This is a genomic window from Enorma shizhengliae (assembly GCF_009676995.1).
Taxonomy (GTDB): domain Bacteria; phylum Actinomycetota; class Coriobacteriia; order Coriobacteriales; family Coriobacteriaceae; genus Enorma; species Enorma massiliensis.
Genome location: NZ_VTFZ01000010.1, coordinates 1 through 57,671, shown reverse-complemented (window position 1 = coordinate 57,671; position 57,671 = coordinate 1). Strand labels below are relative to the sequence as shown.

Sequence of the window (57,671 nt, the reverse complement as noted above, 5' to 3'; positions counted from 1 at the left end):
AGATGCCAAGGTTCACGTTGACCTTCGTGGAGAGGCCCTCGCCCACGCCAGCGGGCTTGAGGCCCGCCGCGAGGTGCCGCACGTTGGCTGGAATGGCGATGCGGCCGGCAGCCACGCCCGCGCGGATGAATTCTGGATCGCGGTGCTCCGCCTCCGCCACGGCGCGCATGGCGTCGGTGATGACGCCTGCACGGGCGAAATCCATTTGCGTGACGAGCTTGTGGGCGGCTTCGCCTCCTGTGCCCGATGCAGTTGCTGCAGTTTGCGGTGCGTTCATACGCATGCTCCCTTCGTTGGCATTACCCATGTCAGGTTCCACGAGTCGGGGCGGGCGCGCCCCCTCTCAGCCTGCCGCTGCGCTGGCGTCCGTCGCGCGTTATCGCGTTCGGCCTCGCCTTCGCTCCTGCAAGCTCCCCGTTATGTTTTGCCGCGCGGCATGCACGCCGCCACGGCCCGAAGCTCATTATACGCTGGCGCGGGCAGCGCGGGCTGATCGGGTTTGGCCGATCGGACGTGGTGGGTGTTTGTCGGGTCCCTCTTATGGAGGGGTCGAGGGGCGGGAGCTCATCAAAGGGATGGACCGTTTATCGAAAAGAAGCTGGCAGCTAAGTGATTTGTCCGGGCGGAGCGCTATGCTAGCGCAAGGCGGATGCATGCAAGAAAAAAAGAGCCCCGAAGGGCTCTTGGCGAGTCAGAATGCCACCTACGTGGCGCCTCTCCGAAGAGGGCATTTTTGGCTAAAGCCGTATTTTGACTTGCAGTGACATCTTGACTGGCAATCAAGACGTGCACATTGTAGCACGCCGAATGGATGGGGGTCGACATGAATCTTCGCAGGGCGCGCGATTATAGCATTGGTCTCGATTTGGGTACGGGCTCTGTTGGCTGGGCGGTTACCGATGCAGAAGGGAATCTGTATTCCTTCAAAGGCCGTCCTGCCATGGGAAGCCGAACGTTTCCGAATGCCGAGCCCGCTTCAGTTGCCCGTATTCCCCGCGGTCAGCGTCGGCGCTATGAACGGCGTCGCCAACGAATTGAGTTGCTCCAACAATTCTTTATGTCGGATATGGAGCGCGTGGACCCCGATTTCTTCACCCGCCTCAATCAATCAAGTCTTCTGGCAGAGGATAAGGACGAGAGCATCGCCTCGTGTGCATGGCCGATATTCAATAGCTCTGACTTTACGGAAAAAGACTACCATAAACAATTCCCGACTATCTATCATTTGCGTGCGTTTCTCTGCGAGAGCGATGAGAAGGCCGATCTTCGCTTGGTGTATCTCGCTCTGCATAACATCGTAAAGCATCGCGGAAACTTCCTTTACCAGGATAATCCGGCGCTCAGCGCGTCCGATGCTAGCGTCGATGAAGCGGTACGGCAACTTGTCGATGCTCTTGCAGAGTGGTGCCAGAATAAGGATATCGAGCTATCCTGTGATGCGAAAAGAATCATTGAGGTATTCGGAGATGCGTCGTTGCGGCGCGCGGGCAAGCGAGACCAACTGAAGGGTCTCCTTGGCTTGCCGGCTGACCTCGCGAAGGCGATGGGCAAAGAGCTTGCTTCCGCGGTTCTCGGCTATACGGCAAACTTTTCAAAAATCTTTCTTCTATCTGACGCTGAGCACAAGTTTTCACTTGGAAACGACGAAAAGGTTGAAGAGTTCGAGACGATATGTCCTAACGAGTGCACATCGCTCTTCTTCGCCCTTCGAACGGCCTATTCTGCATATTTGCTCTCGGGCATCCTTCGAGACGCTAATGGAAAGACGCTGTCGTTTTGCAAGAAAAAAGAATACGAACGCTACCACGATGATCTTGCACTGCTGAAGGCTCTGGTGCGGGAATATGCTCCCGAGTCGTATCAGTCGTTTTTTGGTGGTGAGCAGCTGGTTGTGAATGGAAGGATGACAAAGCGGTACGATCCAACTAAGGCGAAGGGATATACAAAGTACGATTTGGTTCACAGTGCGGGCTCCTATGATGAGCTTGCGAAAGATGTAAAAAAGCTGCTTGGGTCGCTTGCGGCAGATGATCCCCGATATCAGCAGATGATGCAGGCGTTTGATGAGGAGCGCTTTTTACGTCGATTGAAAACGAGCGACAATGGAAGTATCCCCTACCAGCTGCATCTCGAGGAGTTGCGCGCCATCATCACGCATCAGGGGGAGTTTTATCCATTCCTTAAGGAAGAGTCCAAGAAAATCGAAAGCCTTGTGAGTTTTAGGATTCCCTACTATGTGGGGCCGCTTACGACAAAGAATGCTGCGGTTGACGCGCATGGAAACAAGCGTTTTGCATGGTCGGAGCGTAAGCCTGGCATGGAGAGCGCTAAGGTGCGTCCTTGGAATTGGGACGACGTCATCGATAGGGGCAAGAGTGCCGAGAACTTTATTGTGCGCATGACGGGGACGTGCACCTATCTTCAGGACGAGAAGGTGCTGCCAAGGTGCTCGCTCCTTTACGAGGAGTTCTGTGTGCTCAACGAGTTGAACGGTGCCCATTGGAGCGCTGACGGTGACCATGAGTGTCCTTTTGATACGTCCGATAGACGAGGCATTGTTCAAGATTTATTTTGCGGCAAGCGGCGCGTTTCCTATAAGCAAGTTGAGGATTGGCTCAGGCAGCATGGGAACCGTCGGGCTCGAGTTTCTGGAGGACAAGGTGAGTCGGGCTTTGAGTCAAAAATGTCCTCGTATATCTTCTTCAGTAAGGATGTTCTGCATGTAGGCAGAATTGATCCTGCAGATTTTCCGATGATTGAGGAAATCATCCTTTGGAACACGCTCTTCGAAGACAGGGACATCCTCAAAGAGCGAATCGAAGAGGCATACGGAGACCGCCTCAATGCTGAGCAGATAAAAACGATATGCAAGAAGCGCTTCACCGGATGGGGAAGGCTGTCGAGGCGTCTTCTTACTGGGATTAAAGCTCAGACCGACCAAGGTGATCTGTCTATCATGGATATCTTGCGCGAAGGAGACCCCAACAACGATCATCGAGGCAAGGCCATGGTGTTCATGGGTATTCTCCATAGCGAAGACCTCGGATTCCAAAAAAAGATTGACCAGATTAACCAGGAAAAGGTTTCCGCTGGCAAGGTATCGCTTGAAGATCTTCCCGGATCCCCAGCATTGCGCAGGAGCATTAACCAGGCGATGCGTGTAGTCGATGAAATTGTGAGTATCGCGAAATGCCCGCCGTCGCATATCTATTTAGAGGTCACGCGCGATGAGGACGGCGCGAGGAAGGGACGCAGATCGACCAGGCGTTATGATGCCATAAAGGCGGCGTTGGAGAAGTTCAAAGAAGAAAGCCCCACATGGTTTGATCAGGACGTTTTTGGTGAGTTCAGGAGGTCGCGTGCGGAAGATTTAGACGAACGCCTTTCGCTGTATTTTATGCAGGGAGGAAAAAGCCTGTACTCGGCCACGCCGCTCAAGCTCGAGCTTCTTCACACCAATCAGTACCAGGTTGATCACATTATTCCGCAATCTTATATCAAAGACGACAGCTTTGAGAACAAGGCGCTTGTGCTTGCTGGGGAAAATCAGCGTAAATCCGATGCGTTGCTCATCGATTCGTCTATCAGGACCGCCATGGCCCCCTATTGGAGGGCCTTGCATCAGGCGGGTCTGATGGGAGACAAGAAGTTTAACAGCCTGATGTGCTCTTCGATAAGCGACAAACGCGTGCGAGGGTTCATTGCTCGCCAACTGGTTGAGACGAGCCAGATTGTCAAGCTCGCAGGAATGATGCTGCAGTCAAACTATCCAGAAGCCGACGTCCAGCCGGTTAAGGCATCGCTGGGTCATGACCTACGTGTCCAAGCCGGTTTTATTAAGTGCCGCGAGGTCAATGACTTCCATCATGCGCACGATGCTCTCATTGCCTGTGAGGTGGGCAGATATATCAATCAATGCCATCCGGGCATTTATGACAACCCCATCGGATATGCCCGCGCGGTTAGGGAGCTGGTGCGCAAGCAAAACGAAGAAATGCGGAAGTATGGCAGGCTACCAGGCAGTGCCGGCTTCATCGTTGGTGGATTTATGCGCACACATGTAGACGTTGATACCGGTGAGGTCGTATGGGACGCCGAAGAAGAGCTGTCTCGCATCCGAGCATATCTTGACTACTCGAATGTCTTTGTAACGCGCATGCCCGAGGAGACAAGCGGGGCATTGTGGAATGCCACGATCTATTCTCCGCATTATGGAAAGACGGCCCCGACCTTGCATATAAAACAGGGACTCGATGTTCAACGATATGGCGGCTATTCGTCTGCGACATTCGCTTATTTCACGCTGTATGTTGCAGAAAAGGGAAAGAAGCGTAAGGCAGAACTTCTGGGCATACCTATTTCAGTAGCTCGGAAGATTGAAGGGGAGCCATCAAAGCTCGACGCTTTCGTGGCACAGGATGCAGAGGCCAAGAAGCTGAAACATCCACTAATAATTAGGGCGCGTATTCTAAAGTACGCTCGCTTTGAGATGGAAGGCAATCAATTCTACTTTGCTGCTCAGGATGCGGTCTACTCTGCGCGCCAGCTGGTGCTTAAAGGCGATTTGTATAGCGTGGCTGCCAAGGCGTGCGATAAGCATTTGAACGATAGCTGTATATCAAACGAAGACCTGATTCGTCTGTACGACGAGCTCGTTCACAAGGGAGACTTGCTTTGCAATAAGTTCGGCAACGTTACCGACGTCTTGCGCGCTGGAAGAGAGCGCTATGCGGGTCTGTCGATCTCGGAGAAACGACAGCTCGTTTGCAATGTACTGGCATATTATCGCTCTGCCACGGCGCGCGTTGACATCTCGTTGGTTGGCGGACCGAAGCATGCCGGAAATTTAGGCATCGCTTTCGTTTTGAACAATCCAGAGGCAATTGTGTTTGTTGATCAGTCGGTAACAGGAATGTTCGAGAAGAGGACGCGCGTTGAGCTTTAGGACGATTTTCATAGAGAGTCCGTGCCGCCTTAGCTATTCAAGTGGTTACATGGTGGTGCGAAAGGAGGACGATACCGTCAAGGTTCATCTTTCCGAAATATCGACGGTCATTCTCCAAACGGAGCGCGTTTTCATCAGTGCCTATTTGCTCTCGGAGCTTGCAAAAGCAAAGATCTCTTTTGTGATTTCGGACGAGAAGAGAAACCCGATAGGGCAATATCTGCCACTCTACGGTGCCCATAACGTGAGCAAGCGCATTCAGGATCAACTTTCATGGGGAGAGCCGATTAAGAAGCGAGTGTGGCAACGTGTTGTGCGCGATAAGATTGCCCAGCAAGCTGCGTTTCTCCGTGAGCGCGATCATCTGGAGGCGGCGCAGTTGTTGGATTCGCTCGTTTCAGAGGTGCGATCGGGTGATACCACGAATAGAGAAGCTCAGTCTGCGAGAATATATTTCTCCACCTTATTTGGAAAAGGTTTTTCGCGTGATGACGACAGCCCGCTCAATGCAGCTTTGAACTATGGCTATGCCGTTCTACTTTCGATGGTGAACCGTGAGGTGGTTTCGCGCGGCTACTTAACGCAATGTGGCATTTGTCATAGGAACGAATACAATCAGTTCAATTTGGCATGCGATTTTATGGAGCCATTTCGTCCGGTGATAGACCGGCAGGTCAGCGACTACCTTTCCGGATCGTTCGACGCCGATATGCGAAGGGCATTGGCAGACGTTGCCAATATCTCCCTTTCGTATCGAGGGGGAGCATACCGATTAGGATCGGTGGTCTCAATGTATGTGCAGGACTGCCTAAACGCTCTGTGCAAAAAGATTGCCGTTGACGATATTCAAGAGTTTGCATTCAAATGAACAGGGAGGTGCGGGTTCGCTACATGAGGTTGCTTGTTTTCTTTGACCTGCCCGTTGATACAGCCGCGCAAAAGAAGAGCTATCGTGTGTTCAGAAAATGGCTGATAGGGGAGGGGTACCTCATGCTTCAGCAGTCGGTGTACGCAAAGTTGGTGGTCAATGAGGGCGCTGCCGGTGCCGCAGTTATGCGTTTGAGGAAACATAGGCCACCAGAAGGGCTTGTGCAAGTTCTTAGAGTAACTGAACGGCAATATGCGACGATGGACTATATCGTTGGAAATCGAAATGCGTATGATGAGGTTGATACCATGGAAGAGTTCATGGTGCTATAGCCATGAGGATTTGTTTTGATGGATTTGAGAACCCAATTGAGCTGAGATGGGCGCGCCCTTTTGTCCTTGAGGTCCACAATCGCGCCCTCTTTGCGCGCGTCTGCGATTCATTGGTTTCCTGTTATGGGGAGGACGCCTGCGAGGCGTATTCCATATGGGATGGGGAAAGGGAGGTTCGCCCGAGAAGCGCTTTTCTTGTAGTGCCTGATGCTTTGAATCTACCATGGGAGTCGAAGGACCTTGGCGGAAGGCTGTATTCTCTGCTTCAGGAGCGCCAGCTTGAGGATGAGGCGATCCGAGGCTTATTTGATAGCAGGTTCAGGGAGCTGCGTGGACTGGTGTCACAGCTTTTGGTTCAGCTAGAAGGGGACTACCGGTTTGGCCTAGAATGGGATTTACAGCGCTTCCTTAAAGCGTTTGGCTTCACGGTCGATTTTGATCAAGGGGCGGCGTTCATTGATAGGCTCATATTGTTTCTTGATTGTTGTGCCGATATGCAGGTTAATAAGGCTCTTCTATTCGTCAACCTTAAAACATTTCTGACCGAAAAAGAGGTCGCGAGGTTTTACGAGAGAGTGTTTTTTCATGAATTACGCGTGCTCATGTTGGAAAATGATGCCGACATGAATTCCTATGCACTCGAGGATAAAATGGTTGTTGACCAGCACTTTCTTGAGAGCTGATAAGTGTTTACCGGCAGGGTGCCCGTTCTCTTTGCAGGGAGAAACTTGCTCCATCGGTTTTGGAGCAGTGGCATTCTGACTGGTAATCAAACAGCCACCGTAGCAGGCGGGGCAACCTACCTGTTTTGGAGCAGTGGCATTCTGACTGGTAATCAAACGATTCTCAATCCTCGCCGTAGGCGTCGTAGTTTTGGAGCAGTGGCATTCTGACTGGTAATCAAACGGTCATCTGCGCCCGCGCGATGCAGGAGGAGTTTTGGAGCAGTGGCATTCTGACTGGTAATCAAACCACTCGTCCATTTGCAATTCGACTCAACGGTTTTGGAGCAGTGGCATTCTGACTGGTAATCAAACTTCGTCCGTGGATATCGAGATCGTGCGTCAGTTTTGGAGCAGTGGCATTCTGACTGGTAATCAAACAGGTACGGCACGCGCTTACGCTCCTTGATGTTTTGGAGCAGTGGCATTCTGACTGGTAATCAAACCCCGAAGTAGGAGTCGCCGACGAGATCCGCGTTTTGGAGCAGTGGCATTCTGACTGGTAATCAAACGTTGGCGAATGATTAAATCAAGCATCACCTGTTTTGGAGCAGTGGCATTCTGACTGGTAATCAAACATCGGGTTCGGGCGATCTTCCTGATGGGACGTTTTGGAGCAGTGGCATTCTGACTGGTAATCAAACGCCGCCTGCATCTCCCGCCTCGTCGGCGAGTTTTGGAGCAGTGGCATTCTGACTGGTAATCAAACGACCTCGCGACCGCCCAGGCGTCGCTCGAGTTTTGGAGCAGTGGCATTCTGACTGGTAATCAAACGCCTCCTCCACGGGTGGGTGAGAGGGAGCGTTTTGGAGCAGTGGCATTCTGACTGGTAATCAAACATAAGCCGAATGTTGAAGAGCCCATCGAGGTGTTTTGGAGCAGTGGCATTCTGACTGGTAATCAAACTGTAGGGTTTGGGGTCGCCAATGACGCGGTAGTTTTGGAGCAGTGGCATTCTGACTGGTAATCAAACGCAGAGCATGCGGTTGCCGTCGAAGTCGCGGTTTTGGAGCAGTGGCATTCTGACTGGTAATCAAACGCAGGTCATTTTATATGGAGGTGATTCTTAGTTTTGGAGCAGTGGCATTCTGACTGGTAATCAAACAGAAAACGGTGCCAGTGGCGCTGAAATGCGGTTTTGGAGCAGTGGCATTCTGACTGGTAATCAAACTTCATCAACGGCTGCATGATGCAGGTGCAGTTTTGGAGCAGTGGCATTCTGACTGGTAATCAAACATCGTCGAGGACATCACGGTTGAGTACTCGTTTTGGAGCAGTGGCATTCTGACTGGTAATCAAACGCCGATCATCGTCGGCTTCGTCGACTACGTGTTTTGGAGCAGTGGCATTCTGACTGGTAATCAAACTCCTCGTGCGCCTCGATGAAGTCGCACATGTTTTGGAGCAGTGGCATTCTGACTGGTAATCAAACCTGCCGGGGACGCGCACCGCCCTCTTGGGGTTTTGGAGCAGTGGCATTCTGACTGGTAATCAAACCGCACCGTCTACGGGTTGCGCGGGATTCTGTTTTGGAGCAGTGGCATTCTGACTGGTAATCAAACTTCGCAAAAGATAGCCTGCGAAACGTCTAGTTTTGGAGCAGTGGCATTCTGACTGGTAATCAAACCAGATACTCCACGCCTTACGCCGCGATCGTGTTTTGGAGCAGTGGCATTCTGACTGGTAATCAAACGTCGGAAAGGGAATAGGAAGCGTCCATCTTGTTTTGGAGCAGTGGCATTCTGACTGGTAATCAAACGCATGGACGCGCAGCTCAGCTCGTCCATCAGTTTTGGAGCAGTGGCATTCTGACCGGTAATCGCACGTGTTAGCGATGCTGCGGCAGAGCCGTGAAAGCCAGGGTGAGAGATATGGAAGAGAAGCCGATCTTCATCGCGCCGACCGCCCAACCGGGCGAGGTGCGCCTGTACGGCAACCGGATCGAGATTGATAGAAGGGGCCTGATAGGCACCTATACGAGGACCGTGTACCTCTGGAACGTCGCCTTCCTCGGATACTCCGGAGGCAAGGGTCTCGACATCGTCGCTCCCAACCACACGAGCACGGGGCTCGAGCTCAAGCGCAAGGACGATGCCCGCGCCCTCGTCGATCGCCTCAACGAGCTCATCGGCAGATAGCTCGTAGGACGCAAGGACCTCTCGATATATGGAGGTTTGCGAAGGACAATGTAAGAAAAACCTGAAGAGGCTGATAGGCATCTCGATCGATGGCGACACCGATGCGAGAAGGGGACACTTCTCCGACATTTCTCGTTATGGGGCAGTGACACTTTGGCCGGTAGCCAAACGTCTGGAGAAAGCAGCCTTGTCAAAATTTAATACCTCCCCTGTCTGTGAAAATCTATCCAAATTTGCGCTAAGTCGGTTTTTTCCTGCGGTTCGGGCGTTGGATTTGTCAACCACGCTGGTAGGCCGCTCGCGGCGAGCGTTCTACCAGCCTGTTGGGCGGCCGGCGCCCGCGTTCCGCAGAAAAAAAGACCGACTTAGCGCATTTTTGGCTTCATTTGCTCGGATAGGGGGTGTATAAAAAGTCGCGACTGCATCTCATGCGGACGCGACCTCCATCGCAGCTATGGCTTCCAGGTGGCTTGCTGATCCGGCGGGTTATAAAACTATTGAGATGCTGCCAAAGATGCAGATCTTCCAGTTTTGGAGCGGTGGCTTCCTGCTTTCTGGGCGGTAATCAAGCGACAAGGCGTGCGTAATAGCTGCTGAAGCCGTTTTGAACCTGTGGCGTTCTGGCTGGGGCCGTACTGTCGGTCGCGTATACGCCGTCCTCCTCTCATGCCGCCATCTGGTCGGCTTCCGTTCGGGTACAATGAGCTCGACGCGACTCGCGTCCCGGCTCTTGAGTTCACCTGGCCGGGGCGCGGGCCCTCCGCTTACCTCGGGCTAATCGTCACGGTCACATCGTCACGGTCACGCGGTAAGCGCAGCCATCGACCACGACGAGGAAGCGAAACGGCCCATTCACAGGCAAGCCGTAGCCGCGTTCGTGTGGCGAATCTGGTCCTTACATAATGCTGATGCGAAGCAAGCGGGGAGCTGTCACAATGATGCGTCGATGGAAGGGGCGCTGGGGCCATGTTGGCATGGCAGCGCTAGCTGAGACGCAGGGAGTGTGCATATATGTCTAAGGCTGCAGAGCTGTATCCGCAGGATGGAAGCATTGCCGGCGTGGCACCGGGCGGCGTGGCCGAGGTTCGGGAGCGCATTGCGCGCCGTATCGAGGCCATCGAGGAGCAGGCTCCCTTCGCGGTCGAGGTTCCCGCTGCGGCGGGGCCGGCAGAGCGCGAGACCTATGGCTGGATCGATTTCGGTCACTTGCCCAACACCCGCGACCTGGGCGGGCTCGCTGCCGCCGAGGGCTCACGCGTCAAGCCGGGCTTGCTGCTCCGCTCCGGCGCGCTCGGGTTTGGCAGCGATGCGGACCTCAGGCGGCTGCGCGATGAGTACCACCTCATGCTCGTGGTGGATCTTCGCAACGACGAGGAGCTCATCGAGATTCCCGATCCCATGGATGCTTTCCCTGGCGCGCGCTACGTGCATGCCGATATTCTCGCGCGCAGCGCGACGGGTATCACGCAGGAGAAGGCTACGCGCGAGAAAATCGCCCGCGAGCGTCGTGAGTTCGAGCGCTCGATGCGCGACGACTCCGATGACAGCATGGAAATCATGTACCGCTATCTGCTTATGAGTGCTTCGGGCATGCTCGGCTACCGTTCGCTCTTGCGGAGCATCATCGAGCTCCCGGAGGGTGCCGCGCTCTGGCACTGTTCGGTGGGCCGCGACCGCTGTGGTCTCGCTTCTGCGCTCGTTGAGACCGTGCTCGGAGTGAGCTGGGAAGATATCGAGGCGGATTATCTGGCAACGAACATCTTCGCCACAAATGAGCAAACGTTCAGTTACCCGGCGGTTATTCGCGCCCTGCGCACCGCCCGCGACGCGGCGAGCGAGCGCTACGGCAGCCTTATGGGGTATATCCACGAAGCGCTTGAGGTGACGCCTGCTGAGGTTGAGCAGCTGCGCGAGCGGTATCTGTCGTAGCGCGGCCGCAGCGCGGCGGCGGGCACTGCGCCTCGCGGCTCGGGCCTTTTCATGCGGACTTTTTGGTGTTATCAGCCGCGCTTTACCATGCGATAGTTTGTTAGCTCGATGCCGCGGCGCGTTACCGTTTGCCGCGCTGCGGCGCGGTAGCCATGGCGTTCAAAGAAGGGCTTTGCCGTAATGGACGCATCGACGTCGAGCGGGCGCGGCGCATCGCGCTCGAGCTCGCGCAAGAGAGCGCTGCCGATCCCCTCGCCAAGGCAAGAAGCCTGCACATAAAGACGGTCGATGTGGCCCCACGCGATGTTGCCGAACCCGATCAGCTTGCCTGCGTCGTCAACTGCAACGTAGGCTCGATGCGCCGCAAGGGAGGTTTTCCAGGCTTGGATGTCGGGGTCGGCGGGCGCCCAGGCATCGAGCTGGCCTGCAGAATATGCATCGGCGTTGACCGTGTGAACGGTCTCCCAGAAGAGCTCGAGAACGGCTGGAAGGTCCTCTTGCCGAAAAGGTCGAATGGCGAACGGAATGATCATGCACAGAGCTCCTCGCGCAAAAACACCAGCGTCTGCTCGCGAGCGCCTGTTTTGAGCTGTCGCTCGTAGCAAAGCTCCGGCGCGTAGCGGTAACCGATGTTGAACCGCGCGAGGTCTTCTGCCCGTTCAATGTGCTGTTCCGCCATCCACCGGACCATGGACCCACGGGCAATCTTGCTTGCGGTGGCGCGCTGCACGGGCTTTTCGCCTCGAAGGTCTTCGCCAAAGACACAGGTAACGATCTGTGTGGTGAGCGCCGTGTAGGGAAGAACCGCCTTGGCGTATTCGACGCTTGCGAGGTTCACGATGAGGGTGGGCTCAGTTTCCGTGGTGTCCCCGTGCATCGCCGCGCTTTCGATCGCGTCTGCGATGCGGCCGCCCCAGAACGCGTAGAGGTCGCGCGCGCCGTCGAGCGAAAGTTTAGCGCCCATTTCGAGCCGGTAGGGCTGGACGGCATCGAAGGGCCGCGCGCATCCATAGAAGCCCGAGAGAATCCAGAGGTGGTCTTGAAGCCACGAGAGCGCATCGAGGTCGAGCACCTCGGGCGCGAGGCTCTGGTACTGAATGCCGACGTAGGAAAACGCCGCCGCCGAAAGCGCGCGGGCAACATCCGGCTCATCGAGCTGCCCTTCGTCGAGAACGGACGTGAGGCCGTGCAGCCGCTCGATGTTCTGGTTGAGGAGCTTGTCGTTTACGCGCCAGAGGTCCTTGAGGCCGTCGGCACCTTGTTCGCGCTCGATGCGAAGGAGTTCCTGGCGCAGGCGCTCCGTCGCGGTGGGGAAGGGAGGAATGCCCTGCGGAGCGAACGCGTCTTGCGCTATGCGCATCTGCTTGGCGGGGGAGATGATGGCCTGGAGCATGGCGTCCTTTCAGAGCGTGTCGCGGTAGGCGCGACAGGGGGCGAGGTGGGGCAGCGGGGCAAGGAGGGGCGACGGCACGATTGTCTCACGCTCGGCGGGCGATACGCGGCAGTATGAGACAGTTTCACCCGGCACGATTGTCTCATGTGCTGATGGGTTACCGCTCGCGGAACGATGCTAGACCGTTCGCGGAGGGCGTTCGTGGAACCGTTCCATATTTGGACCGCTCGCCGAATCGTGAACGGTGGACGGCGCGGCGTACTCCATGAACGGTCATTTTGGAAACGTTTCATTTCTGGGAAAGAGCTGGCGAGCGATAATAAGGGCAACAGAAATTGGAAACGTTTCCAATTTCAATTCAAACGTGAGGAGGAAACTATCATGATGAATCGTCGTCAGTTCATCACGGCTGGGCTCGGTGCCACGGCAGGTGTCGCGGCGATCGCGGCTACGGGCTGCACGGGTGGCAGCGGGAATGGCAGCGCGGCGGGCAGCGGCAGCGCGAGCGCTGCGGGCGAGGTTTACTACCTCAACTTCAAGCCCGAGCAGGATGCCCAGTGGCAGGAACTCGCTAAGCTGTATACCGAGGAGACCGGTGTTCCCGTAACGGTGAAGACCGCCGCTTCCGGCCAGTATGAGACCACGCTGAAGTCCGAGATGGCCAAGTCCGAGGCTCCGACCCTCTTCCAGGTGAACGGCCCGGTTGGCCTGGCCTCGTGGACGGATTACTGCCTCGACCTCGACGACGCCGACGTCATGAAGACCCTCACCGACGATTCCTATGCCCTCAAGGGCGAGGACGGCAAAACCAAGGGCGTGGCCTACGTCATCGAGTCCTATGGCCTCATCTACAACAAGAGCCTGCTCGACCAGGCCGGTTACTCCGAGGCGGACATTACCAACTTCGATTCCCTGAAGAAGGTCGTCGAGGACATCACCGCCCGCAAGGACGAGCTCGGCTTTAGCGCCTTCACCTCTGCCGGCATGGATTCCAGCTCCGACTGGCGCTTCAAGACCCACCTGGCCAACCTCCCGATCTACTACGAGTACAAGGAGAAGGGCATCGACAACACCGACGCCATCGAGGGTCTCTATCTTGATAACTATCGCCAGATTTGGGACCTCTACATCAACAACGCCACCTGCGAGCCGGGCGTGCTCTCCACGAAGACCGCCGACGACGCCACCGCCGAGTTCGTGACCGGCCAGGCCGTGTTCTATCAGAACGGCACCTGGGAGTACGCGAACATCTCCGAGGTCGGCGACGACAACCTCGGCCTGATCCCGATTTACATCGGCGTCGAGGGCGAAGAGGACCAGGGCATCTGCACGGGCTCCGAGAACTACTGGTGCGTGAACAAGAACGCCTCCGAGGACAACATCCAGGCGACGCTCGACTTCATCAACTGGTGCGTGACGTCCGATACCGGCACCAAGGCCATGTGCGGCGCCGACGGCGCCATGCCCTCCGGTGAGGCCGGCATGGGCTTCGTGATCCCGTTCGAGGGCAACCAGCCTTCCGAGAACGTGCTCAACCAGATCGCCGACGAGGTCAACTCCGAGAAGACCCCGGTTTCCTGGAACTTCTCGACCATGCCGAGCGAGGAGTGGAAGAACGGCGTGGGCTCCGCTCTCACCACCTATGCTGCGGACCAGTCCGATGGCAACTGGGACGGCGTCGTGACCGCATTCGTCGATGGCTGGGCCACCGAGGCGGCCGCTGCGGCGGAGTAATCCGGTACATGCTGTAACGGGAGCCGGGCATCCGGCTTCCTGCCTGCATCGTAACGTCACGGCGGGCGGGGCAGGTTCCCGCCCGCCGTCGCTGTCTCTAGGGTAAGGAGGTCAGCATATGGAAAAAGCAATCAAGAAGTATTGGCCCGTCTTTTTGGTACCCACGCTCGTGTCGTTTCTCATCGGCTTCATCGTGCCGTTTATCTTGGGCGTGTGGCTGTCGTTCTGCGATTTCACCACGGTGACGGACGCGCAGTTCACCGGCATCGAGAACTACCTTCGTGCGTTCCAGGACACCATCTTCCAGCATGCGTTCTGGTACACGGCCCTCTTCGCCATCGTGTCGCTTCTCGTGATCAACGTCATCGCATTCGCGCTGGCGCTCGCCCTCACGCAGAAGATGCGCGGGACGAACCTCTTCCGCACGGTGTTCTTCATGCCCAACCTTATCGGCGGTATCGTGCTGGGCTATATCTGGCAGCTCATCTTCAACGGTATCCTGGCGCAGTACAGCCAAGCCATCAACCTCAATGAATGGTACGGCTTCGCGGGACTCGTGATCTTGGTCTCGTGGCAGCAGATCGGTTACATGATGATCGTCTACATCGCCGGCTTGCAGTCGATTCCCACCGACGTGCTCGAAGCCGCCGAGGTCGACGGCGCCGGTCCGTGGGAGCGCCTGAAGAGCGTCATCATCCCCATGATGATGCCCTCGATCACCATCTGCACGTTCCTCTCGATTACCAACGGCTTCAAGCTCTTCGACCAGAACCTGTCGCTTACGGCGGGCGAGCCCTCGAAGCTCTCCGAGCTCTTGGCGCTCAACATCTACAACACCTTCTACGGCCGTACCGGCTGGGAGGGCGTGGGCCAGGCGAAGGCCGTCATCTTCTGCCTCGTGGTCGTGGCCATCGGCCTCATCCAGCTGCGCGTGACGCGCTCCAAGGAGGTGCAGCAGTAAATGAAACGCAAGCATATCTTGAGTTGGGTGGGCACGGCGTTCTTCTGCGTGCTGTGCTTCATCTGGGTGCTGCCCATCATCATCGTGCTCATGGACTCGTTCAAGAGCCGCACCTTCATTAGCTTGCAGCCCTTCGAGTTGCCCACCGAACAGACCTTCGTGGGGCTCGAGAACTACATCCAGGCCATCGATCGCTATGGCTTCCTCGATGCGGTGTGGTGGACGGTCTTCATCACCATCGGCTCGGTCTTTGTCATCCTGCTGTGCTGCTCCATGTGCGCATGGTTCATCACCCGTGTGAGCAACCGGTTCAACCGGGCGGTCTACCTGCTGTGCGTGCTCTCGATGGTCGTGCCCTTCCAGATGGTCATGTTCACCCTGTCGCTCGTGGCCGATCGTTTGAGCCTCGACACCCCTTGGGGAATCATCATCATCTACCTCGGCTTTGGAGCAGGCCTTGCGGTCTTCATGTTCTGCGGCTTCGTGAAATCGATTCCCATCGAGATCGAGGAAGCTGCGCTCATCGACGGCTGCTCGCCGCTGCGCACCTTCTTCTCGGTGGTGCTTCCCATCATGAAGCCCACCTATATCTCGGTGGGCATCCTGCAAACCATGTGGATCTGGAACGACTTCCTCCTGCCGTACCTCGTGCTCGACACGAACGAGTACAAGACAATCTCCATCGTGATCCAGTTCATGAAGGGGTCGTACGGCCGCGTGGACATGGGTGCCATCATGGCGGCCCTCATCATGGCGGTCATCCCCGTGGTGGTGTTCTATCTGCTCTGCCAGAAGCACATCATCAAGGGCGTCGCCGCGGGCGCGGTCAAGGGCTAGGTCATCATGGACATCCGGGACATCGCACGGCTTTCCGGATACAGCCTGGGGACGGTTTCGCGCGTGCTGAACGGCCATCCGAACGTGAGCGACAAGGCGCGGATGCGCGTGCTCAAGGTGGTCGAGGAGGTTGGGTACGAGCCCAATTCGAACGCCCGCTTCCTGAAGATGCAGGGGCGCACGGCCATCGCCGTCTTCGTGAAGGGCGCGCGGAACCTGCTGTTCGCCGACATCCTCGAGCGCATCCAGGCGCTGCTCTCGGAGGCGGACGAGCAGGCCGACGTGGTGTACCTCGACGAGGATGAGAACGAGGTGCTCTATGCGATTCACTACCAGCAGGTGCGCCATCCCAAGGGCATGCTTTTCTTGGGCGGTGACCCGGCGTTCTTCAAGACGTCGTTCAGCCGGGTGAGCGTGCCGGGCGTGCTCGTGACCAACACCGCAGCCGGGCTGGCGTTCAAGAACCTTTCGAGCGTCTCGACGAACGACGTAGAGGCCGCGCGCGAGGTCGTGGAGTACCTGTTTTCCCGCGGCCATAGGCGCATCGGCATCGTGGGCGGCAACCGCGCGCTCAGCCAGGTGAGCGGTCGGCGCTTGCACGGTGCGGAGGAGGCGCTGCGGGCACACGGTATCGAGCTCGATTATGAGCGCGATTACGAGCCCTGCCACTTCTCGATGGAGGAGGGCTACGACGCAATGGTGAGGCTCATCATGCGTTCCCCGGACCTCACGGCCGTCTTCGCGCTCGGCGACGCGATCGCGCTCGGCGCGATGCGCGCGGTCTTCGATATGGGGCTGTCCATCCCCGGAGATTTGTCGCTCGTGGGGTTCGACGGGGTGAACTCATCGCAGTTCTCGATCCCGCGCCTCACGACGATCCGCCAAGACACCCGCCTCATCGCGACGCGGAGCGTGGAAACGCTTCTGGCTTGTTTGGGCGGCGAGACCAAGCCCGTGCGCGAGATGGTCCCGTTCCAGTTGCTCAAGCGCGAGAGCGTGCGGGCGCTTTTGCCAGAAGATCGTGCCGGTTCCGCACCCGTCGCAGATGGTGGCGACGATGCGTCCAATGCCGTTGCGGCGACGGTCGGCGTTTCGGCCGGCCGCGCTCCCGAGACGGCAAAAGCGGGACGGACCCGTGCGCGGGCGTTCCGGGTTCAGGTTAGTGAAAGGAGGGGAGTGATATGAGGCGTTCCGGCATCTTGATGCCCATGACCGCCCTGCCCTCGCCGTGGGGCGTCGGTACGCTCGGCGCCGAGGCGCGTGCGTTCGTGGACTTCCTCTCCGCCGCGGGCCAATCGGTTTGGCAACTGCTGCCAATCGGACCGACGAGCTACGGCGATTCCCCTTATCAGTCCTTCTCTTCGTTTGCAGGCAATCCCTATCTCATCGATCTTGATGATCTGGCAGGGGAGGGCTTGCTCGAGCCGGGCGAGTACGAGGGGCGCTTCTGGGGCGATGACCCCGCGCGCGTTGATTACGGGGCGCTCTACGAGGGCCGCTTCGACGTGCTTCGCCGCGCGGTGGAGCGCCTTAAGAACGCGCGCGCCGACGAGCTCCGGGCTTTTTGCGAGCGCGAGAGCGCATGGCTCGACGATTATGCGCTCTTCATGGCAATCAAGGGCGACCATGGCGGCGCCGCGCTCTCGACGTGGGAGCCGGGGCTGCGCATGCGCGCCCCCGAAGATCTTGCCGTCGCTCGCAGCGAGCTCGCCTGCGAAGTGCGTTTCTGGAAGGGCGTGCAGTGCCTCTTCTTCAGGCAGTGGGCGCGCCTCCACGCCTATGCTCGCGAACACGGGATCGAGCTCATGGGCGACCTTCCCATCTATGTGGCCGAGGACAGCGCGGACCTCTGGGCGCATCCCGAGCAGTTCCAGCTGGATGAGGACCTTCGTCCTCGCGAGGTCGCGGGGTGCCCTCCCGATGGCTTTTCCGATACGGGCCAGCTTTGGGGCAATCCGCTCTTCGCCTGGGAGCGCATGGCGGAAGACGGTTACGCATGGTGGATTGAGCGCATTTCCTACCAGCTCGATTTCTACGACATCTTGCGCATCGACCATTTCCGCGGCTTCGATTCCTACTATGCCATCCCGGCGGGAGCGTCGACCGCAGCGGGCGGGCGCTGGCAGCCCGGCCCGGGCAAGGCGTTCTTCTCGGCGCTCGAGGCGAAGCTCGGCCCGTGTCCCATCGTGGCCGAGGACCTTGGCTTCTTGACGCCCTCGGTGTACCGCCTGCTTTCCGACACCGGCTATCCGGGCATGAAGGTGCTGCAATTCGCCTTCGATAGCAGGGATGGCGGCGGAAGCTTGTACCAGCCGCACAACTACACGCCGCATTGCGTCGCGTATGTGGGCACGCACGACAACGATACCGCGCTCGGCTGGCTGCGCACCGCGGATGCAGGCGACGTTGCGCTCGCCCGCGAGTACCTGCATCTCGACGTAGCTGAAGGCGAGGGCTGGGGCATGATGCGCGCCATCTGGTCGAGCGTTGCGGACCTTTCGATCGTGACCATGCAGGACGTGCTGGGCTTGGGAAGCGATGCCCGTATCAACACGCCCTCGACGCTCGGCGGAAACTGGTGCTGGCGTGCGCTGCCGGGCTACGCGACCGAGCAGGTCGCGCGTCGTCTTCATCGAGCGATGGAGCTCTATGGCCGCTTGCCGAAGGCGGAGGTTGCGGCACGGGATGCCGCGCTGAACGCCGAGGCCGCGGCGGAGGCATGGGCCGCGCAAAGCGATGCCCGTGTGCAGTCATCCGAGGAAACTACCCGATAAGGAGGGGCATACCATGGCAGAGGTAAGTTTGAGGCATATCGAGAAGGTCTACCCGCACGCCGGGGGCAAGCGCCGTGCCCACAAGGCCAAGGACGGCGAGAAGAAGGGGCCAAACCTCAAGGTGACGGACGAGGGCGTGCTCGCTGTCGAGGATTTCAACCTCGAGGTGGCCGACCGCGAGTTCGTGGTGCTCGTTGGCCCTTCGGGCTGCGGCAAATCTACGACGCTGCGCATGGTTGCCGGCTTGGAAGAGATTTCTCGGGGCGAGCTCTACATCGACGGCAAGCTCGTAAACGATGTTGAGCCTAAGAACCGTGACATCGCGATGGTCTTCCAGAGCTACGCGCTCTACCCGCACATGACCGTGCGGGGCAACATGGAGTTCCCCTTGAAGCTGCGCAAGATTCCCAAAGAGGATCGCGACAAGAAGGTCGAGGAGGCAGCGAAGATCCTCGGCATCACGCAGTACCTCGACCGCAAGCCCAAGGAGCTCTCAGGTGGCCAGCGCCAGCGCGTCGCCATCGGGCGCGCCATCGTGCGCGAACCGAAGGTGCTCCTCATGGACGAGCCGCTCTCCAACTTGGATGCCAAGCTCCGTAACCAGATGCGTGCCGAACTCATCAAGCTGCGCGAGCGCATCGATACTACGTTCATGTACGTTACGCACGACCAGACCGAGGCCATGACCTTGGGAGACCGCATCGTGGTCATGAAGGACGGCACCGTGCAGCAGATTGGCACGCCGCAGGATGTCTACGACCATCCGTCCAACGACTTCGTGGCCGGGTTCATCGGCACGCCGCAGATGAATTTCTATGACGCTGAGCTCGTGCGCGAGGCGGGCGGCTCTTATACCGTGCGCGTTGGTGACGCGCAGGTGGTGCCTTCGGCCGAGAAGCAGGCGCGGCTCGCCGCGAACGGTGTGGGCTCGCAGTCGATTACGCTCGGCGTGCGCCCCGAGCACATCGCGCTCTCTGATGAGGGCCTAAACGTGCTGAATGGCGTGGTCGATGTGGTCGAGCTCATGGGCAGCACCGTGAACCTCCATGTAAACGCATACGGTCACGATAGCGTTATCGTGGCGCAGGCCGCTTCGCTCATGGAGCACGCTGGCATCGTCAAGACGGGAGATGCCGTCTCGTTCTCGTTCAGCGGCAACACGGTGCACTTCTTTAGCAGGGAAACCGGCTTGAATCTTGAGTAGATGAGGTGGGGGCGAGGCGCACCGTTTGGCCGTTCCCCTGAGGCGGACAGGCGGGCGTGTCGCCCCGGCTCTTCGAGTGGGCGAGGCCTTGAGGCCGGGCCAAGTCCTCGCATGAGACGCCCTTCCTTCCAGACGGGGCCCTTCCGCGTCGCTGCGGGAGGGCCCCGTGCGTTCGTTTCACTTTTGGGAATATCTTTTCATTCGGCGTGCGGTATCGCTCGCCGTTGCCAGCGGAATCCTGCGGTTATTTAGAATGCGATCGGGTCATGCCCAGAGATGCTAGAGAAGAAGTTCCCAAAACCGGAATGAACTTGGCGACACGCGGCTTCCTAGAACCCGAGGGCCTCGTGCGCAGCCTTTTTGATCCCCTTCCACATGGCGAAGCCCCAGACCGGCGTCTTCTCGAGCATCTCGCAGGCACCGGTAAAGGGATCAACGAGTATGGGCAGGTCGAAGGCGGCAAAGTGCTTCTTCGGCAGCTCTTTGGTGAAGGCGACGGCGTTCGCGTTCAAGGGATGCTGGAGCAAGATGGCGTAGGAGACCACGCCTTTCTGGAGCCCGCGCAGCGCTCCCTGGTAATTGTTGAGAGCCCAATCCGAGCATGCCTTCATGTAGGCCTGCATCTCGGGGTAGCCTGCCGCGTCGTATGCGCTCACGAAGAAATGCTGGTGCATGTTCGCGAGCGCGGCGGAGAACCGTTTGGTAACGATGAGGTAGGCGCCCAGCTCGGGAATGTACTGGGCAGGCTCCCCCAGGCGATTCGACATCGCCTGCACGAAGGCGGGAAGCATGCTCAGGGAATCGGAAGCGGGTGCTTGGGGGGTTGCGGCGGGCGCTGTCGCTGGTGCCGGGGCAGGCATCGTAGTGGGGGCTGCCGGAGCGGGGGCTGCGGGTGACGCGGCAGGGGTCGGGGCAGGGACTGCCGCCGGGGCTGGCGACGCGGTAGGGTCCGCTGCCGGCGCGGCGGGTGCCGGCGGGGTTTGCGGCGCGGTCGAAATGGCCTGGTTCGCAGCGGATGTCGGAGCGCCTACCGGTGCTCCGCAGCGGGAGCAGAACCTCGAATCGTCGGGTAGCTGGTTGCCGCATTGCGTGCAGAACATGGCGCCTCCTTCTTCGGGGACAGGCCCCGATTTCTGAATCAATCGAGTTATCTGCCATGGTACCTCAGGTGCAGGGTGAGGGGTCGCCGGTTTTCGCTTGGCGCGGGGGCCGTGCCGCCGACTGGCTCGAAATAACGTATCCATGCCCGGTGGGGTATGATGGGCAGAGGCAATTCTCCAACCGACTGAGAAGAGGGGCACGATGGCCAAAAAGAACGCTCAGAGAAAAGACGGTTCCGAGCGTCCCGCCGAGCGGCCTCGGCGTTCGATGCCCCGCTGGCTTCGCCGCGCCATTTGCTTTGCCGGCTCGGTCTTCCTTATGTTCTGCGCTGTCTACATGTTCTTCATCATGGTCATCGAGGGCTACGGCCTTCCTATCGGCATCGTGGGCACCATCGTTTTTTCTGCGATGGCGATCCATCTCTTTCGCGCCGGTTTGACCGACGGCCAATGGCGCGTGGAACGCTGAGGGCGCTTCCTCGTCTGTGAACGATCCGCTGCGTCTTGGCTCATCTATACAAGAAACGGGCGCGGTGGAAAACCCACCACACCCGTTTTTCTTGCGTGCCTTGAATTCAGGCGCACGTTCTGGTGCGCCAGGCAACGTCGTTATGCGCGCTTGATAAACGCCCGATAGCCCTTGAAGGCTTCGTAGATGTCTGCCTTGTTGGCAACTTCCCACAGCGAGTGCATCGAGAGGACGGCCACGCCGGAGTCGATCACCTGCATGCCGTATTCAGCGAGGATATAGGCGATCGTACCGCCGCCGCCCGCGCCGATGCGGCCGAGCTCGCAGGTCTGGAAGGCCACGCCGGCTTCGTCCATGATGTCGCGGATGAGCGCGAGATACTCGGCGTCGGCGTCGTTGGAACCGCTTTTGCCGCGCGCGCCCGTGAACTTGTTGAAGCAGAGGCCGTGGCCCATGATGGCGGCATTCTTCTTCTCAAAGCGGTCGGCGTAGAGCTGGTCGAACCCGGCGGAAACGTCGGAGGAGAGCATGCGGCTCGCGGCGAGGCAACGGCGGAGCGCCAGCGGGCTCTCGAGGCCCGCGAGGGCGAGCACCTCGGCCATGGCGTTCTCGAAGAAACGGCTCGTCATGCCGGTTGCGCCCACCGAGCCGATCTCTTCCTTGTCGCAGAGCAGGCATACACTCGTGCGCTCGACCTCGGGCACCGCGAGCTGGGCGGCAAGGGAGGTGTAGGCGCAGACGCGGTCGTCCTGGCCATAGCCCAAGATCATGGAGCGGTCGAGGCCCATCTCGCGCGCAGCGCCGGCGGGCACGACCTCGAGCTCGGCGGAGAGGAAGTCCTCTTCGTCGATGCCGTACTTCTCGGCGAGGACATCGAGAAGCATCTGCTTCACGGGCTCCTTGGGTGCCTCGGCATCCTCGCTCGGGATCACGACGGGGCGGCCGCCCACGATCACATCGAGGTTCTCATGGTCGACGGCTTCGGAAGCGGGTTTCTTCATCTGGTCGCTCGCGAGATGGATGAGCAGGTCGGAGATGCAGAACACGGGGTCGGTGGCATCCTCGCCCACGCAGACATCGACCGTGGTGCCGTCCTTCTTGCACACGACGCCATGGATGGCGAGCGGGGTGGCTACCCAGTGGTAGGCCTTCACGCCGCCGTAGTAGTGGGTGTCGAGGTAGGCCATATCGCCGGCCTCGTACAGCGGGTTCTGCTTGATATCGAGACGTGGGCTGTCGATATGCGCGCCCAGGATGTTCACGCCCTCTTCGAGCGGGGCGGTGCCCAGGTTCACAAGCATGAGGGTCTTCTTGTGGTTCACGGCGTAAACCTTGTCGCCGGGCTTGAGGGCACGCCCCTCGGCCACGGCGTCCTCGAGGTTTACATAGCCGGCTGCCTCGGCGAGGGCGACGGATGCGGTCACGCATTCACGCTCGGTTTTGTTCTGGCTGATGAAGGCGCGGTAGTCGCCGCAGAGCTGCTCAAGCTCGGCAAGCGCTGCGTCACCGTATGCCTTCCATGCGTTCGGACGTTCCATGAGGGGGGTCCTTTCTTACGTTATTGTATGGCCGAGTGCCATGGTAGCACGGTGATGTGTTCGTCAGGCGAAGGTTGCGCGCTGATTATATATACGAACAAATGTTCCAAATGCTTGCTATACTTGACGTGGAATATGGAGTGGGCGGCGTGAGGGCACGTGCAAAATGCCTGGGAGTATGGGGTAATTTGCATATTGTGCAAATTGCTCTCTGTGTCGTTTCTGCTGGTAGCGGCTAGCGATATGCATTTCTTGCATAGTACTCATGCCGGACGGACGGCTCAGTTGTCTCATTTTTTTCGACAGCTGGGCGCGTAAGGTACGGGCGCCGTGACGGGAGGTGAGCGCGCATGATCATCAACACGGGCGGGCGGACGGATACCGTTCAGTATTACGCGGACTGGCTGCTCAGGCGGTTTGCCGAGGGATATGTGCTGGTGCGGAACCCGCGCTTCCCAGAGAAGGTCACGCGCTACGAGCTCGATCCTGCGGTAGTGGACTGCGTCGTGTTCTGCTCAAAGAACTACGCACCTATCCTGCCGCGCCTGCACGAGATCGCGGACCGTTTCAACACGTATTTCTTCTACACCATCACCGCGTACGGGCGCGATATGGAGCCCGGAGTGCCGGATATCGATGCGAGCATCGAGACGCTCATCGAGCTCGAGCGCATCGTGGGGCGTGAGCGGATCGTCTGGCGCTATGACCCGGTGCTTTTGAGCGAGCGCTACACCACGGAGGCGCATCGGCGCACCTTTGATGACATGGCGCGCCGCCTGGCGTCGCACGTGAGCCGCTGCGTATTCAGCTTCGTGGAGCCGTACCGCAAGCTCGACCGGAACATGCCGGAGCTTTTGCCCCTCATGGAGGAGGAGCGCGTCTACATGGTGGAGCTCTTGGGCGGCATCGCGCACGAGCACGGGCTGCGCCTGCAGGCGTGCGCGACGCGGGAAGACTTTTCTGCCTACGGGGTTGAGCGGGCAGGTTGCGTGACCTTGGAAGCGCTCGGTGCGGCGAACGGTGTCACGTTCAGGAAGCTTGCGCATCGCGGCATGCGCGAAGGCTGTGCCTGCATGGAGATGCGCGATATCGGGGCGTATAACAGCTGCCCCAACGGGTGCCGGTACTGCTATGCGAATGCCGATGCCCGCGGGGCGGCGCGGACCTATCGTGAGCAGCATGACCCGGCGTCCCCGCTCATGCTGGGGCACTTGAGGCTGGGCGACGTGGTGACGCAGGCTACGCAGCGGAGCTATCTTGCGGCGGGTGCACGGGCGGCGCGTCAGGCTGTCGCGCCGGGGCAGGAGCGGCTAGAGCTATAGGGTGTGTGCCGCTCGCACGTAAGGATTGCCTGTGCTGGGGTACACGGTAGGCGTGACCACGATGCGTTCTGAAGAGGGAGCCGATTGTGAAACATCAATGCAGGGTGACGGTACTCGAGACCAAGTGCTTTCCCGAGCTGCAGGCGCGCTATCTGGCGGATCCGGCGAGCGGGCCGTGCCCGTGCTTCGCGGCGGGACAGGAGTATCTGTTCGAGCGCGAGGACAGCAAAGACGATTTCTGGCACTTCGGGCGCGATCTGGACCTGAAGTTCCCCTGCGCGGAGGCGTGGGACTGCATCAGCCGCTACATCTACACGGCCCTGCAGGGCGGCTCAATCATGCACGGCTGGACCGCGGACGATCGCATGATGATTGCCTGCTGCAACGACGGCACGCGCCCCGTGGTGTTCAAGATCGAGCGCATCGATATCCCCGAGACGGACGCCGAGCGCGCCTGGCTCGCCGAGCGGGATTTCTCCAACAGCGCGGAGGATGCGTATGCGGGAGCGTAGAGGAGTGGATGCGGAACTCGTTCACACAATGAATTCATGCAACGCGGGCTGTCTCATCAAAGCGCCTGATTGCCTCAATGGGCGATAACGGAGACTAGTAAAGTTTTTCAACCGATATGCCGTCCCACACAGAACCGTTGCTGGAAATCGAGCGGAAAACCCTTTCAGGGTTCTCAACTGCTAGGGCAACACTATATTTGGCTCGCGTTACTGCGACATAAAAGTTGCAGACGCTTACCGGCTTAAGCGCTGCACCTGTAGTAAGGAACTTTTCGATGGGACCAGTGGTGACGATAACAACATCGTTACGTGTCATTCCCTTCGACTTGCGGAAGTTCATCGAGTCGCTGATCCCGTACTTCTCGCTCTTTTGCAGAGCAAGAAGAGTTGCTCCGTACTCGGACACATAACGGTCCAGGTCTGATTTAGCAATGATGTATATCCCATCGTGCCGACCGCGCGGCTCGACAACGCTTACGGTGGGGCCGAACCCGAGCTCGTCGCCGACTATGATGTCGGAGAGCGCGGCGATTGGCGCGATGCTCCTATGCGTCTCGTTCTCGTATCTTATGTCGAGAAGGTCCTTCCCCTCCCATTCCCGATAGAGCTTGATCACCTCTGCGTTCGGATAGTTCTTCTTGTACTTTCGGTCCTTTTCTGCTGTGCTCAGCGTCGACTGGCGGGGGTCAAGGAATAAGTGGACGTCGATGCTCGACTTGAGGAGCCTTTCGAGAACGCACAGGTCGTTGCCCCTGAGATCCTGCGCTTCGTCGATGTAGATCGAGTCGTACAGGCGTTCAAGCCTTCTGATCGCAGCACCCTTGCTGCTGTCAATCACGTCGAGAGTAAGCTTGCCGAGCAGGCTGGGGTAGGCGTCCCCGTCCCTCGTCAGATATCTGTCCGAGCCGCCCGGGCGCTTATCCAAATCCACGTCGCGATTCGAGAGGCCCCTGAGGCGGATGCCTGGATATAGCAGGGGCAGGTACGGCCGAACGATGTCGTGCAGCTGAAATGCCTTCCATCCCGTTACCGACGCGTGGCGTTTTGCCCCGGTTGTCTTCTGAAAGATCCTGAGGGTGTCCTCGCGCTGGTTGGTTTCCGTGTAGGTGAGCACGAGGGTGCGTTCAGGGTTCGGCTCTCGTGCCACCGCGTTCGCAAGCTCCTCCGTCTTGCCCCAGCCCGCGACGGCGACGACGGCGTCATTCATTCTCGGCGCTTTCCGGAGCGGGGTCTATAAAGTTGATGGCGTTCAGGATGTACGAAGGTATGTCCAAAACTTCGGATTCACTCCTGTCGGCTTCCAGCAGCCTGAGAGCCCACTCCGTCTTGTTGTTCGTCATGAACTCATCGAGCTTGTCTGTGGAGTTGCCGCGCTTCCTCACGATTGAGGCAAGTGTTTGGAGTTTGTCTTTGTTCGCCTCGATCATCTGAGGCTCGATCGTCTTCCCTCCCTCGAGTGCGCCGCAGAAGAACGCCCTGACGTTCGAGAGGTGGGGTTTGGCGAGCCCGGCCCAGTAATCAGGGTCCTCCTCGTCGTTGTCGCGAAGCGCTGCCACCCTACCTTTCCCCAAGGCACTTGCGAACTCAAGGAGGCGCTTGTGAGACGTTCCGCATTCGATGACGTCAATGCCCTTCTCGTGCGGCAGCTTGCCGCGCACCTTTCGGAACGCCCAGTCAAAGACAAGCTCGTCGGTGGGTCCCTCGACAAGCACCGCCTTGTCCGCTAGCACGATCCGGAGCGTGTCGTATCCGCTGAGGCGCTTGAAGTAGCTGACGGTATCCTTGCTTAGGTTGGTTATCCTGCTCGGGCTGTTTCCCTCGGCCATCACGGAGAGGCTGTCCAAGCCGAGCCTGTTGAGGACGAAGGGGCTGTGCGTGGTGACGAAGATCTGCCTGTCCTCGCTGGCGGCATCAGCGATTACCCCGACGAGGTCGTTGAGCCACGAGTAGGAGAGGTGGCACTCCGGCTCTTCGAGCAGAAGGATCGACTCGCTATCGGCGTTCTCAAGCGACACGGCACACTTCGTGAGCGTCTGCTCTGCGCTGCCGAGCGCGTAGAGCGGCAGTCCGTCCCTGTGGAGGACGATCGAGTTGGTCCAGTCCGTGCGGGGCGACCTGTCAATCTGGAGACCGAGATCGCCTCTCCCTGAGCAGTTGACAGTGATTCCCGCAAGGATATCCCTGTCGACCTGCGCGTAAACCTGCCTGAACCGGCTGGCAACCTCAAACTTCTTATCGTCATCGAGCTCTTCGCCTACATAGCTCTTCGTGTAGGCGTCCACGGCCCTAGAACGGGGCTCGGGCATAGTATCGATGCGCGTGCAGCTGACCCCGTTAGGTCGCCTGACTATCGGATCGCCCTGGAAGATGTGCCAGGAGCAATCGTAGTAGTCAGTCGGAAGAACGAACGGTCCGCCGGCCTCCTTGATGCTCCGGCACTCTTCGAGAAACTGGGGAAGCAGGTTCGGGGAAACGGAGTAGGTGATGTAGATGCCGGGCGCGTCCTTGAACTTCTTGTCAGGGTCGTTGGCTCCGGTGATCCTTGCCAGGCGCCGGTCCTCGGAGAACACTGCGACGATCTTGATCTCGGGGACGTTTATACCTTCCAAAGGACCGCCGAGTTCCTGGAAGAAGGCGTCGACGATGTCCTTGTTGAACCAGTCGGGCGACAGGGAGCGGCGGGCGCCCTGGCCGCGGATGCTCCCGCGCGTGACAAGCTCGATAGCGTCCAGGACGGTCGACTTGCCGGCAGAGTTTGCGCCGACAAGGATGTTGAGCCCCTCCTTGGGCTCCCAGACGAAGTCTTTGAGGATGCGGAAACCGCTTATGCGAAGCTCACGAATCATCGAAGCAGGCCCCCCTGGAATAGATGCACGATTTCCAGTAAAGTTGCCAGTCTTGGCGGTTTCTCTGATTTTATCAAAGCACGCTATAATCGTGCGATAAGTGGCGGTTGGGGCGCTGATGTCAATTTGTCGTTGGTCAGGGGGTCGTACAAGCTCTTCGGGCAACGACATAATGGCGCCGGCGCGGCGCATGAATGTGTCCGCCCAATCGTATATGATGGATATCGTGAATAAACTCGGGCATTCCATTAATTCGAGTGCCGGCACGATAGGGAGCGTGCATGCTGAACCCCGATGAAAAACATCGGGGGGGGGCACGTCGAAAGAGGCCTCTCCTTCGATAGCGCGCTGTGACACCGCAGCTAGGAAGCGCTTTCCAGATCAAGTCGAGGCGACATTATGATGCGCCTCGAGGATATATCCGTGGGCCTTGACATCTCGGGCATTACCCAAAGTGGTCCGGTTACTGTAGAACGAGTGGTGTCGTTTGGTTTCGACGCACTTCAGGTTACTTATCGCGACTCTTCTGGATTGCTAAAGGAGACCCTGCTTTTCCGAGAGAACGAGCGATCGCTGGCTCCCGTCGAGGCGAACCGTCGTTCGTTTACGGCTAATGCGGATGAGCTCAAGCTCGCCTCCGAGGCCTTGCGTATTCAGCTTGCATTTTTATTCGATCCGTATCTCGCGGTTCGCGCGTCTGCGATAGAGCCTTTACCTCACCAGATTACCGCCGTGTACCAGGAGATGCTTCCCAAGCTTCCTCTCAGATACGTGCTGGCGGACGATCCCGGTGCCGGCAAGACGGTTATGGCGGGACTGCTGATTAAAGAGATGATGGCACGGGGCGATCTCAAGCGCTGCCTCGTGGTATGTCCGGGGAGTCTATGCGAGCAGTGGCAGGACGAGCTTTACGAAAAGTTTGGCCTTGCATTCGCCATTCTTGAGAACAGCGTATTTGAGTCTGCTGTGACGCGCAACGCGTTCAACGAGCACGATTTATGCATCGCCCGTCTAGACAAGCTCTCCCGTGACGAGCGCATTCAGGACAAGCTGAAGAAAAGCTCATGGGATCTTGTGGTGTGTGATGAGGCACATAAGATGTCCGCCTCCTATTCGGGAGGTGAGGTTAAACGCACGAAGCGGTATCAACTGGGCCAACTCCTTGGTGACATAACTGAGAACCTCCTGCTGATGACTGCGACTCCTCATAACGGCAAGCCGGATGATTTCCAGCTGTTCATGGCGCTTATCGACCCGGACCGCTTTGGCGTGCGGCATGGAAGCAGTACCGCTGTGTCTGACGTATCCGATGTGATGCGCAGACTGGTCAAGGAGGAGCTGCTCAAATTCGACGGTCGTCCGCTTTTCCCAGAACGTAGGGCGTATACCGTTTCTTATGAGCTCTCTGAGGCCGAGAAAGCGTTGTACGACAACGTAACCGCATATGTGAGCGAGGAGTTTAACCGCGCGGACCGTCTGGACGGTAAGCGCAGGAATAGCGTTGGATTCGCACTCACATCGTTGCAGCGTCGTCTTGCGTCCTCCCCGGAGGCGATTTATCAGTCGCTGCGCCGACGTCGTCGTAGGCTCGAAAACCAGCTGGATACGATTCGTCGGGGAAGTCGCGTTGAGAATACGCTCGTCATGGACGGTTCGTTTTACCCTGTCTCTTCTCAGGATGACGACTTTGATGCTGATGACCTCAACGGCGACGAGTACGAGCGCTACGAGGACAGCGTAGTCGACTCCGCGTCTGCCGCCGCGACCATCGCCGAGCTCGAAGCGGAAATCGAAACCTTGGCCCGCCTTGAAGGCATGGCGAAGCGTCTTCGCGAGAGCGGGCACGACCGTAAGTGGGAAGAGCTTTCGCTCTTGCTGCAGGATGATGCGCGCATGTTCGATGGCGACGGCACCGGCGAGAAGCTCATCATCTTTACGGAGCATAAGGACACGCTGTTCTATCTCCAAGAGAAGATCAGCGTCTTGTTGGGCAACCCAGATGCGGTTGTGGTGATTCGCGGCGGAATGTCCCGTGATGACCGTAGGGCGGCGCAGCATAGCTTTACGCAGGACAAGGACGTGAGGGTACTCATCGCAACCGATGCTGCGGGCGAGGGTATCAATCTGCAGCGTGCGCACCTCATGATCAATTACGATCTGCCTTGGAATCCCAATCGACTCGAGCAGCGCTTCGGACGCATTCACCGCATTGGCCAGACCGAGGTCTGCCATCTGTGGAATCTCGTCGCAACTGACACCCGTGAGGGCCAGGTGTTCGAGCGCCTATTCAGCAAACTTAATGAAGAGCGCGACGCCCTTGGCGGCAAGGTATTCGATGTCCTTGGAAAGGTGTCGTTTGGCGAAAAGACGCTGCGCGACCTGCTGCTTGAGGCGGTCCGTTATGGTGATGACCCAAAGGTCCGTGCACGCCTCAACGAGGTGGTTGACAGCGCGCTCAATATTAGTGCCGTAAAGCGCCTGATCGCCGACTACGCCTTAACCGACGATCTCCTGCGCACGAGCGATGTTGTTGCCGTCAAAGAGGATATGGAACGCGCCGAGATGCGGAAGCTCGAGCCGCATTTTGTCGGTGGGTTCTTTATCGAAGCGCTCAAGCGTTTCGGTGGTCGCGTTGCGCGTCGTGAGAAAGGACGTTATGAGGTAAAACGTGTTCCTTCTGCTGTGATTGCTGAGGCCGATCGGCTTGGAGAAGGCGCTGTTAGCAGAACCTATGAGCGCATTACGTTCGACCGGTCATGCGTCAACATGCCCGGGGCACCTGTGGCAGAGCTCATCGCTCCCGGGCATCCTCTGCTCAAGGCTCTTTGTTCTCTCGCTTTGCGCGAATGGGGGAGTGCCTTGCAAGAGGGTTCCATCTTGATCGATGAGCGGGACTGGGGCGAAGAGCCTCGTGCTCTGTTTTATATCGAGAGCTCCATTGAAGACGACGTGGTCGATGCGCACGGAGACGCCCACGTCGTGAGCAAGAGCTTGCGCTTCGTGGAGCTCGATAAGTCTGGCGAAGCTCGTTCGGCGGGGTTCGCGCCCTATCTTGATTACGCGTCGCCATCCGCGGAGCAGCTGGAGCGCCTGCGGTCGATTCTGCGAGGCTGCTCTTGGCTTCAGGATGGAGCGGAAGAGCGCGTTATGGGCTTTGCCATGACGAGCATCGTGCGCGAAGAGCTCGACGCTGTTCGTGCCCGTCGCGAGGAGCGCATCGATAAGGTTTCTAAGGCAGTTGACGAACGCTTGACGGCAGAGGTCCGCTACTGGGACAGCCGTGCTGCCGAACTGCGCGTCAAAGAGACTAAGGGTAAGACCAACAGTCGCATCAACTCATCGAATGCCGTGGCGAGGGCGAACGACCTCTCGGAGCGTCGCGAGAAGCGCCTTGCTCATTTGGAGGCGGAGCGCGCGCTGCGGCCCCAGCCGCCGCGCATCGTGGGTAGGGCAGTCGTGGTTCCACAGGGGCTGATGAGCAAGCTCTCGGGTGGCTCAATCACGCCATCTCAGCGTGACGAGCGCGCCACCATTGAGGCGGCGGGCATGCGCGCCGTAATGAACATTGAGCGTGAGCTGGGGTATGTGCCACGCGATGTGAGCCGTGAGAACTGCGGATACGACATCGAGTCACGCGTTCCGAGCAAGCGGGATGCGGAGCGGCGTCTGCGTTTCATCGAGGTAAAGGCCCGTTCCGCTGCTGCGGATACCATAACCGTAAGCTGCAACGAGCTGCGCTGCGCCGGTAATGCCGAAAACGTCGATTCTTTCATTCTCGCCATCGTTGAGGTGGGGGAGGCGGCAATAAAGACGACCTATATCGCGCATCCGTTCGCCGGCCAGCCACATACCGCGCTCGCTAGCAGCACGTTCTATATCGACAAGCTTATCGCCGATGGCGAGGTAATCCTAAGCAGAGAGGAGGCACGATGAACTCCTCATCTGCCTACAAGAAGAAGTTGATCGAGGTCGCGCTCCCGCTGGACGACATCAATGCGGCGTCTGCGCGTGAGAAGTCTATCCGTCATGGGCATCCTTCAACGCTGCACCTATGGTGGGCGCGCCGCCCGCTCGCGACAGCTCGCGCCGTGATCTGGGCGTCGCTCGTCGATGACCCCTCAGCTCATCCTGAGGAGTTTCCTACCGAGGAGGAGCAGCAGGCAGAGCGCGAGCGGCTCTTTGACATCTTGCGCGAGCTGGTGATTTGGGAGAACTCGAACAACCCACGCGTGCTCGATGCTGCCAAGGCGGAGATTCATCGCTCCATGGGCGATGATGTGCCTGCGCTGCTCGACCCATTTGCGGGTGGAGGGGCTATTCCGCTCGAGGCCCAGCGTCTGGGACTCAAAGCATATGCCCAGGACTTGAATCCCGTGGCGGTAACCATCAACAAGGCAATGATTGAAATCCCGCCTAAGTTTGCAGGGAATAAGCCGGTGAATCCTCGTTCCCAAGCGGAGCGACCGCTCGATACATGGGAGGGCAACACCGGTCTAGCCGCAGATGTTGAATACTACGGAAACTGGATGCGAGAAGAAGCTTTTCGTCGTATCGGACATCTGTATCCCAAGGTGGGGGTGCCAAAAGAGCAGGGCGGTGGGGAGGCGACCGTTATCGCGTGGATCTGGGCTCGTACGGTAAAGTGTCCGAATCCAGCGTGCGGACATGAGACGCCGCTCGTGCGCTCGTTCGACCTATCAAAGAAAAAGGGCAAGGAATGGCATGTTGAGCCCATCGTTGAGAATGGCGGGGTTCGCTTCGAAGTGAGGCCTGGGAAGAGCGACCGCGAGGGAACAGTGAACCGGCGTGGGGCAACATGCTTACACTGCGGGATGCCGATTGGATTCGACTGTATTCGTGAGGCTGGAAAGCATGCAGAATTAGGAATTAGGTTGATGGCGGTTGTGGGTGAAGGGGATCGCGCGCGCCTATATCTCACTCCATGCGAAGAACAGGTCCAATCTGCTCAAGTAAAAAAGCCGTCGGCATTTCCTTCAGTCAAGCTTTTTGGAAAAGCTCAAGTAAACATTGGACTGTATGGGTTAAATGAAACGGCAGACTTGTTTACAAATCGACAGCTAACTGCACTGGTCGCGCTTTCAGATCTGGTAAATGAGGTACGGGAAAAAGCGTATATTGACGCGATAAAAAGTGGTATGGAGGCCAATGATACGGGTCTTGATGGCGGAGGTACAGGTGCGAGCGCGTATAGCGAAGCTCTTTCAGTATATCTGCAATTCGCGTTGGACAAAGTGATAGACAGGGGGAGTACCCTATGCTGCTGGGATGCCGGATACCAGAAAATAGGTAATACATTCGGTAGGCAGGCGCTTCCAATGCGGTGGATGTTTGCGGAAAGTAATCCACTTGCTGACTCTACCGGCGGATTTGCGGGATCGGTGCGATGGGTGAGTGAGGCGGTTGCCTCTCTTCCAACATCGGAGCCTATTTTGGGCAGCGCAAGGCAGTTTGACGCTCAGAGTGACTGCGGAATTCGAAACATAATGGTCTCAACGGATCCTCCGTATTATGACAACATCGACTATTCAGATCTCTCTGATTACTTCTATGTTTGGGATCGAGCTGGCCTTCAAGAGGTGTTTCCCAAGCAGTTTGGCACCATGCTTACGCCAAAAGAGGAAGAGCTTGTTGCTGCTCCGTACCGATTTGATGGTGGAAAAAGGGAGGCAAAGCGTTATTTCGAGAATGGCATGCGCAAAGTTTTTTCTGGACTGACTAGATGTGTGATTTCTGATGTACCCATGACGGTTTACTATGGATACAAACAATCGGAAACTGCCAAACAGGGCGCTGCTGAGACGACTTCATCCAGCGGCTGGGAGACAATTCTTCAAGCAATTATTGACTCGGGCTTCTCTGTTACCGGCACTTGGCCAATGAGGACTGAACTGGTATCAGCGCTTAAGTCGTCAATGAATGCTCTTGCTTCTTCAATCGTTCTTGTCTGTCGAAAGCGCCCGGATGATGCTCCCATTTGCACCCGTCGCGAGCTCGTGACCGCGTTGCGCCGAGAGCTGCATCCTGCGCTCGATAAGCTCCAAGCGGCGAATATCGCTCCTGTTGACTTGGCACAATCCGCTATCGGGCCGGGTATCGGAGTGTACTCACGCTATGCGCATGTTCTCGATGCCGATGGGTCCGAGATGGGCGTGCGCGCGGCGCTCCAGCTCATCAACGAGGAGCTGGATGCGTACTTCAATGACCAAAGCGATGGCACCGATGCGATGAGCCGTTTTTGCATCGAGCTCTATACCCAGGCCGGATTCAACGACGTGAAGTATGGCGAGGCGGAGGTGCTCGCTAACGCGAAGAACGTATCCATTCAGGCCATGGAAGACGTGGGTCTGCTGAATGCGGATAAGGGCATCGTTCACCTTCTGACGCGCGATCAGATCGAGATGAAGACGTCGCTTACCCAACCGGCATGGCTCCTGGCCCAGCAGCTTACCGTGTTGCTGGATAAGGAAGGTGTTGAGGGGTGTGCCAAGCATGTCTCTCAGGTTTCTCTGGCAGATGCAGAGCGTGCCAAGTCGCTTGCGTATCGCTTGTTCACCATTGCTGACCGCAGGGGCTGGGCGGGCGAGGCCTTTGCTTACAACTCACTCGTTACATCCTGGTCCGACATTGCTGGGCGTGCACATGAGCTTTTGCGCTTTGTACCTGTTCAAGAACGGCTTGAGTTTTAGGGGGATGCATGGTGGAAAATTGGGATCGTGTTAATAGGGGCTTCGATTTGCTTCTCCCCGTGTTGCTCAGATATGAGCTAAATGAGCTTGAAAACGCGTATGGCAGAGAGGCGTGGTGGACGGAGGGAATAGAGCCCATCCTCTCGCCGGAACAGCGTAGAAACATTGGCCATCTTAGCGATGATTCCGAGCGTATAGCATCGATGGATATTGCTCTTGCTCTTCGGGTGCTTGATGTCAGATGGAAGGATGTATTTAGAAAAAGATTGGCCCGCGATTGCAGGACGTGGACAAACGAGCTGAAGACAGTCCGCTCTAATGCGGCACACCGCGGCGTGCAGGATATGAGTGACGATGATGCGTATCGCGCGCTTGATACCATGCAGCGGTTGTGCATGGAAATCGACAGTGATAAAGCGGAGCCCCTTCGTGAGCTCATGCGCGAGGTTCGCTATGGGTCCGCCGAGGGGTCATCGCAGGCACGCGCTCAGGCAAGTGATGCTGTGACTCGCCTGACGTCTACCGCCACGCTCGAAGTAGGTCAGCTCGGTAGCTGGCGAGATGTGGTAACTCCACATCCCGACGTTGCCGAAGGTCGCTATCGCAAGGCGGAGTTCGCTGCCGACCTGGCGCAGGTGGTACGGCATACCGCACAGGCGGAATACCAGGATCCGGTTGAATTCTTCTCGCGCACTTATATGACGGCTGGCATCAAGGGGCTGTTGAATCAGGCGCTCAGGCGCGTGAGTGGTCAGGACGGCGAGCCGGTTATCCAGCTCAAGACGGCATTTGGCGGCGGCAAGACGCACAGTATGCTTGCGTTGTACCACTTGCTGCGCGGTGGATTCGATGTTGCGAAAACCCCCAATGTGGCGGCGGTATTGCAGGAGGCTGGGCTTACCGAGGCTCCGCGCGTGCGCGTGGCGGCGATTGTGGGAACGGCGCTCGATCCGTCTAAGGCACGCAGGCCCCAGACCATGCCGGGCATCACGGTCAATACCGTTTGGGGTGAGATCGCCTATCAGCTTGCGGATGCGGCGGGTGACCCAAGCCTCTATGAATATGTACGGGATGCGGACAAGCGCCATGTTTCCCCCGGTTCGGAGGCCTTGACGGCATTGCTCGATGCGGCGGGTCCCTGCTTGATTCTTATTGACGAGTTCGTTGCCTATGCAAAGAAGCTGTATGGCGTCGACGGATTGACTGCTGGTTCGTTCGATAACCTCATTACGTTTGTGCAGGAGCTTACGGAGGCTGCCCGTGCCAGCAAGGCGAGCCTTGTGGTTGCGTCAATCCCTGAAAGCGAACGGGAGATTGGCGGCGACGCCGGGCAGCGTGCGCTGGAGGCCATTGAGCATACGTTTGGTCGTATGGAGTCGATTTGGAATCCGGTGACAGCCAATGAGGGCTTCTCGGTGGTGAGTCGACGCCTGTTTTCCACACATGTTGATGAAGCGAAGCGCGATGCGATTTGCCACGCCTATGCGCAGATGTACAGGGACAATCCGGCCGACTTCCCGGTCGAGACGCGTGAGCCGGATTACTACAACCGGTTGGTGGCATGTTATCCCATTCACCCGGAGGTTTACGATCGCCTCTATGAGGACTGGTCGTCCATCGACGGCTTCCAGCGTACGCGTGGCGTCCTGCGCTTCATGGCTGCGGTGATTCATGAGTTGTGGTGCGAGAACGATAAGGCTCCTATGATCATGGCCGGTTCTTTGCCGTTCGATGTCGCGCCAGTTCGCGATGAACTGCTGCTCCATTTGGGGGATAGCTGGAACGCCATCGTTGATTCCGAGGTCGATGGTCGCAATTCCGAGCCATTTAAGGCGGATGCGTCAAACGTTCGCTTTGGACGGGCGTTTGCCTGTCGACGTGTTGCTCGAACCGTATTCTTGGGTAGTGCGCCCGATAAGCAGGGGCAGAGCGTTCGCGGTATCGAAAAGACGAAGATTAACCTCGGCGTGCTGCAGCCGGGGGAAAATCCCTCGTTGTTCTCTGATGCGCTGGCAACACTCGCGGCACGTGCCTCCTATTTCTATACCGATTCGGCGGGAGCTCGATTTTGGTACGACACGCGTCCCACACTGCGCAAGACCGTCGAGGGGCGCGCGCAGGGCATTTCCGAGGACGAGGCTCGTCATGAAATCGAACAGCGCATCAAGCGCCTGCGTGCGGTAGCGCCGCTTGAGCGCTTGCACGCATGTCCACAGAGCTCGCTCGAGGTTCCTGATGAGCAGAGTGCTCGGCTGGTGGTGTTTGGGCTCGATGCGTCACATCAAAAGGGCGTAGCTGCGAGCAAGGCGATGGAAGGAGCAAAGGAATACTTGGCAAACCGTGGAACTGCGCCGCGCACGTTCAAGAACGGTTTGGTGTTCTTGGCACCGGATGCAGGGGCAGTGACATCGCTCGTGCAGGAGGCGCGTCTGTGGCTTGCGTGGAAATCGGTGTACGATGACCGCGACCGACTCGATTTGCCCGCTTCACAGGTTCGCGAGGCGCGCAGCGGCATGGAGGCGAGCTCGCAGAGTCTTGATGTGCGCATCGACGCCGCATACGGCTGGTTGCTCATTCCTCAGATCGACCTTGAGTCGGGATAGATGGAGGTTCGCTGGGAAGAAGCGCGTCTTGCCCAAGGCGATGGCGGCATGGTTGATTGTGCTGTTAGGAAGCTTCAGGCGGATGAGGCTCTTGTTGCCCAATGGTCGCCCATGCTACTCAAGATGACGCTGGACCGATGGCTTTGGAAAGAAAAGGACGCCATCCAGGTAAAGCAGCTTTGGACGCAGCTTTGTTCGTATTGCTATCTGCCGCGCTTGGCGAGCTTCTCGGTTCTCGAGAGAACGATTCGAGAGGGCTCCGCATCCGGCGAGTTCTTTGCGGTGGCCTCGGGAGTGGAGGGTGACCGTTACATCAACCTCACGCTTGGTTCTGAGCGACTCGGTATCCATGACGCCGATTGGCTGGTGAAGCCTCCCGTTGCGCGCGAGCAGCTTGAGCGCGAGCGGAATCCGTCCCAAGGCGAGGATGTCGTGCTGACGCCGCCGGTTCTGAAGCCGGGCACAGATACTTCCAGCTCAAACGGGAATGGCGGTGGCATGCGGCCGCCGATCGCACCGGCAGAGCGGCGTCCCGTTGAGTTCATCATGGATAAACCGCTCGACTCTGTTCGCGTCAATAGGGATGTTCCTGAGGTTATCGATGAAATCGTTTCGCATTTTGAGCGTGAGGGCGCACGTGTTGAGCTGATCTTACATGTCGAGGCCCATTCCGATGACGGCTTTGATGTTCCGCTGGTGCGTACCATTACCGAGAATTGCCGAACGCTTGGTATTACGTTCGAGTTTAACGAGTAGCAATTGCGAGGCTGCCATGAGGTCTGAGAATGAGTCCGTTCACTATCGCGCGCGTTTCGAGCTTCGTGCGTCGCAGCGAGATTGTGACCCTGCCAAGCAGGTTATCAATGTGCTCCAGAAGTGGTTTGCCGGTAAGGAACGGATGGCGAGTCACAACGGTATCGATGCGGCGTCACGGCTGTACGGTCGCGACGTGAGTACATTCTCGATAGAATTCTCAGCAGGCAGCCTCTCCCTTCCCGCTGGATATGAGGGCGGCATAGGCTTGAGGGGTGCAACTTCGGTTTGTACGCGGGCTGTTGCAGAGGATGACGAGAGGCCGGCATGCTGGGCGTTTGAATACGATGAGCCGGACAGCAAGGTTGCTTTTCGGCACTGGCACACGAGCGTGGGCATTTCCGGACGTGAGAGCTCCGGCTTCTGCACGGTGAACATTCGAGTTTCGTATTACATGATGCCTGGATATATTGGAAAGCAACTCTTTGTTCCGCCAAGCACGACGCCCCGTTTTGTGAAGTCGATGATTGAACTTCCCGACATCGATGTTTACGTTGGGGAAAGCAAGATTCTGCGTGAGGAATGTTACCTAGATTCAAGATCCTTCGAATCGTTCGAGAAGAGCTTGCTAAGCCCCGTTAGAACCCTGCCGTTGGTATTGATTACTACTGACTATAATGGCGCGACGGCGGTCTGGGATGCAACGGAGCTCGCCGACAAGGTACTTGGGATGGCAAATGTTTACGTGTTCGATTGGAGGGACAGCAAGCTCAAGCACGATGGCCTGTTCCGCTTATTTGCGAAGGGGACACCTGCATATAAATACGGGTGCGCCATGTCGACGCTTCGTATCTATCACCCCGGTATTGACTTAGGTGATCCATCGGGCAGTGGCCGTCATCGCTTTTTCAAAAAGGGCGATATCGATGCCCAGCGATATGGAAATAGGGATGGGTTTGTCGAAACGCTGAGTCGGAGTCTGAGCAGGGGCTTTGCGACTAAAGAGGACGATGTTGTCGATATCGATGATATTCGCCGGAAGCAGAGCGAGAGCACGCTTCGGGAATTAAGCAAAAGAACCGAAGAGCTGAGAAAGCGCGTGCACTCTGCACAGGAGGAGCGTCGCGGTCATGTTCCGTCGAAAGATGCTGAAGATGAGATTAGGTATCTCAAGAAACAGCTTGCTGCAGCTCAGGACGAAGCACTTGAGTGGGAGAAGCTCGCGGTTGAATACTCCGAGGCGTCGCAAAGCAGCGCGATTGATGGTTTGAAGGAGAGGATTCGCTCGCTGGAGAACGATTTGGCGGAATTTGACGACGAAGTCCGCACGCTTTCATTTCGTGTTGACACATTGACCGATGAGAACGCAGGGCTGCGCTCTGATAATGATTCGTACAAAACAATTGTACGGGTTATAGAAGGAATTGGTCATATCCCCTCCACGCTTACGGATGAAATCGATTTGCTGTGTACATTGTGGCCGTCAAAGGTCGTTGCGACCGACTCAGCATATCGTTCCGCAGCGGATTTCATCTCGGGTGACCTCGATGAGCAATGGCAGATTCTATCGAGTATCCCCTTGGTGCTTTGGGATTTGTATTTCGGGGCCAGCTCCGGGGGTGATATTTCTGGTCGCTACTACGAGAAGGCTGGCTATGAGTTGGCGTTGACCGAAACCAAACTGACTAAAAACAATGCGAGCATGATGCGTGAGCGCGAGGCTGAATATCAGGGCAAGATCGTTGACTGTAGGCCTCATATCAAGGGAAAGGATAAGAACCCGAAACGCGCATTCAGGGTGCACTTTTATGTTGACCGGGCTGGTGGAAAGATAGTGCTGGGGCATTGTGGCGGGCACCTAACCACGGCTGGAACGCAGAGGATACGGTAATGGACGATCAAGTCGTATATAACGGCAAGGTGTACGTTCGAGAGAGGCCGCGCTGGATCGAACGGGGCATCGGGGTCGAGGAGTCGATGCGTCACTACAGCAGATTGACCAAGTTTTATGTGGTGGGCAATCCAGTACCGGGGCTGTCGGCGAGACGGCTTGATTTGAAAGACCTGGGATGGGATGCACCTTGGTCGAAGCCGGAGTACTTGAACAGGAAAATGAAGGATACAGTGCGCGATGGCGACTTTCTCTGGTCGGCTGAAGCTTGCGACGAGATGGAAGAAGCGTTGCGCAAGGCCGACATGCTCGATGGGTGGGTGGATTGGCTTGCGCCGCGAGAGCGTGCAGCACTACACAACTGCAAGAAAAATCAGATGATGAGCCTCCTTTATCATGTGCGAAACTCGTTGTGTCACGGCAGATTCACCTTCTTTAAGCGGAATCGTGCGATATGGATTGCCTTGGAAGACGTGAAAAACCCGGGGAAGGGGTCGCCCGTCGGGGCTTGGAAGCAATTGTCGGCGCGCATGGTCTTGCGATACTCGACGCTGCTTTCCTGGCAGGAGCTTATTTTGGCAGGTCCAAAGTAATGCGGGCTGGTTTTGGTGGATGCGATCGGAGATAAGCCCATGGACTACAACGAGGCGCCGAATCTATATTCCGTTTGCACGTACGACGAATGGTGGAACTGCATCGTTATGGAGGGGGGCGGGCACTCTCGAGCTCCAGTGGGAGCACCTTCGCCAGTGAGCGGCATGGATTGCCCGATCGACTGTCCGACGAGCGTCGTTCCGAACTTATAGGGGCGGCGCGCCAGCATCTCCCGCTTGGTGCCAGCTTTTCGCCCTCCATCCTTCGCAAACATCTTGTGCCGACGGAGGAACACATCCCCTCACAGAGCTATTACGCCATATGGGATGGACGAGGTGCTCGCACCGAGATATACAATCTTCCGGCTGGGACTGCAGGGCCAAGCTACTGTCGCCAAGAGTCGGTCGATTACGCCGCTCCGGGTATGTGGGGCATCTGCGACACTCTCGACGCCGAGCTTATCGAAACGTTTCTCAAAGAAGGCTATGACGAGGATGCCGATGTTTCCGCGGCCGTCGACGCCAGCGATGAAGAGTTGCTCAATCTATATCGGCGCTACGGGGTCCCTATTTCGCCGAAACGCGTGATAGATGGCTCGCATTACATCCATCCCTGTCGCGGTGGGTTTGTAATCATCGTTCCCGATGGCGTGGTCGCCATTTCCGAGCGGGCGTTTGGCAGCCTTCGAATGACCATGGCGGAATGGCTTCCCGATGTTCCGAAGTGGCTTGACATCGGTGGTCTCAGCAGGGATGACCTGGTGACGTTCGGCGTTCGTGACCTGCGCTGCAAACGGATCATATTGCCCGAATCGCTGCGCTATATTGAGTCGCGTGCGTTCGAGGGGGTGCAGGTCGAGGATGTTGTTGTGCCGCCATCGGTCGAGTATGTGGGCCCAGGTGCCTTTTACGGGGCAAAGCGCGTGACAGTCTACGACACCATTTCTCCCGAGGCACGTCCGGCGGATGAGTTATTTGACCTATATGACGGAATGCCCAATTCGCCCATAGGTTGGCTGGGGTTGAAGCCGCGGGACGCTTGCATACTTGGAATCAGGCGAGCTGAGATGGCCGACTTCGAGGTGATAGTTCGCTCCGCAGCTTCCGACGAGGTGCTACATCGGGTCTATATGCCTTTTGGCCAGATGATGAATGAAACGACGGGATGGGGATACGCCAGGGTTGTCAAGGAGCGCTATCTGGGGGTTGCCTCCATGTTTGCCTCTTCGTGGGGGCGTGGTGCAAGTTTCGCGTTTTCACGTTTGGACGGAATGTACGAGCGCATGCCCAATCAGCGAACCAAGCTCAAGACGGCAATCAATCGTTTGGTGTATCCGGTAGATCTTTCCGACGAAACGCGCGAACAGTATGAAGCATATGTCGCGCGCAACGCGCGTCGTGCGGTGGCGATTATGGCTGAGGATGACGAGATCGAAGCGCTTCATGCTCTGGAGCACTTGGTGGTCAAGAAGCGAAATCTGCAAGCCTTGATTGAGGTGTGCGGAAAGGCGCGACGCATGCGTTCTTACCTGAAGAGGCTGGTTCAATAGCATCGGGGCGCTTTGAGAGCGGGGTTATTAGACGTCCTAGCCATGCATCGTCACTGACTGACGCGAATGATACACAATCCGACGGAATCAGGGGCGATTGTGTGTCGTCCGGGCGGGTTTGCAGCGAGGAGGCGGGTGCAGCGGGAGCACCGCCGGCTCGCCCCTGCCTCCTTGACTTCGACCCAACTCCAAGCAGTTGAATGGTGGCGTACCGCATTCACCACCAATCCAGGAGGCCGTCATGAGCACCCTCGTCGTCTACTATTCGCTGTCCTGTGGGAACACGGAGCGCGTCGCCGAGAAGGTGGCGGACGCGCTCGACGCCGATATCGAAGCCATCGAGACCGTGGAGCCCTATCCGGGTGACTACCAGGAGGTCGTCGACCAGGGCAAGCGCGAGGTCGAGTGCGGCTACAAGCCTGCCATCGAGGCGCTGGAGTTCAACCCGGCGGACTACGAACGCATCGTAATCGGCACGCCGACCTGGTGGTACACCATGGCGCCGGCGGTCGCGACCTATCTCTCGGAGTACGACTGGCGGGGCAAGACCGTCGTCCCATTCCAGACGCACGGCGGTTGGCCGGGGGAGACGCTTGACGACATCGTGGACGCCTGCGATGGCGCGCGCATCGAGCACGGGATGAGCGTGCAGTTCGATTCCATGGGCGGCGACCGCATGATCACGCCGCTTGCCGACGTAGAGCGCTGGATCGACTCGTTGAAATAGCGGTTGCGCCGCCCACACGGTCCGCGCACTCGTCGTTTTTCGCCAGCTCGGGCCAAGCACCGTGAGCGCTGCCACCAGCGGGCGTCCACCCCGCCGCCCCACCACCCGAGCCCCTGCGCGCTCTGTGCAGATAATGTATAGAAACAATCTCCTCATGCATAACATCTGCCGTTTTTCGATGCTCGGCACCCGTTCGCCTTTTCGCGGCGTGGGCACGCCTCGGATTCTGTCATGATGCTCGTATGCAGGTTGCGCGTCCGTTGCTCGCGCGGCCTAGCTTCGCGCGCAGACGAGCGCCATCGACCAAGGAGGAATGCATGGAATACAAGATTACGGGATACCAGCCCGAAAAGCTCTTCCATTATTTTGAGGAGATCAGCGCCATCCCGCGCGGCTCGGGTAACGAAAAGGGCATCAGCGATTACCTTGTGGCCTTTGCCAAAGACCACAGCCTCGACGTCTACCAGGACGAGGTCTATAACGTCATCATCAAGAAGCCCGCGAGCGCCGGTGCCGAGGCTGCCGCGCCCGTCATGATGCAGGGCCACATCGACATGGTGTGCGACAAGCTTGCCAGCGTCGAGCACGACTTCGAGAAGGACGGCCTGGACCTCATCGTCAAGGACGGCGTTCTTACCGCCAACGGCACCACCCTCGGTGCGGACAACGGTATCGCCGTGGCGCTCATGATGACGGTGCTCGACGACGACTCCCTCGTGCACCCTGCGCTCGAGTGCGTGTTCACCACCGACGAGGAGACCGGCCTCGTCGGTGCCGAGACCCTCGACAAGTCCAAGATCGACGCTCGCATCATGATCAACCTCGACTCCGAGGAGGAGGGCGTCGCCACCGTCAGTTGCGCCGGCGGCGTGGTCGCCACGCTCACGCGCCCCATCACCCGCGAGCACGTGCAGGGCTCCACGGTCACGCTCGAGGTCTCCGGCCTCATGGGCGGCCACTCCGGCTCCGATATCCATCTGGAGCGCGGCAACGGCGACCTCATTCTGGCCCGCATCGTCGAGAAGCTCATGCGCACCGGCGAGCCGCACCTTGTGAGCCTTTCCGGCGGCACCAAGGACAATGCCATCAACCGCGAGGCCACCGCGGTCGTTGCCTATGCTGATGCCGAGAGCGCGCAGCAGGCCGTCGAGGTCGCGAATGCCCTCATCGCCGACATCAAGGCCGAGCTCGAGGTCTTCGACCCCGGCTTCACCTGCACCGTTACCGTTGCGGACGGCGTCGAGGTCGACGCGATGAGCGACGCCGACGCGCGCGCCTTCATCGGCGCCCTGCGCATCGCCCCGAACGGCGTCATGCGCCGCAACGTCGCCGCCGACGGAGCGGTGGAGGTGTCCTCCAACATCGGTGTGGTCATCACCGAGGACGCTCAGGTCACCTTCCTGCTCTCGCCGCGTTCTTCCATCGCATCGCTTCAGGAAGACGTCAAGGACCGCATCCAGACGCTCGCCGACGCCTTCGGTTTCGATGCGCGCTTTGAGAACGAGTACCCCGGCTGGAGCTACACGCCCCATTCGCACGTGCGCGATGTCTTCCAGGAGGCCTATCGCGAGCTCTTCGGTACCGAGCTCAAGATCGAGTCGATCCACGCCGGCCTGGAGTGCGGCCTCTTCGCCGAGGCACTGCCCGGCCTCGATGCGATCGCTGTGGGCCCGACCCTCTCCGACGTGCACACGCCGGACGAGAGCATGGAGCTCGCCTCTTCTGAGCGCTTCTACGAGCTGCTCGTCGACGTGCTTGCTCGCCTCGCGAAGTAGCTGATGCGCGAATAGCGATGCCAGCCTGGCATGGCCAAGGGCCGATTCGTAAGACGCCGCCCCGGCACCCTGTGTGCTGAGGCGGCGTTTGCGTGTCCTGGGATGCTGCGGCAGCAGACCCGCTCCTACTTGCGGCGATTGATAAGCACGATGCCCGCCGCGCATGCCGCAATGCCTGCGATTCCGAGCACGGCGGCGAATGCGGGCCCGTTGGGGTCGCCTGTGCCAGCGAGGGCCTCAGATGAGCTCGAGGCGCTCTGGCTGGCGTTCGCGGAGTCTTTGCCGCCCGTGCTCGTTCCGGCGGATGGGGAGTCGCCACCCGAGCCACCCCCGGTTCCCTGGTCGGGGTCGGCGGGAGTCGAGGGGTCGCTCGGATCTTCCGGATCGGGTTTCCCGGGCTTCTCCGGGTCCGGATTTTCCGTGCCCGGATCGCCCGGTTCGGGCTCCTGCTGCTCTTCTTCGAAACGATACGACCCATTATTGCCGAGTGCGGCGGAGAGTACGAGTCTTCCATCCGTCTGCAGTCCGGTAAGCGACTGGCTGTACGATGCTGTGCCGGTTGCGTTGGTCGCTTTCGCCGTTGTCACGGCGGCCGAGCTGCTCGAGCTCGCCGGCGTTCCCTTGGCAAGCTCATAGCGCCCGTCGTCCCCTACGTGCCAAGAGGGATGCTCCTCTTCGGCAACCTGATAGGGGTGGACTGCGTCGAATGCTTCCGCCTTCGCGGTTCCATCGCTGCCAGAAAAATTGGCGCGATAGGCGGTGGTCATGTAGTAGAGCGTTTCGCCCGCCCGCGGTGCGCGCGTGAGCGGCACAAGGTCGCTCGGCGCAGGGAGGCTGCCGGCGGGCGGTTGCACTCCCGACGCGATCGTATAGAGCGGCTGGTTCTGTGCGAGCACGTAGGCGCTGTTGTCGATGGCTGCTGCACCGGTGACAACGGTCTTTGCCTGCGCGCCGTCGCCAGAGCCCTCCACCGAAAGCGCGGTTACGGCGAGGCTGCCCGTAGCGTCTTCGTATCCGGCTGCCCCAAGCTCCGCTTCGATTTCGTCCCGCGTCGCCTCCCCGCTGCGCGCGCGTTCGATTGCTTCGCGCACCTCAGGGCGCGGGGCCACCTCGAAGACCAAGCGCAATGGGCTTAAGGCATCCGCGCCGTCGATCGACATGGTTGCTCCGCCGTCGGCATGGAGCGTGATATCGGTGCGCAGCGCCGGTACGGCGTCTGCGGGAATAGAGAGATAAACGGTTTGGCCGTGCGAATCGAGGTTAGTCTCGACGGCGATGTAGAAGTCGTAGAGCGCGACGTCGCCGCCCGTGTAGAAGTTGGGCAGGTTGCCGATGTAGAGATAGGTTTCGCATACGGCGGTCGCTCCCGCCGCACGGGCGCGATCGATGCGTTCCTGGGTTTGGGCGTCGGCAGAGCCCGTGGCGATGGCGTCGATTTCGCGCTGCGTGGCGAAGCGGTAGGGGAGGCCGTTGTCGCCCGCGACCATGTGGTGGTCGGCGTCGATGTACCAAGAAACGCGGTTCGAGAACGCTCCGCTTGCTGCATCGTAGGAAACCTGGCCGTCCGCCATGGCCTCGTAGAATAGGTTGTACGCGTCGTAGCCCAGGTGGTAGCGCTCGTTGATGCTGTTGATCAGGTAGTCGAACTCATGGGTTGCGCCGGTAAGGTCGCTCGGGTCCCGCAGGCTTATCTGGATGGCCTGCGCGGCGAGCGAGCCGGTAAGCAGGGTATCTCCATATTGCACGCCCGCTATCGACGCGACCTCCATGCCCGCGCCCACCGCGCTGTGCGCCTCGATGCGGTCGCTTCCTGCAAGCGCGTCGTCGGCATCGACGGGAGAGGTGTAGCGAACGTCGAACATCTCGTCGAGAGCAGATGCGAATGCCCAGTTCACGGCTGATGCGCTGCGCGAGGAGTAATAGCGGTGCACGCTGCTCAAGATCACGGGGTCGCCCTCATCGAGGAGGCTCCCGATCACCGGTAGCTCGACGGGTTCTGCCACGATGCCCGACCCGCTCGATCCGTAGAGCTCGAGCGTCACGGTAGGATCGCCCTGCTCGGCTGCCTGAGCGTAGGCGCGGGCGGCTTGCGCAAGGTTCTCCTTAAGATTGACGGAGCGTCCGCCTACCGTAGCCGTGAGATCGCGCTCGGCCTGGCCCTCTGCCGTGTCGAGCAGGTATGCGACGGCATCAGTGGTGTCGATGCCGGTCGTATAGACGGTGAGCCGGTTCCCGCCCTGCGCATAGGCATCGTCCACGTGCTGCTGCACCGAGCGCATGGTGAGCATGGTGGCGAACATGCTGTCTGTTCCATAGCCTGTTTCGCGCGTGCCGGGAAGCGGTCCCAGGAAGCCGGTCGTCTCTCCTGTGTAAGCCGGCGGATGCTCTATGTCGGTGCTTGCCATGGGCGGGTTCTCCACACCCATGATGATGAGCTCGGGGGAGCGGTCTTGGGCGCCCGCCATGCCTGCCTCAGAAAGCATATCGCCGGCGAGGTAGATGCCGCGCTGGAGATACGATCCACCGTTAAGGCGAGCGCTTGCGGTGGTGCCTGCGCCGTCCACCATGCTAGCCGTTACGTTGATGGTGTGCGACGAGGCGTCGTAGCTCAGGTAGGTACCGTCATGTGCGGGCTGGTAGGTGGCGAGCGGCATGAGGGCGGTCACCTCGGATGAATAGCCGACGACTGCGACACGCGTGGGGTTTGCATTGGAATCGCCGTTTTCTGCCATGAGGCGCCCGATGGCACTGTTCAAAGCCGAGACCACGTAGTCGGCATAAGGGCGCTCCGCATAGGTCATGCTGCCGAGCACGCTGTTCAGGCTCACCACGAATACGACGTCATGGCCGCCGCCGTCCTGCTGGTGGACGGACGCGGTCTGCGCTATGGCCGAGATGCTCACGAGAAAGTCGTTTTCGGGGTCCTTGAAGGAGTTCGTTGCCACGCCCGCGGCCTCTGCAGACGCTGCATCGGAATAAACCGAGGCGTCGACCCAGATGCGCCCGGCATGCTCTGTGCTGTAGGTGCCATCTTGTTCCCCCGCACCGAGAAAGTCTTTCCATGTGGAGGCGGTGTCGGGGTCGGTGAGCTTGGTCGTGCCCGTTATCGCGGCATCGTTTTCATTTTGAGAGTTATTGGGTGATGAGGCGCCGTTATGGGCGGCGCTTGATGGGTTGGGGCGCGCGGACGCAGGGGCGCCGGCAACGAAAAAGAGCGTGGCGGCCATGCCAAGGGCAAGGGCGATGCGGGCAAGGCGGAGGATAGGGCGGGCCATGGGACCTCGATTCTAGGCGGCGCGAAAGAACGGGGTGAGCCCATCGACGGTCCGTCGCCCGACGTAGTTGCTCTTCGCTTACCCGTTCATCCTGACCCTATGCCGGGGTTTATGTCTCCGGGGCTCGGTTAAGTAAATCGCAAGAAGCATGCGGGCCCCGGCGCGTCAAATGGGTCAAAATGGGACGTGTTTGTTTTGACTGGTCAAAATGATGGTCAAAATGGGACGGGGTTGTTTTGCCTGCCTCGGCGGGGCGCGTCGTGCTCTGGCTGGCTGCGTTGACCATCTTGCATGCCAAATTACGCAGCAAAAGCTTGATTTGGGCCTCTTATTGCGTAATTCGGCATGCAAGATGGTGCTGCGCTTGTTGAGTGAGTGGTGCGCAAGCCGCATGCGAGCACCGCGCGCCCCGTTCGTCGTGATTCCGGGTCAAAACAACCCCGTCCCACTTTGGCACACTTTGATGCCATGGACGGAATGAGTCAAAACAAACACGTCCCATTTTGACCACTTTGGCGCGGGCTGTGTTTACGCTGAGAACCCTCTCGCGTATGTCCACACGGGCGGGTAGACTGGTGTCAGCCAATTTCCAGAGAGGATGCTCCATGTCTGATACCGCTCAAGCACCCCAGAGCCCGGATCGTCGCACGTTCGCCGTTGTTGACGGCAACTCGCTCATGCACCGTGCGTTTCATGCCGTGCCTCCAACCATGAACGCGCCGGATGGCCGTCCCACGAATGCCATCTTCGGGTTTCTCAACATGTTCCTCAAGATGATCGACGCCTTCCGTCCCGATGGCGTGGCGGTTGCCTTCGATAAGGGCAAGCCGCGCGTGCGCATGGAAATGCTTCCGCAATACAAGGCGCAACGCCCGCCCATGGACCCCGACCTGCGCGCGCAGTTCCCCATGATCAAAGAGCTGCTGCAAAAGATCGAGGTGCCCATCCTCGAGGCCGAGGGATGGGAGGGCGACGACATCCTCGGCACGCTCGCGCGCGCGGGCGAAGCCGCCGGTTGCGACATGCTCCTCATCACCGGAGATCGAGATATGTACCAGCTCACCACCGAACACGTGAAGGTCGTGGGCACCAAGAAGGGCCTTTCGGACGTCCAGATCATGACGCCTGAGACGGTCGAGGACCTCTACCATGGCATCACCCCCGAGCTCGTGCCCGATTTCTACGGCCTCAAGGGCGACACCTCTGACAACATTCCGGGCGTGCCGGGCATCGGCCCAAAGAAGGCGAGCGCCCTTATCGCGCAGTACGGCAGCCTTGACGAGGTCATCGCCCATGCGGACGAGGTCAAGGGCAAGATGGGCGAGAACCTGCGTGCGCACATCGACGACGCCCTGCTCTCGCGCAAGGTGGCGACCATCCAGACGAACGCGCCGGTCGAGCTCGACTTCGAGCGCACGGCGTTTCCCGCCTACGATGCCCAGATGCTGGCCGAGGCGCTTGGAGCGCTGGGCATCATGTCGATCCAGAACCGCTTCTTGGCACTGCTCGGCGAGGGCGGCGCTGCCGGTGCGGCTCCATCTGCGTTCGAGCTGCCATCGCCGATCGTGGTGAACGGCGATGCGACAGAGAACCTCGAGTCTGCGCTCGCGGAGCTCTCGCGCGCCGTTGAGGCGGGCGAGTGGGTTGCCGCCACGGTGGACGATGACAAGGAGGCCGACGCGCTCTTCGGGCTTACGAGAACGCTGTGGGTCGCGGCGGGCGGGAACCTGCTCGCTTTCGAGGAGCCTTCCGGCGCGAGCCTGTCGCCCCATTCCGCGAGCCTGCTCGCCGCTGCCGGCATCGATGGCGCGAACGGACTCATCACGGGAGTCTTGCAGCACCTGTTCAAGACGGGCCTCGTCGCCTCGCCGGATATCAAGGCGCTGCTCCACGAGCTTTCGCCCATCGACTCGAGCGAGCTCGAGCTCATGGACCCGCTCGCGGTGGATCCGAATCGCATTTTCGATACCGTGGTCGCGGCGTATCTGCTCGACTCGGTGCGCTCCGATTTTGGCGATGCCTATATCGCGGACACCTATGTGGGAAAGGCCCTGCCCGCCGCGCAAGGCGAGGAGGGAGCTGCCGACGACGCACCCGTTGCGGCGGCCCGGTCGGTCGCCGTGGCGCTCGCCGCGGTTCAGCCGCTCGCGAAGGCGCTCGAGGAGCAGGATGCCGCCGGCATCTTCCAAGAGATCGAGATGCCGCTCGTACCTGTGCTCGCCTCGATGGAGCGTACGGGCATGTATGTGGATCCCGACCGCTTGCATGCCCTTGCAGAGGGGCTCGGCGGCCAGATCGACGAGCTTGCCGGCCGCATCCGCAAGATGGCGGGCGACGAGACCTTCAACATTGCGAGCCCCATGCAGCTCAGCCACATCCTTTTCGATGTGATGGGCCTGCCTACCAAGGGCCTTAAGAAGACGCACCGCGGGTACTATTCCACGAACGCGCGCGTGCTCGAGGAGCTTGCGCGCGATAACGAGTTCGTGCGCCTCGTTCTCGAGTATCGCGAGAAGACCAAGATCAAGTCGACCTATCTCGACACGCTGGGGGCGCTGCGCCGCTTCGACGGGCGCGTTCATACCACCTACAACCAGACCATTACCGCTACGGGCCGCCTTTCGAGCTCGAACCCCAATCTGCAGAACATTCCCACGCGCTCCGAGCTGGGGCATACGGTCAAGACGGCGTTCTCGGTGGCGCCGGGGTGCGTGTTCCTTGCGGTGGACTACTCGCAGATCGAGCTGCGCCTGCTCGCGCACCTTTCGGCCGACGAGCACCTGGTGGCAGCGTTTAACGAGGGCGAGGACTTCCATGCCGAGACGGCGGCGCGTGTGTTTGGCGTGCCGGTTGATGAGGTCACGCCGCAGCTGAGGAGCCGTGCCAAGGCGGTGAACTTCGGTATTGTTTACGGCCAACAGGCATATGGGCTTTCGCAGTCGCTCGATATCCCCATGGCCGAGGCGCGCGAGATGATCGACCGCTATTTTGAGGCGTATCCCGGCGTTCGGACGTACCTCGACCGTACGGTGGCCGAGGCCAAGCGCACGGGCTATGCCGAGACCATGTACGGACGCCGCCGCCCCATACCGGAGCTTAAGATGCGCAATCCAGCCCAGCGAAGTTTTGGCGAGCGCACTGCTATGAACCATCCCATGCAGGGCACGGCGGCGGACATCATCAAGATCGCCATGGCGCGCGTGGCGCGGCGCATGCGCGACGAGGGGTTCCGCGCCCGCATGATCTTGCAGGTGCACGACGAACTTGATTTTGAGTGCCCGGAAGACGAGGTTGAGGCGCTCACCGCGCTCGTGCGGGAGGTCATGGAGGGTGTCGTGGAGCTTCGCGTGCCCCTCATCGCCGATGCATCGAGCGGCACCACCTGGGCCGACGCGAAGTAGTATGGGGCGAGGCGGGCGTAGCTCCGCTTGCGTGAACAGAGCTTTTGCGCTGCCCGCGCCTCATCGATGGTTTGCTCGATCGCCGCGTGCATGCCGTTAAGACGCCCCGGGACATCTTGACAGCGCGATTGGTATACAGGATGTCCCATGCGAGCGGGCCGGATGCTGCACGTCGGGGCTGGCTGGTCGCCGGCGTGCAGACACGGCGTAAGCCATGCTGAAAAAGACGCTGCGCTGTCCGGCTCGAACGGGATTACAGCTTTTGGGCACTACTTCGCATGAGGTCCGGGTAGACACGCGATAGCCCGGAAGGCACCAGCGGTCTGATCTGCGCTTTCTATCGCCGAGCGTTCAGCCTTACTCGCCGTTCCCGCCCGCAAGTGCCCAAAAGCTGCATTCTCGCTCGTGCGGATGTCGGCAGTGACCGTCGCTCGGCGCCAGCGGACCCTAGCAGCCCTTTGCGGCGAGGATCGCCTCGATGAGCGCGGCGACGCCGCGGTCGTTGTTGCTCGGAATGAGGTAGCGGGCGTGGTCGTGCATGTGCTCGGCAGCATTGGCGACAACGAAGCTATGGCCGGCCGCCTCGAGCATCTCGATATCGTTGTAGGTATCGCCCACAGCAGCTGCATCGGCGATGTCGATGCCGAGCCGATCGCATAGATGGCGCAGCCCCGCGCCCTTGTTGACGCCTTTGTTCATGAAGTCGATCCACTCTGCACCGGCGCAGGTGACATCAAGGCGCTCGCCGAAGGCGGGGGCAAAGGTCTGTTCGTAAACGGAGCGGCTGTTGCCATCGGGGAGGTAGACGGTGAACTTGTTTGCCTCAACGTTGATGTCGTCGAGTGAGCCGACGTAGTTAATGGTCTTGTAGTATTCACTCAGCGACCCATGGTAGGCATGACCGCTTGCCGTTACGTAAGCTTCGTCAAACGCGCAGAGCACCGGCACGCCTGAGCCATCGGCTATCGTCACGGCGGCAATCTCGTGGTACAAGGTCGGCTCAATAAGCTCTTTATGGACGATCTCGTCGCGATAGATGATTGAGGCCCCGTTGTCTGCGCAGAATGCCATATCGTGACGGTGCTCGGGAAACATGAGCTGAAGCGTGGGGCCGGGGCGGCCGCTGGCGGGGCAGAAGAGCACCCCGGCATTCCGCAGGCGCTCGATGAGTTCGGGCATGTTCTCGGGCTGGGTCTTGTCGTCTGCGAGCAGCGTGCTGTCCATGTCGCAGGCGATGAGCCTGATGGAGCCCAGCTCGGGGTCCTGGGTAAAGTCGATAAGCGGGGAAGGCATGCCGTTCCTTTCGTATGCGGTGTTCCTGCTGCCGGGTATGGTGTCCGCGGCAAGCTGGCCGCACCGGATAGTACCATGTTTTGATTGAGGCGATTTGGGCAAGTCGGCCTGAAGCTTAGCCATTTTGGTGGAATTGGGTATGCCGTCTAGCTTGCGCTCACCGCTCCGGCGAATTTCGATCGGTGCCAGCCCCGCTCAACCTGGGTCTGCCACAGGGCGAAACAAACGAGAAACATTGCGATTCTCGCTTGCCCGCGCGCAGATTTAGCGTAAGATACCACCCAACGCGAGCGGGCTACCGTTCGCGGATTAATGATTGCGTTTGCATACGGCGAAGGGTTCAAACGGTGCATACCGAGACGGCGACATACGAGGGCATGGCGGCTTCCGCCATTCTGCTCGGCCAGACTGCCGCCGATGCACAGAACCGACGCCAGCGCGCAATTTCCCGACGACGATAATCGGTCGTCTCTGTTCGCGCGGCTTTCGCGCATCCCCAGAGTCCCGATAAGGTTGTCGTCGTTTCCTCCGGGTGATGTCGTTCATGCCGCGCCCCTGCGCTCATTGCTGTAGACGCACCCTTCCAGAAACAAGTACATACCGCCACCCGTCTCTTTGTCGACGCATACCTAAGGTGAGACTGGTGGCACCTCATCGGGCTCGTCCGCATCGCATTCCACATACCAAGGAAGGACGCACCCATCATGAGCAAGGAAAAGGTCGTACTCGCATATTCCGGTGGCTTGGATACCTCGGTCTGCATCAAGTGGCTGCAGGAGGAGAAGGGCCTCGATGTCATCTGCGTGCTCGGCAACGTGGGGCAGGAGCTCCATGGGCTCGAGTACAAGAAGCAGAAGGCGCTCGATCTCGGCGTCATCGACTGCCATGTGCTCGAGCTCAAAGACGAGTTCGCCGACGAGTACCTCACCAAGGCGATCGCGGCGAACTCCATGTACGAGAACAAATACCCACTGCTTTCGGCGCTCTCCCGGCCGCTGCTCGCTTCAAAGCTCGTCGACATCGCGCATCAATACGATGCCAAGTACGTGGCGCATGGCTGCACGGGCAAGGGTAACGACCAAGTGCGCTTCGAGGCGTCGATCCTCACGCTCGATCCCGATCTTGAGGTTATCGCGCCGGTTCGCGAGTGGGATCTCAAGAGCCGTCCCGATGAGGTTGCCTATGCGCACGAGCACGGCGTTCCGGTGCCCGAGGGCGCAAACGACAACCCCTACTCCATCGACGACAACCTGTGGGGTCGCGCGATCGAATGCGGCGTGCTCGAGGATCCCTGGAACGAGCCTCCGCACGACGTGTGGGTCATGACGAAGGACCCGGAGGAGACCCCCGATACGCCGACCTACGTTGATGTCGACTTCGAGAAGGGCGTGCCCGTGGCGCTCGATGGAGAGAAGTTGCCGCTCGCCGCGCTTGTCGAGAAGCTCAACCAGGTTGCCGGCGACAACGGCTATGGCCGGCTTGACCTTATGGAGAACCGCATGGTGGGCTTGAAGAGCCGCGAGTGCTACGAGGTGCCCGCCGCGCTCACCCTCATCACGGCGCACAAGGCCCTCGAGGACCTCACGCTCGAGCGCGACGTGCTTCACCAGAAGCTGTATCTCGAGCAGACCTGGGCCACCTGCGTGTACAACGGCCAGTGGTTCAGCCCGCTCAAGAAGGCGCTCGATGCCTTTATGGCCGAGACCCAGAAGTTCGTGACGGGCACGGTGCGGCTCAAGTTCTTCAAGGGGCATTGCACGGTCATGGGCCGCAAGAGCCCGTGCTCGCTCTACGATTACGGCCTGGCCACCTACGATCGCGACACGACGTTCGATGAGAAGGCCGCCGTGGGCTTCATCGAGATCGAAACGCTCTCTCTCAAGACCTGGGCGAAGATGCAGGGTCCCACCTCCCTTGCCGCCCAGAACTTTTCCTAGCCTGAGGGCTCGAACGGGCAGCCCGTATCGCGACTCTACGCGGGCTGCCCGAACGGCAAGCTTCGGCTCCGTCCGACCTGCTGTCCTTTGTTGCCGCCGTGTTCCGCGCGCCGGCTTGGACGGTCTTCGTCGCCATCATGCTTGGCGCGCCGGTTCGGGCGGGTCACATTGATGATGATTCCAAGTGTTACCGGGAGAACTACCATGTACGGTGTGATGATTGATACGAAGAAGGCGCACGAGGTTCCCGCCTCGCTGCTCGCATGGACCGAGCGGGCGCATAAGGGGCCGAGAGCCCTTGTCGCCGGGCTCTGCGAGGGCAGCGAAGAGCCCGCGCTTTCGCTTGGCGCGAGCTATTCGCTCAAGGCGTGGACACAGGAGCTCGGCCCGCATGCGCTCGTAGCGCAGCTGGCCTGCTAGTAGATTCGGAGGTTGGCACATGGCGCTGTGGAGCGGCCGATTCGAGGAGGCTGCCGCCCCGGTGACGCAGGAATTCGGTGCGTCGCTGCCGGTAGATAGGGCGTTGTATAAGCAGGATATCGCCGGTTCGATTGCGCACGCGACGATGCTCGCGGCGCAGGGCATCATCGGCCAAGAAGACGCCGATGCCATCTGCGAAGGGCTTAAGGCCATTGAGGCGGATATCGATGCGGGTGCGTTCGTCTTTGATATCGCCGACGAGGACATTCACATGGCGATCGAAAGCGAGCTCACGCGACGCATCGGTGCGGCGGGCGGGCGGCTGCACACCGGTCGGTCTCGAAACGACCAGGTTGCCACCGACACGCGTCTCGCTGCGAAGGCGCTTGCCAAGGACCTCATGGAGGCGAATCTGGGGCTCCGCGCGGCGCTGCTCGATGCCGCTGAGAAGGCGGGCGACACGGTGCTGCCGGGAATGACGCACCTACAGCACGCGCAGCCGGTGCTCCTCTCGCATCACCTGCTCGCCTATGTATGGATGCTTGGTCGCGACTTCACCAGGCTCTCCGCCGCCTTCGATGCCGCGGACCTTTTGCCCCTGGGCGCCGCGGCGCTCGCCGGGACCACCTATCCGCTCGACCGGCGCATGACCGCAGGGCTTCTCGGCTTCGCCGGGGTAATCGAGAACTCGCTCGATGCCGTGTCCGATCGCGACTTCTTGCTCGACCTCGAGTACGCCTGCTCCGTGATGGCGGTGCACCTCTCGCGGCTCTCCGAGGAAATCGTGCTCTGGAGCAGCCAGGAGTTCGGCTTCATCACGCTCTCGGATGCGTATTCAACCGGCTCCTCGATCATGCCGCAGAAGAAGAACCCGGATTTTGCCGAGCTCATTCGCGGCAAGACGGGCCGCGTGGTGGGCGACCTCGTGCAGCTCCTGATGACGTGCAAGGGGCTTCCCCTTGCGTACAACAAGGACATGCAGGAAGACAAAGAGGGGGCGCTCGACGCGGCGAAGACCCTTGCCCAGTGCCTGGCCGTCATGACCGGTATGGTAAGCACCTGGACCGTGAACGCGGACCGCATGCGCTCCGTGATGCACCGGGGGCACCTGGCTGCGACCGATGTTGCCGATTACCTCGCTAAGCACGGGATGCCGTTCCGCGAGGCACACGCGGTGGTGGGCCATCTGGTGCTTGAGGCCGAAAAACAGGGGTGCGACATCTCCGAGCTTCCCTTCGAGACGTTCAAGGAGGCGAGCGAGCTCTTCGGGCGCGACATCACGAAAGCGCTCGATCTCGACGCCATCGTGGCTGCCCGCACGACCGAGGGCGGGACGGCTCCCGTCGCGGTCGTCGAGCAGCTGCGGCGCGCCCGTGCCCGCTACCTTGTGGATGAGAACGCCGTCAAGCTGCTTTCTCCTGTCATTCCCATGGGTGTTCCGGCGGCAAGCGCGCTCTGATTCGCCCGCTCGCGAGCCCTCTTTGCTGCTGGCGCCTGCGGCATGCTCTAGGCGACACGCCCTTCAGCACTGCTTTCCCATGAGCCGCCTGCCCGCTTTAGCCGGGTGCTTGCACGTAAGCGCCTGTTTTCCATCGAGCGCCTTCTCGCTATCCTGGCGGGGAGGCGCTTTTCGTATCTTCGTTCTTCGCGAACATGTTTGGCCTTTGCCCTCTCGATAGCGAACCAATCATAGGTGCAAAGATGCTCTTGCTATACCTCCCTTCAACCGATACTATATAACGCATAGTATCGGTTGAAGGGAGGTATAGATGGACGCTCAGCTCAAGCGCGGTTTCTTGGAAACGTGCGTGCTCGCTACGCTGGAACGGCGCGAGTCCTATGGCTACCAGATCGTCAAAGATGTTCCACCGCTGCTCGGCCTTACCGAGTCAACGCTGTATCCCCTGCTCAAGCGGCTGGAGTCCGCCGGATGCATTACCGTGCGCTCCGCCGAGCACAACGGCCGCCTTCGCAAGTACTACCGTGTCACGCCCGCGGGTGCGGCGCGCATCGAGGAGTTTCTTGCCGAGAAATCGGACGTGATGTCCATCTACCGCTACATCGAGTTCGCCCATGGCGCCGCGGTGCCGGGCGAGGCATGCGACCAAGGAGAACGCAATGACTAAGGCAGAGTATCTGAGCCGTCTGGAAAGCCTGCTGTCCTGCTTGCCCGAGGGTCAGCGCGCGGAGTCGCTCGCGTTTTACGAGGAGATGATCCTCGATCGCATGGAGGAGGGGCTGAGCGAGGAGGAGGCGGTCTCGACGCTCGATGCGCCGGGCGTGGTCGCCGAAGCCATCCTCGACGACCTGCCCGCTGTTCCGCGCGTGGTCGCAAAGACGCGTCGCAAGAGCCGTGTGCTGCTGTGGGTGCTTGTCATTTTGGGCTTTCCCGTTTGGGGAGCGCTCTTGGCGGCGCTCGCGATTACCGTGCTCTCTTTTTATGCGACGGTGTGGATCTTCGTCGCCGTGGTCTGGGGCCTTGCGGTCTTGCTCGTGCTGGGGTGCCCGCTCTTTTTGCTGTTCGCTATCTGCGGTTTAATCGTGGGAAATGCGCCCTACACACTGGTGGAATTCGGCGCTGCCCTGGTGGCGCTGGGGCTCGGGTTGCTGCTGGTGCGTCTTGCGTTTGAGCTCACCCGCGGCGTGGCGCTGCTTTCGGCCGCGGTCGTGCGGCGCGCCGTGTCCCCCTTCGTGAAGCGGCGCGATAGCGATGCAGGCCGCGGGGGTCACGGCGGTTCGCATCACGACGGCGGGGCCGAAGCACGCGGGGGCGACCATAGGCCCATTCCGCCTGAAGAGTTTACGCGCCCGCTCGAGGCCGTTGCGCGCGGCTAGGCGGCCGGTGCACATGGCTAGGTTGCTGGCGCGCGGCTAGGTGGCCGTTGCGCGCGACTGGGTTTCTGATGCGCGCGGCTCGGCCTTTCGCGGCGTTTTCGGGCGAGATTCGGACAGCGCCAGCGTTCTCGGGCGAGATTTGGACGCTCGGAGGCTCCTGGGGGGCTCGGACATTTCTTTGGACGGGCCTAGGCGGCCAGCCCGAGCCGCTCCCTGCGGCCCCTGATCGTATCGTACACGGTGAGGCCCCCCTCGCGGAAGGCCTTGAGCCGGCCCTCCCGGTACCA

General features: G+C 59.4%; 39 protein-coding genes and 1 CRISPR repeat array (1 of these 40 running past the window's edge). Of the genes, 30 read left to right on the top strand and 9 right to left on the bottom strand.

Features of this window, described 5'->3' with window-relative positions:
* Positions 1-277 carry the 5' end (the start) of a phosphomethylpyrimidine synthase ThiC gene (gene thiC / locus GJE22_RS07825; protein ID WP_235895777.1) on the bottom strand. The gene continues 1,091 nt to the left of window position 1, outside the view, so the window shows 277 of its 1,368 coding nt (coding positions 1-277); the start codon lies at positions 275-277; the stop codon falls past the left edge of the window.
* A gap of 546 nt (positions 278-823) precedes the next feature.
* Between thiC and cas9 the strand changes: the two genes are divergently transcribed.
* The 6 genes from cas9 to GJE22_RS07795 all read left to right on the top strand — a co-directional run bounded on the left by cas9 (position 824) and on the right by GJE22_RS07795 (position 10,934).
* Positions 824-4,945 carry a type II CRISPR RNA-guided endonuclease Cas9 gene (cas9, locus tag GJE22_RS07820; protein WP_144687904.1) on the top strand — a complete coding sequence of 1,374 codons (4,122 nt, stop codon included), beginning with the start codon at positions 824-826 and terminating at the stop codon, positions 4,943-4,945.
* The gene (gene cas1, locus GJE22_RS07815; RefSeq protein WP_087186199.1) at positions 4,935-5,813 is read left to right on the top strand and encodes a type II CRISPR-associated endonuclease Cas1; all 879 of its coding nucleotides are present in this window, start codon (positions 4,935-4,937) and stop codon (positions 5,811-5,813) included. Before cas9 ends, cas1 begins: the two co-directional genes overlap by 11 nt.
* A gap of 23 nt (positions 5,814-5,836) precedes the next feature.
* Entirely contained in the window at positions 5,837-6,145 is a 309-nt protein-coding gene (cas2, locus tag GJE22_RS07810) for a CRISPR-associated endonuclease Cas2 (RefSeq protein ID WP_087186282.1), read from the top strand.
* 2 nt (positions 6,146-6,147) lie between these two features.
* Complete coding sequence (gene csn2 / locus GJE22_RS07805) at positions 6,148-6,828, top strand: type II-A CRISPR-associated protein Csn2 (protein ID WP_087186200.1); 681 nt, start codon at positions 6,148-6,150, stop codon at positions 6,826-6,828.
* A 56-nt stretch (positions 6,829-6,884) separates the two neighbouring features.
* A CRISPR array of direct repeats spans positions 6,885-8,692; the repeat unit is 36 nt; unit sequence GTTTTGGAGCAGTGGCATTCTGACTGGTAATCAAAC.
* Positions 8,693-8,738: 46 nt separating this feature from the next.
* Positions 8,739-9,005, top strand: a complete 267-nt coding sequence (locus GJE22_RS07800; RefSeq protein WP_087186201.1) for a hypothetical protein — start codon at positions 8,739-8,741, stop codon at positions 9,003-9,005.
* Between the two features lie 1,011 nt (positions 9,006-10,016).
* Entirely contained in the window at positions 10,017-10,934 is a 918-nt protein-coding gene (locus GJE22_RS07795) for a tyrosine-protein phosphatase (RefSeq protein WP_144687903.1), read from the top strand.
* Positions 10,935-11,005: 71 nt separating this feature from the next.
* Here the strand turns inward: GJE22_RS07795 and GJE22_RS07790 are convergent, their stop codons facing one another.
* Positions 11,006-11,467 (bottom strand): GNAT family N-acetyltransferase, encoded by a 462-nt coding sequence (locus tag GJE22_RS07790; RefSeq protein ID WP_144687902.1) that lies wholly within the window; start codon positions 11,465-11,467, stop codon positions 11,006-11,008.
* Entirely contained in the window at positions 11,464-12,327 is an 864-nt protein-coding gene (locus tag GJE22_RS07785) for a YaaA family protein (RefSeq protein ID WP_144687901.1), read from the bottom strand. Before GJE22_RS07785 ends, GJE22_RS07790 begins: the two co-directional genes overlap by 4 nt.
* 381 nt (positions 12,328-12,708) lie before the next feature.
* Between GJE22_RS07785 and GJE22_RS07780 the strand changes: the two genes are divergently transcribed.
* The 6 genes from GJE22_RS07780 to GJE22_RS07755 all read left to right on the top strand — a co-directional run bounded on the left by GJE22_RS07780 (position 12,709) and on the right by GJE22_RS07755 (position 19,837).
* On the top strand, positions 12,709-14,061 hold the full coding sequence (locus tag GJE22_RS07780) for an ABC transporter substrate-binding protein (protein WP_144687900.1): 1,353 nt from the start codon (positions 12,709-12,711) through the stop codon (positions 14,059-14,061).
* Positions 14,062-14,179: 118 nt separating this feature from the next.
* Positions 14,180-15,022 (top strand): carbohydrate ABC transporter permease, encoded by an 843-nt coding sequence (locus GJE22_RS07775; protein ID WP_019128006.1) that lies wholly within the window; start codon positions 14,180-14,182, stop codon positions 15,020-15,022.
* Entirely contained in the window at positions 15,023-15,859 is an 837-nt protein-coding gene (locus GJE22_RS07770) for a carbohydrate ABC transporter permease (protein WP_144687899.1), read from the top strand.
* A 6-nt stretch (positions 15,860-15,865) separates the two neighbouring features.
* Entirely contained in the window at positions 15,866-17,044 is a 1,179-nt protein-coding gene (locus tag GJE22_RS07765; protein ID WP_144687898.1) for a LacI family DNA-binding transcriptional regulator, read from the top strand.
* Positions 17,041-18,633, top strand: coding sequence for a 4-alpha-glucanotransferase (gene malQ / locus GJE22_RS07760; RefSeq protein ID WP_144687897.1), 1,593 nt, complete (start codon positions 17,041-17,043; stop codon positions 18,631-18,633). Before GJE22_RS07765 ends, malQ begins: the two co-directional genes overlap by 4 nt.
* A gap of 13 nt (positions 18,634-18,646) precedes the next feature.
* Positions 18,647-19,837, top strand: a complete 1,191-nt coding sequence (locus GJE22_RS07755) for an ABC transporter ATP-binding protein (protein ID WP_144687896.1) — start codon at positions 18,647-18,649, stop codon at positions 19,835-19,837.
* Between the two features lie 329 nt (positions 19,838-20,166).
* On the opposite strand, the gene GJE22_RS10095 is transcribed toward GJE22_RS07755, so the two are convergent.
* Positions 20,167-20,628, bottom strand: a complete 462-nt coding sequence (locus GJE22_RS10095) for a hypothetical protein (RefSeq protein ID WP_235895775.1) — start codon at positions 20,626-20,628, stop codon at positions 20,167-20,169.
* Positions 20,629-21,139: 511 nt separating this feature from the next.
* Here GJE22_RS10095 and GJE22_RS07745 point away from each other — a divergent pair.
* The gene (locus GJE22_RS07745; RefSeq protein WP_144687894.1) at positions 21,140-21,406 is read left to right on the top strand and encodes a hypothetical protein; all 267 of its coding nucleotides are present in this window, start codon (positions 21,140-21,142) and stop codon (positions 21,404-21,406) included.
* A gap of 140 nt (positions 21,407-21,546) precedes the next feature.
* Here GJE22_RS07745 and GJE22_RS07740 read toward each other — a convergent pair whose 3' ends face one another.
* On the bottom strand, positions 21,547-22,944 hold the full coding sequence (locus GJE22_RS07740; protein WP_144687893.1) for an aminopeptidase: 1,398 nt from the start codon (positions 22,942-22,944) through the stop codon (positions 21,547-21,549).
* A gap of 350 nt (positions 22,945-23,294) precedes the next feature.
* Here GJE22_RS07740 and GJE22_RS07735 point away from each other — a divergent pair, with 350 nt between their 5' ends.
* Positions 23,295-24,266, top strand: a complete 972-nt coding sequence (locus tag GJE22_RS07735; RefSeq protein WP_144687892.1) for a DUF1848 domain-containing protein — start codon at positions 23,295-23,297, stop codon at positions 24,264-24,266.
* Between the two features lie 86 nt (positions 24,267-24,352).
* Positions 24,353-24,778, top strand: coding sequence for a TIGR04076 family protein (locus GJE22_RS07730; protein WP_144687891.1), 426 nt, complete (start codon positions 24,353-24,355; stop codon positions 24,776-24,778).
* A gap of 94 nt (positions 24,779-24,872) precedes the next feature.
* Here the strand turns inward: GJE22_RS07730 and GJE22_RS07725 are convergent, their stop codons facing one another.
* Both GJE22_RS07725 and GJE22_RS07720 read right to left on the bottom strand, forming a co-directional pair.
* Positions 24,873-25,985, bottom strand: a complete 1,113-nt coding sequence (locus tag GJE22_RS07725; protein WP_144687890.1) for a hypothetical protein — start codon at positions 25,983-25,985, stop codon at positions 24,873-24,875.
* Positions 25,978-27,624, bottom strand: a complete 1,647-nt coding sequence (locus GJE22_RS07720) for an ATP-dependent nuclease (RefSeq protein WP_186297390.1) — start codon at positions 27,622-27,624, stop codon at positions 25,978-25,980. Before GJE22_RS07720 ends, GJE22_RS07725 begins: the two co-directional genes overlap by 8 nt.
* 399 nt (positions 27,625-28,023) lie before the next feature.
* On the opposite strand from GJE22_RS07720, the gene GJE22_RS07715 reads away from it, so the two are divergent.
* The 9 genes from GJE22_RS07715 to GJE22_RS07680 all read left to right on the top strand — a co-directional run bounded on the left by GJE22_RS07715 (position 28,024) and on the right by GJE22_RS07680 (position 44,223).
* Entirely contained in the window at positions 28,024-31,557 is a 3,534-nt protein-coding gene (locus tag GJE22_RS07715) for a helicase-related protein (protein WP_144687888.1), read from the top strand.
* Positions 31,554-34,331: a DUF1156 domain-containing protein gene (locus tag GJE22_RS07710; protein ID WP_144687887.1), complete on the top strand. Its 2,778-nt coding sequence runs from the start codon at positions 31,554-31,556 to the stop codon at positions 34,329-34,331. The genes GJE22_RS07715 and GJE22_RS07710 overlap by 4 nt, the downstream gene beginning before the upstream one ends.
* An 8-nt stretch (positions 34,332-34,339) precedes the next feature.
* Entirely contained in the window at positions 34,340-36,934 is a 2,595-nt protein-coding gene (locus GJE22_RS07705) for a DUF499 domain-containing protein (protein ID WP_218957899.1), read from the top strand.
* A 48-nt stretch (positions 36,935-36,982) separates the two neighbouring features.
* Positions 36,983-37,690, top strand: coding sequence for a hypothetical protein (locus GJE22_RS09975; RefSeq protein WP_218957898.1), 708 nt, complete (start codon positions 36,983-36,985; stop codon positions 37,688-37,690).
* A gap of 16 nt (positions 37,691-37,706) precedes the next feature.
* Complete coding sequence (locus tag GJE22_RS07700; RefSeq protein ID WP_144687886.1) at positions 37,707-39,578, top strand: coiled-coil domain-containing protein; 1,872 nt, start codon at positions 37,707-37,709, stop codon at positions 39,576-39,578.
* Positions 39,578-40,171 carry a hypothetical protein gene (locus GJE22_RS07695; RefSeq protein WP_144687885.1) on the top strand — a complete coding sequence of 198 codons (594 nt, stop codon included), beginning with the start codon at positions 39,578-39,580 and terminating at the stop codon, positions 40,169-40,171. Before GJE22_RS07700 ends, GJE22_RS07695 begins: the two co-directional genes overlap by 1 nt.
* Before the next feature lie 170 nt (positions 40,172-40,341).
* A complete protein-coding gene (locus tag GJE22_RS07690) occupies positions 40,342-41,721 on the top strand; it encodes a leucine-rich repeat domain-containing protein (protein ID WP_144687884.1) in 1,380 nt (459 codons plus the stop codon).
* A 241-nt stretch (positions 41,722-41,962) separates the two neighbouring features.
* On the top strand, positions 41,963-42,448 hold the full coding sequence (locus GJE22_RS07685) for a flavodoxin (RefSeq protein WP_144687883.1): 486 nt from the start codon (positions 41,963-41,965) through the stop codon (positions 42,446-42,448).
* A gap of 317 nt (positions 42,449-42,765) precedes the next feature.
* Positions 42,766-44,223 carry an aminoacyl-histidine dipeptidase gene (locus GJE22_RS07680; protein ID WP_144687882.1) on the top strand — a complete coding sequence of 486 codons (1,458 nt, stop codon included), beginning with the start codon at positions 42,766-42,768 and terminating at the stop codon, positions 44,221-44,223.
* Positions 44,224-44,348: 125 nt separating this feature from the next.
* Here GJE22_RS07680 and GJE22_RS07675 read toward each other — a convergent pair whose 3' ends face one another.
* On the bottom strand, positions 44,349-47,498 hold the full coding sequence (locus tag GJE22_RS07675; RefSeq protein WP_144687881.1) for a vWA domain-containing protein: 3,150 nt from the start codon (positions 47,496-47,498) through the stop codon (positions 44,349-44,351).
* A 605-nt stretch (positions 47,499-48,103) separates the two neighbouring features.
* Here GJE22_RS07675 and polA point away from each other — a divergent pair.
* Entirely contained in the window at positions 48,104-50,899 is a 2,796-nt protein-coding gene (gene polA, locus GJE22_RS07670) for a DNA polymerase I (RefSeq protein ID WP_144687880.1), read from the top strand.
* Positions 50,900-51,346: 447 nt separating this feature from the next.
* On the opposite strand, the gene GJE22_RS07665 is transcribed toward polA, so the two are convergent.
* The gene (locus GJE22_RS07665) at positions 51,347-52,192 is read right to left on the bottom strand and encodes a Cof-type HAD-IIB family hydrolase (protein ID WP_144687879.1); all 846 of its coding nucleotides are present in this window, start codon (positions 52,190-52,192) and stop codon (positions 51,347-51,349) included.
* A gap of 704 nt (positions 52,193-52,896) precedes the next feature.
* Between GJE22_RS07665 and GJE22_RS07660 the strand changes: the two genes are divergently transcribed.
* The 5 genes from GJE22_RS07660 (at position 52,897) to GJE22_RS07640 (ending at position 57,384) form a co-directional block, all read left to right on the top strand.
* Positions 52,897-54,129: an argininosuccinate synthase gene (locus GJE22_RS07660; protein ID WP_144687878.1), complete on the top strand. Its 1,233-nt coding sequence runs from the start codon at positions 52,897-52,899 to the stop codon at positions 54,127-54,129.
* A 204-nt stretch (positions 54,130-54,333) separates the two neighbouring features.
* Positions 54,334-54,549, top strand: a complete 216-nt coding sequence (locus GJE22_RS07655; protein WP_144687877.1) for a hypothetical protein — start codon at positions 54,334-54,336, stop codon at positions 54,547-54,549.
* A 19-nt stretch (positions 54,550-54,568) separates the two neighbouring features.
* Positions 54,569-56,008: an argininosuccinate lyase gene (gene argH, locus GJE22_RS07650; RefSeq protein ID WP_144687876.1), complete on the top strand. Its 1,440-nt coding sequence runs from the start codon at positions 54,569-54,571 to the stop codon at positions 56,006-56,008.
* Positions 56,009-56,318: 310 nt separating this feature from the next.
* Entirely contained in the window at positions 56,319-56,675 is a 357-nt protein-coding gene (locus tag GJE22_RS07645) for a PadR family transcriptional regulator (protein WP_087186285.1), read from the top strand.
* Positions 56,668-57,384: a DUF1700 domain-containing protein gene (locus tag GJE22_RS07640; RefSeq protein ID WP_186297389.1), complete on the top strand. Its 717-nt coding sequence runs from the start codon at positions 56,668-56,670 to the stop codon at positions 57,382-57,384. Before GJE22_RS07645 ends, GJE22_RS07640 begins: the two co-directional genes overlap by 8 nt.
* The last annotated feature ends 287 nt before the right edge of the window (positions 57,385-57,671 follow it).

What these genes read in the sequence shown, in the direction of transcription:
- GJE22_RS07735 (WP_144687892.1), top strand. Translation starts at nt 23,295, where the DNA reads ATGATCATCAACACGGGCGGGCGGACGGATACCGTTCAGTATTACGCG.
- GJE22_RS07700 (WP_144687886.1), top strand. Translation starts at nt 37,707, where the DNA reads ATGAGGTCTGAGAATGAGTCCGTTCACTATCGCGCGCGTTTCGAGCTT.
- GJE22_RS07740 (WP_144687893.1), bottom strand. Translation starts at nt 22,944, where the DNA reads ATGGAACGTCCGAACGCATGGAAGGCATACGGTGACGCAGCGCTTGCC.
- GJE22_RS07655 (WP_144687877.1), top strand. Translation starts at nt 54,334, where the DNA reads ATGTACGGTGTGATGATTGATACGAAGAAGGCGCACGAGGTTCCCGCC.
- GJE22_RS07785 (WP_144687901.1), bottom strand. Translation starts at nt 12,327, where the DNA reads ATGCTCCAGGCCATCATCTCCCCCGCCAAGCAGATGCGCATAGCGCAA.
- GJE22_RS07705 (WP_218957899.1), top strand. Translation starts at nt 34,340, where the DNA reads ATGGTGGAAAATTGGGATCGTGTTAATAGGGGCTTCGATTTGCTTCTC.
- GJE22_RS07745 (WP_144687894.1), top strand. Translation starts at nt 21,140, where the DNA reads ATGGCCAAAAAGAACGCTCAGAGAAAAGACGGTTCCGAGCGTCCCGCC.
- cas2 (WP_087186282.1), top strand. Translation starts at nt 5,837, where the DNA reads ATGAGGTTGCTTGTTTTCTTTGACCTGCCCGTTGATACAGCCGCGCAA.
- GJE22_RS07755 (WP_144687896.1), top strand. Translation starts at nt 18,647, where the DNA reads ATGGCAGAGGTAAGTTTGAGGCATATCGAGAAGGTCTACCCGCACGCC.
- GJE22_RS07695 (WP_144687885.1), top strand. Translation starts at nt 39,578, where the DNA reads ATGGACGATCAAGTCGTATATAACGGCAAGGTGTACGTTCGAGAGAGG.
- GJE22_RS07800 (WP_087186201.1), top strand. Translation starts at nt 8,739, where the DNA reads ATGGAAGAGAAGCCGATCTTCATCGCGCCGACCGCCCAACCGGGCGAG.
- GJE22_RS07645 (WP_087186285.1), top strand. Translation starts at nt 56,319, where the DNA reads ATGGACGCTCAGCTCAAGCGCGGTTTCTTGGAAACGTGCGTGCTCGCT.
- GJE22_RS07765 (WP_144687898.1), top strand. Translation starts at nt 15,866, where the DNA reads ATGGACATCCGGGACATCGCACGGCTTTCCGGATACAGCCTGGGGACG.
- GJE22_RS10095 (WP_235895775.1), bottom strand. Translation starts at nt 20,628, where the DNA reads ATGCTTCCCGCCTTCGTGCAGGCGATGTCGAATCGCCTGGGGGAGCCT.
- GJE22_RS07685 (WP_144687883.1), top strand. Translation starts at nt 41,963, where the DNA reads ATGAGCACCCTCGTCGTCTACTATTCGCTGTCCTGTGGGAACACGGAG.
- GJE22_RS07640 (WP_186297389.1), top strand. Translation starts at nt 56,668, where the DNA reads ATGACTAAGGCAGAGTATCTGAGCCGTCTGGAAAGCCTGCTGTCCTGC.
- argH (WP_144687876.1), top strand. Translation starts at nt 54,569, where the DNA reads ATGGCGCTGTGGAGCGGCCGATTCGAGGAGGCTGCCGCCCCGGTGACG.
- GJE22_RS07720 (WP_186297390.1), bottom strand. Translation starts at nt 27,624, where the DNA reads ATGATTCGTGAGCTTCGCATAAGCGGTTTCCGCATCCTCAAAGACTTC.
- GJE22_RS07770 (WP_144687899.1), top strand. Translation starts at nt 15,023, where the DNA reads ATGAAACGCAAGCATATCTTGAGTTGGGTGGGCACGGCGTTCTTCTGC.
- GJE22_RS07715 (WP_144687888.1), top strand. Translation starts at nt 28,024, where the DNA reads ATGATGCGCCTCGAGGATATATCCGTGGGCCTTGACATCTCGGGCATT.
- GJE22_RS07675 (WP_144687881.1), bottom strand. Translation starts at nt 47,498, where the DNA reads ATGGCCCGCCCTATCCTCCGCCTTGCCCGCATCGCCCTTGCCCTTGGC.
- malQ (WP_144687897.1), top strand. Translation starts at nt 17,041, where the DNA reads ATGAGGCGTTCCGGCATCTTGATGCCCATGACCGCCCTGCCCTCGCCG.
- GJE22_RS07665 (WP_144687879.1), bottom strand. Translation starts at nt 52,192, where the DNA reads ATGCCTTCCCCGCTTATCGACTTTACCCAGGACCCCGAGCTGGGCTCC.
- GJE22_RS09975 (WP_218957898.1), top strand. Translation starts at nt 36,983, where the DNA reads ATGGTTGATTGTGCTGTTAGGAAGCTTCAGGCGGATGAGGCTCTTGTT.
- GJE22_RS07680 (WP_144687882.1), top strand. Translation starts at nt 42,766, where the DNA reads ATGGAATACAAGATTACGGGATACCAGCCCGAAAAGCTCTTCCATTAT.
- GJE22_RS07795 (WP_144687903.1), top strand. Translation starts at nt 10,017, where the DNA reads ATGTCTAAGGCTGCAGAGCTGTATCCGCAGGATGGAAGCATTGCCGGC.
- GJE22_RS07660 (WP_144687878.1), top strand. Translation starts at nt 52,897, where the DNA reads ATGAGCAAGGAAAAGGTCGTACTCGCATATTCCGGTGGCTTGGATACC.
- csn2 (WP_087186200.1), top strand. Translation starts at nt 6,148, where the DNA reads ATGAGGATTTGTTTTGATGGATTTGAGAACCCAATTGAGCTGAGATGG.
- GJE22_RS07780 (WP_144687900.1), top strand. Translation starts at nt 12,709, where the DNA reads ATGATGAATCGTCGTCAGTTCATCACGGCTGGGCTCGGTGCCACGGCA.
- GJE22_RS07790 (WP_144687902.1), bottom strand. Translation starts at nt 11,467, where the DNA reads ATGATCATTCCGTTCGCCATTCGACCTTTTCGGCAAGAGGACCTTCCA.
- GJE22_RS07725 (WP_144687890.1), bottom strand. Translation starts at nt 25,985, where the DNA reads ATGAATGACGCCGTCGTCGCCGTCGCGGGCTGGGGCAAGACGGAGGAG.
- GJE22_RS07710 (WP_144687887.1), top strand. Translation starts at nt 31,554, where the DNA reads ATGAACTCCTCATCTGCCTACAAGAAGAAGTTGATCGAGGTCGCGCTC.
- polA (WP_144687880.1), top strand. Translation starts at nt 48,104, where the DNA reads ATGTCTGATACCGCTCAAGCACCCCAGAGCCCGGATCGTCGCACGTTC.
- cas9 (WP_144687904.1), top strand. Translation starts at nt 824, where the DNA reads ATGAATCTTCGCAGGGCGCGCGATTATAGCATTGGTCTCGATTTGGGT.
- GJE22_RS07775 (WP_019128006.1), top strand. Translation starts at nt 14,180, where the DNA reads ATGGAAAAAGCAATCAAGAAGTATTGGCCCGTCTTTTTGGTACCCACG.